This is a genomic window from Serratia sp. DD3 (assembly GCF_000496755.2).
The window spans coordinates 1-57,671 of record NZ_AYKS02000012.1; the positions used below are offsets into that span (position 1 = coordinate 1).

Sequence of the window (57,671 nt, forward strand, 5' to 3'; positions counted from 1 at the left end):
CAATATCACTGCTGATGGTGCCGGTGGTACCGCCATTGCCGATACTCAGGGTACCGGCATCAATGGTGGTCAAGCCACTGTGGCTGGCATCCCCCGTCAGGGTCAACATGCCGTCACCCACTTTAAGCAGGCTGCCGCTGTCGGTTATCGAACCGGCATAGGTAGTATCAGTCGTCGTATTGTCGAGTTGCAGCTCGGCCCCATTGGTCAGGCGCACTTCACCGCTGGTACCGGACAGGTTATGGGCGGTCTGGTTGTTGCCATTCAGGTCCAGTAACCCGCCATTGACGGTCACCGCCTCGCTCGAGGCAAAGGCGTTCAACACATCGGTACGCAGCGTACCGGCATTCAGCATGGTACTACCGGTGTATTGCTGAGCAACCGTCGACAATACCAACAAACCTTCGCCCGCTTTGGTCAGGCTCTTGCCATCCCAGCCACTGGTGAAGGGCCCGGTCTGGTCAGTCAGCGCCTGGTCAATATCAAACGCCGTGCCGGCCGCCAAGGTAAAGTTGCCGGTACCCTGAGCCTCCCCGCCTTGAGTCCAGGCCATTTGGAAACCCAGATTGTAATCGTTGCCATCTGCCGAGATATGCCCCTCACGCAGCAGATAATCCAGCGCTATCGGATCCAGCGGGTTGTTGGTGAAATCCCCGGTGATCCCATTAGTCGTCTGGATCAGGGTATAGTTACTGGTGATGACTTCGCTGGCTTTCACCGGTGGCTGAGCATCATCAAAGCCACTGACCACCAGCGTGCCATCCAGCACCGCAGTATTTGCAACAATATCCGGCGTGGCTCCAATGGTGACGTTCAGCGCTGAGCCGCTCTGCTGGGTAAACTCACCGCCCACATTCAGGGTTGAGCTCTGTAAACCAATTACCGTGGTTGCCCCGTTATAGGTGGTGTAGTCCCCGGTGGTGGTCAGGCTGCCCCCATTTTGTTTGAGGGTCAACGTGCCCGCTTGTACTTCCACACTGCCCTGATGAGACGTCCCGCCGCTCAAGGTCAATTCGCCAGCAGCCTGTTTGAACAGGTCGCCTTCGCCACTCAGCACGCCGGTATAGTCGTTGGCATCACTGCGGTTGAATATCAGCGTGGCGTTATTGGCAATATCACTGCTGATGGTGCCGGTGGTACCGCCATTGCCGATACTCAGGGTACCGGCATCAATGGTGGTCAAGCCACTGTGGCTGGCATCCCCCGTCAGGGTCAACATGCCGTCACCCACTTTAAGCAGGCTGCCGCTGTCGGTTATCGAACCGGCATAGGTAGTATCAGTCGTCGTATTGTCGAGTTGCAGCTCGGCCCCATTGGTCAGGCGCACTTCACCGCTGGTACCGGACAGGTTATGGGCGGTCTGGTTGTTACCATTCAGGTCCAGTAACCCGCCATTGACGGTCACCGCCTCGCTCGAGGCAAAGGCGTTCAACACATCGGTACGCAGCGTGCCGGCATTCAGCAAGGTACTACCGGTGTATTGCTGAGCAACCGTCGACAATACCAACAGCCCGTCACCATTTTTGGTCAGGCTCTTGCCATCCCAGCCACTGGTGAAGGGCCCAGTCTGGTCAGTCAGCGCCTGGTCAATATCAAACGCCGTGCCGGCCGCCAAGGTAAAGTTGCCGGTACCTTGAGCCTGCCCACCTTGAGTCCAGGCCAGTTGGAAACCCAGATTGTAATCCAGACCATCTGCCGAGATATGCCCCTGATGCAGCAGATAATCCAGCACTACCGGATCCAGCGGGTTGTTGGTGAAATTCCCGGTGATCCCGTTAGTCGTATGGATCAGGGTATAGTTACTGGTGATGACTTCGCTGGCTTTCACCGGTGGCTGACCCTCAACAAAGCCACTGATCACCAGCGTGCCATCCAGCACCGCAGTATTCGCAACAATATCCGGCGTGGCTCCAATGGTGACGCTCAGCGTTGAGCCGCTCTGCTGCGTAAACTCACCGCCGATATTCAGTTGTGATGTATCCCGGCCGATATCGGTGATACCGCCATTGGCCATTGGCGGTGGTGTAATTACCGCTGGTATTAAATGCTCCAGCTTGCTGGAAGCTTAACGTACCACCGTTTACCAGCACCGACGCCACGGTGTTGTTCAGGCCGGAAAGAATTTGTGTGGTGTTCCCGGTTTTAAGCAGTGACCCGGTAGCCGCATTGGCAAAGCTGCCGGCAAAAGTGGCCTCGTTAAGCAAGCTGCCGTTATTGCCGCTATTATTGGCACCAATACTCAAGGTATGACCATAAAGATTGACGGTGTTACCCGCCAAGCCTTCAAGTGAGCCAATAGAGACCGTTGTGGTGCCCGTCGATTCAAGATTGAGCGTTGCACCGCTCTCCAACAACACCCGCGAACCCGCCGCATCCGCATTGCCCCACAGGTCGAGCGTGCCATTACGGGCCCATAGCCCGGTCCCGCCGGTACTGCTGTTCCCCTGAAAACGGACCCGACCCGCTGTTTCCGCCTTGGCACCCCAGGTACCCGCATCTGGCGTCATGCTCATATTCAGTGCGGCATTGTTGGTCAGAGTAAACAGACTACCGCCACCGTTGGCAGCCAGCACTGCGGAATTGAGGCCGTGGATCACAAAGGTCGGCATCTGGTGATTGGCGGCACCGTCAAAGGTGTAGGTTGAGCCTGAAATCAGATAAAAACCATGGGAAGTGGGGCCAAAGGTCTCAATGTTCACCGCACCGTTAATGTTAACATTGGCGCCACTAGTCGATTGTAGTTGAATACCGTGGGCATTGGTCCCATGGGTCTCGATGGTAGTATTTGCGCTATTAATATTCAGTTGAGCCGCACCTGTCACCAGAAAACCAGAAGTGATGGAGTTGCTCAGGGAGCTGACATTAATGGTGTTTTGTGCTCCAGCCAACGTCACTATCGTTCCGGCATCCGCTGATTGCACCCCGGTCCCTTGGGCAGTCGTAATATTGAGATTGCCGTTGGAAAGAAACCTGCCCCCCAAATCCCCGCGCACACCAAAACCGTTGAAGCCGGTGGTAGTGATATTGGTCGTGCCATTTAGGGTAATAGAAGCACCTGCTCCGGTGGCATGGGCGCCATAGGCTCTATTAACTCCACTGGCATTGCCACTTAGAGTAATATCCAATACGCCGCCAAGAGCGGTCGTGATACTCCCTCCTATGCCTGCCAACAATCCATTGATGCCAGTGACATTTATCGGATCTCCGCTGACATTTATGGTGGTTGTCCCGGTACCGTTAAGATTCACCGAACCATTTGTAGCATAAACCCCATGGCTACCCCCACCACTGGTGGTGATATTGGCATCGGCAAGGGTGATTGATGCCCCCCCCCGGTAGCATAGGCACCGTAGGCGTTATTTTCAGTGGTTGATACGGTGGTCAAGCCGGAAATCGTCGCATGCCCGCCACTTGCTGCGGTAATGGCATGACTTCTCACCGCTGCTGTTAAACCGCCATGTAGCAAGGCTTGCCCGCCTGCTCCATTGGCCGTCAGTCCTCGGGTACTCGCTGCCGTAGTACCTATAACGGAGACCAGATTGGTTACATCCAAGGTCGAATTTGAACCCAGCAGCATGCCGGTGCTACCACTGCCAGTCAGCGTGATGTTATTAGTTGCCGCACCAGAACCGTGCAAATTAAACGTGGCATTACTGCCTACGCTAATACCCTGGCTATTGGTTGCCGCATTCCTCAACAGTAGAGAACCATTGACCGTCAGCACATTACTGGCATTGGTAGAGGTGATCAAACCCGCACCACCGTTACCCCCGGTGATGTTAATATCGACATTATTCAGCGTTATGGTTCCAGCGGTACCCAGGTTGCCTGCTGCCGCCCCCCAAACTGTTCCAGAACCTACAAATGTATACAGACCAGAAATGGCAATGTTTCCACCGGTGCCTGTGCCTCCCGTATGGAGGCCATAAGAGCCAGCGCCAGAACTGGCGAAAGGCGAAATGGTCAGGTTATTGAGTAAAACCTGTGCGCCCGTGTTAAATGCCCGCACAAATTCGGCAGTATTATTGGCTGATGATAACAGCGTGATATCACCACTGTTCTCTATGGTGCCTGCCGTTGTCTCAAAGACATAAGTAGAGCCTGTATAACTACCATCAGGAACAGTACATGTACCACCGGGAACATCCATGGTCACCGAACCACCCGGCGTGATAGAACAGGCAGCATAACTTGCGGTAGACACGCCCACCAAGGTCAGGGAAAAACAGCCCAACAAGGCTTGACTTAAACGCGATAGCCGACAAATAGGCGTTGAACTGTCGGTTACTGAAGGCGTAGGCGTTTTAATGGAAACTGACTGACCAGCAGCGCGGTTTTTGGCGTATTCAGCCACAGCGACATAATTCCCCAAAGAAGCATTCCATACTGACTTGAAAAATTTACTATTCATTTATTGTTGATCCTGAATGTAATAAAAATGATAGTGACTTGTCCGTTTATAACCAATAAAAAAGAAATGCTGCAAATAGTATTGAATTGTTATGATTTATTTTTGCGCCTCGATATTATATATTACACGGGTAAATTTCGAGCTTTTTTATCGTAAATATATTTTTCAAAGCGCTTGCATCATAATCCATTATCAAGCTGTTATCGCTAAATTGATTCAAGTTGCAGCCAACAACTCTGCAACTTGAATGACCACAGATATCAATGACCTCAATGTGTTACGCCGCCTACCACATTCAAATCTGGCTCCCGGCACAGAGTCTGGGATAATTAACTTCAGCGCTGATAAGACTGTCTCAGCGGCCATTCTCGCTTGCCCTGGGTAACAGACGGCCTGCTCTGCAGGTTACCATCCCCTTGCCTTTAACCTGGTGCCACCCACTTCACGGTGGTCATCGTTTTCCCCTCTGTCCTGATCAACTACGCTTTCGATTGGATAACGTAAGCCATATTGTTAACCTCACTTCCCCTATTTGAAGGTGTAACTTTGCCTGACTTTGCAGCAAAGCGACCACAGCTTAGCCATCTGAGCTAAAACTATAAAAATATTCTTGACCCCTTAGCCGAGTCTCCCTATAGTACCGCCCCGTTGCACACTGTGTTGTGCAACAAAAACGGTGAGGTGTCTGAGTGGCTGAAGGAGCACGCCTGGAAAGTGTGTATACGCGAAAGTGTATCGAGGGTTCGAACCCCTCTCTCACCGCCAAATTAAGAGAGAAAGCCTGAATTCGCGTTCAGGCTTTTTTGCTTTTATATTCCCCCACACTGAGAGGCTTTTGCCTTCAGTAACTTTTCCTTGTCCCATGTTGGACTCGTGCCTAATAAACACACCTGCTGATACTGCCAACGAATCCCCTACAGTGCTGGTTCTTCAACCTGCCTTGGTGCTAGCTAGTTGTCGGCAGCGGCGTGACCCAAGAGCGGTAAAAAAAGAAGCTGCAACGTTATCCGCTGCAGCTTCTTCAAAAGCTTAACTGACAAGGATTAAGCTTGATGCTGGTGCTTTTTCAACTGCTGACTTATCTATTTCAGGTCAAAGCGATCATTGTTCATCACTTTGTTCCAAGCTTTAACGAAGTCACGGATAAATTTCTCTTTGCCATCTTGTTGAGCATAGACCTCGGCGTAAGCGCGCAACACCGAGTTTGAACCAAACACCAGATCGACACGGGTTGCAGTCCACTTTATAGCTCCACTCTGACGATCCACGATCTGGTAAGCATTGCGACCGATCGGTTTCCAGCTGTAATTCATATCGGTCAGGTTGATAAAGAAGTCGTTACTCAGAACCCCGACCTTGTCGGTGAAGACACCATGTGACGAGCCCCCATGGTTGGCGCCAAGTACCCGTATGCCGCCGACGAGGACGGTCATTTCACGTGCTGTGAGTCCTAACAACTGGGCACGATCGAGCAGCATTTCTTCCGGTTGTACTTTGTAGTGATCTTTCTGCCAATTGCGAAAACCATCGTGCAATGGTTCAAGGAAGGCAATCGACTCGGAGTCTGTCTGCTCGGCGCTTGCATCGCCTCGCCCTGGTGAAAAGGGAACGACGATCTCGACACCAGCTAGCCGAGCGGCCTGTTCCACTGCTGCACTACCACCAAGGACTATCAGGTCAGCCAAGCTGATAGGCTTGGCCAGTGTGGACTGCAAAGCGTTCAACGCATTGAGCACTTTTTCAAGACGGGCCGGTTCGTTCCCTTCCCAATTCTTCATCGGTGCGAGACGAATACGCGCACCATTGGCCCCACCGCGGAAATCGGAGGCTCGGAAGGTACGGGCGCTGTCCCATGCTGTTGCGATCAGATCAGCAGGAGCGATACCGCAAGCCAGCAGCTTACCTTTGAGCTCCTCGATCTCCTCGGAGGAGAGTTGATAATTTACAGTTGGCACCGGATCTTGCCATACCAGTACTTCACTCGGCACTTCTGGGCCGAGATAGCGGCTGCCTGGCCCCATGTCCCTGTGAGTCAGTTTGAACCAGGCGCGGGCAAAAGCATCAGAAAAGAGCGCCTGATCGGCGGCGAAACGCTCTGAGATTTCCCGGTATATGGGGTCAAAGCGTAAGGCCATGTCTGCGTCGGTCATGATCGGGTTGCAGCGGATGGATGGGTCCTCCACATCCACCGGGCGATCTTCTTCTTTGATCGTAACCGGCTCCCATTGCCAGGCACCGGCCGGACTCTTCTTGAGCCACCAATCATGGCCAAGTAACATCTTGAAGTAACCATTATCCCAACGGGTTGGGTGGCTGGTCCACGCTCCCTCGATACCACTGGTCACCGTATCGCGACCGATACCGCGGGTTTCATTGTTTATCCAGCCAAGCCCTTGCTCGTGTACATCGGCCCCCTCGGGGGCTGGTCCCAGACGAGCGGCACTGCCGTTACCATGGGCTTTACCGACAGTATGACCACCGGCGGTCAGGGCGACGGTCTCTTCATCGTTCATACCCATACGGGCAAAAGTGACACGCATGTCGTGCGCAGTTTTGATAGGGTCTGGGGTGCCATCGACGCCTTCAGGGTTCACATAGATGAGACCCATCATCACCGCCGCCAGCGGATTCTCAAGGTCTCTTTCACCGCTATAACGGCTACCTTCGCTACCGCTCGGTGCTAACCACTCTTTTTCTGCTCCCCAGTAAATATCCTTCTCAGGATGCCAGATATCCTCACGGCCACCGGCAAAACCAAAGGTTTTAAGCCCCATAGACTCGTAGGCTACGTTACCTGCCAGAATCATCAGGTCAGCCCAGGAGATCTTGTTGCCGTATTTCTGTTTGATGGGCCACAGTAAGCGGCGAGCCTTGTCCAGGTTAACGTTATCAGGCCAACTATTGAGGGGAGCGAAACGCTGGTTGCCAGTGTTAGCTCCACCGCGGCCGTCAGTAGCACGGTATGTGCCCGCGGAGTGCCATGCCATGCGGATCATCAGACCACCATAGTGACCCCAGTCTGCTGGCCACCAAGGTTGGCTGTCGGTCATCAGAGCATGGAGGTCGGCTTTGAGTGCACTGTAGTCAAGACTGTTGAAGGCTTCAGCATAATCGAAAGACTCATCCATGGGATTGGTCTTGCTGTCATGTTGGTGAAGGATGTCAAGATTGAGGGCGTTGGGCCACCAGACTTGATGCTCTTGGCTGGCGGAAGTATTGGCGCCAGTTGTAAAGGGACATTGACCGACCCCGCTAGATATTTTTTCCATTTGTGATCCTTTTCATTTATATAACAGCATTGAGATGTTTTGCTGCGATAGTATTTTCAGTGAGCTAACAGGCATTATTTATTGCAAACAGCGATGAAAAAGCAAAATAAGCAAAATAAGCAAACTATCCGTCGAGATTTCGGCTCTTACATCCCACAAGTTTAGTTCTTCTTTTCGTGATGCGCCGCCCTTGGTTTATCACATTGTGCAGTAGCATCAATGTGGCGTGCTTACTGAGATGCTGCTGCATTAAAAACAATACATACGTACAATGTTTATGGCACGGGTGGCTTGATGCTAGGTCCCTGTATGCGGGGTTGAACTTTTTGACAAGGTAAATAGCGTTTTGATTTTTAGTTGCACAAATTGCTGCCCCCAGCACTCTGCTCTATCCCCTGACATGTTTATAAAAGTCTTTGTTTCGAGTCATGTCGCTTTGCCTATGTCCGCAGTGTCGTGTGCGTCAGCAACCTATTTGTATGTTGTGAAAAAGTAACAGAAAACGACTATTGGCCCTTAATTGCTCAGAAACGTGCTCAGAAACGGACACCATTCGCTTAAAAGCTAAAAAGCCGCTATCGGGTTGGGTGATATAGGCTATTTGTCTGAAACAAGAACATTCTACGTGGCATTACACTTATTTGTAATTTAACAATTACTATCGAATTAATAGACAAAACAGATTACTCGGTGAGCAATAGTCGGTTTGGTATCCGCCACACCACAGGGCAGTTTTAGATAAAGTCACAACTGCTACGACCTAACTAGCCTGCCATTTAAACGGTGACAGCCGCCCGCAGGGTAAGCGCAGAGAATGAAGCCCTCTCTCACCGCCAAATTAAACCAAAAAGCCTGAATGCAAATTCAGGCTTTTTGGTTATCTTTAAAACCCTATTCATATTCTTGCTGCAAATACTCCACACTCTCTTGATGCAAGACATACACTTTTTTACATAAAGGTGTATGGTAGCTGGCAACAATTCGAGACGGGATACACTATGCCCAGCCATATGCCCCGCCATTTGTTCTCTTTTCGAGATTTGGTTTACTAGCCCGATGAAAACCCAAAGAATTAACCAAATACGCCCCTTCAGTGCATTAATCGACGCCTGTTGGCGAGAACCTTATTCCCTGCAACGTTTATTAAAAGACGCCATCGCCGGCGTGACAGTTGGAATTATTGCCATCCCGTTGGCAATGGCGCTGGCCATTGCCAGTGGTGTCCCCCCACAATATGGGCTCTATACTGCCGCCATTGCCGGTATAGTTATCGCGGTCAGCGGCGGTTCACGCTACAGCGTTTCTGGCCCGACAGCGGCATTTGTGGTGATCCTGTTCCCAGTTTCACAGCAATTTGGGCTTTCTGGCTTATTGATTGCCACCCTGCTTTCCGGCATATTCCTGCTGATTATGGGGCTGGCTCGCTTCGGGCGTTTAATTGAATACATCCCGCTCTCTGTGACCCTCGGTTTTACCTCTGGCATCGCCATTACCATCGCCACTATGCAGGTGAAAGATTTTTTTGGTCTGCAGTTAAGCGAAATGCCAGAAAACTATATCGGCAAGGTCTATGCCCTGCTGCACGCGCTACCTACCCTGAATTTTGCTGATACCTTGATAGGCGTAGTCACTTTACTGGTATTGCTGATATGGCCAAAACTTGGCTGGCGTATTCCTGGCCACTTGCCCGCTTTACTGGCTGGAACAATGGTAATGGCCATTCTGGCGTATTTTGACTTCCAGGTCGCCACCATCGGCTCCCGTTTCAGTTTCCAACTTGCCGATGGCAGCCAAGGCCAGGGGATACCCCCTATCCTGCCACAATGGGTATTACCGTGGGAATTACCCGCTGCCAATGGCAAAACCACCGCGTTAAGTTGGCATCTGTTTTCAGCTTTGCTGCCTGCTGCATTTTCCATGGCGATGCTCGGTGCTATTGAATCGCTGTTATGCGCTGTGGTACTCGATGGAATGACCGGCAAAAAACACCATTCCAATGGTGAATTGATCGGTCAGGGCATGGGTAATATTATCGCCCCATTCTTTGGTGGGATCACCGCCACCGCTGCCATTGCGCGGTCTGCAGCCAATGTGCGTGCCGGGGCAACATCACCGATATCCGCAATTATTCACTCACTGATGGTGCTGCTGGCGTTACTGCTACTGGCTCCCTGGCTCTCCTATTTGCCGCTGGCGGCGATGGCATCCCTGTTGTTATTGGTGGCCTGGAATATGAGTGAAGCGCATAAAGTGGTTTATTTACTGCGGCGCGCCCCTAAGGATGACATTCTCGTCATGCTACTCTGCCTGTCGCTCACGGTGTTATTTGATATGGTGATCGCCATTACCGTGGGTATTGTACTGGCGTCACTGCTCTTTATGCGGCGTATCGCCCGGATGACCAAGTTAAGTGAGCTGAGTGCGGCAGATGACCGCCTGATAATGCGCGTTAATGGCCCACTGTTTTTCGCCGCTGCTGAACGTATTTTCAACGAACTGACGTTACGTGGTGAAGGCTATCGCACCATTATCTTGCAATGGGATGCCGTGCCGGTGCTGGACGCCGGGGGGTTAAATGCACTGCAGCGCTATATTGATGCCTTACCGCCTGGTAAAGAGTTGGTGATCACCGATATGCCTTTCCAACCGTTGAAAACCCTGGCCCGAGCCCGAATGCAACCCATCGACGGGAAATTATATTTCTACCCTACGTTGCCTGATGCTCTAAAGGCGCTGGACGCTCAATAACTACACTGTCTCAATAACTACACTGTCTCAATAACTACACTGGCCCGGCTACTTACGCCAGGCCAGTTGCTTACCGCCAACAGCTTAATTGCTGGTATCCAGCTCCGGGAAGCTTTTCACCAAATCATCAATCGCTTTCATCTGCTGCAAGAAAGGCTCCAGCTTATCTAACGGCAATGCTGATGGGCCATCACACTGGGCATTCTTCGGATCGGGATGCGCTTCAATAAACAAGCCAGCCAGCCCCACCGCCATGCCGGCCCGGGCCAGTTCGCTGACCTGTGCACGGCGGCCACCAGATGCGCTGCCAAAAGGATCGCGGGTTTGCAGGGCGTGGGTGACATCAAAAATCACCGGATGACCACCAGTGACATTTTTCATCACGTTAATGCCCAACATATCTACCACCAGATTGTCATAGCCAAAGTTGCTGCCACGATCACACAAGATAACCTGATCGTTGCCACCTTCTTTAAACTTCTCGACAATATTGCCCATCTGCCCGGGGCTAACAAACTGTGGCTTCTTAACGTTGATCACCGCACCCGTTTTAGCCATAGCTTCAACCAGATCGGTCTGGCGCGCCAAAAAGGCGGGTAACTGAATCACATCCACCACTTCGGCCACCGGTTGTGCCTGAGCAACCTCATGCACATCGGTGATCACCTTAACGCCAAAGGTATTTTTCAGTTCCTGAAAAATCTTCATCCCTTCTTCCAGGCCCGGCCCACGGTAAGAGTGGATAGAAGAACGGTTGGCTTTATCAAAAGAGGCTTTGAAAACATAGGGAATACCCAACTTTTGGGTTACGTTCACATAGTGTTCGCAAATACGCATGGCTAAATCACGCGATTCCAGCACATTCATACCGCCAAACAGCACAAACGGAAGATCGTTCGCTACCTTGATATCACCAATGCTAACCACTTTTTGTTTCATGTTTGCGCCTTTTTTAATGATCAATTGAAATAACTTAATGCAGCGTAACCTGTTTTAAATCAATGGAATGGATTTGAATTTTAATCACTTCACTCACCGGATCTTCCGGGCACTGCTCGATAAAATAGTTAAGATCAGTAACCGCCACATGGTTGCATTCCAAGTGCGCATAAATCAACCCACGATCACGGATTTCATAAGGGTCCTCCGGGTCGAAGCTCAACACCGTTTCACTGGCACGCAAGGCCATTTCCATCTGTTTCTCTTCCATTAACGCGACTTTCAGCGTATCGAGCATTTTACGCACCACATTAACATTTTCTGCTTCATCCAGGTCGTCATCTTCCAATTCCGCCCCCAGCCCCAGGTTGCCTTTAATCCACACCTCTAACTGATGCTCATTGAGCGTTTCGCCATTGAGTGGGTTGATTAGCCACATCTCTTCATCTAACCAGTCAGCACGCAGGATTAATTGGGTTGGAAAAATCACTGGCATCAACGGCAAATCCAGTTGATGGGCAATATGCAGAAAAATGGTGCCTAGCGACACCGATGCCCCTTGACGAGCGTCGAGCACTTTATCTAACCAGATGGCATCAGAAAGACGGTAGACGCCACTGGAACCCCCGAACCCCCAGGTTTTGAAAAATAAGGCGATCAGCGCATCCAGTTGTTCTTCTTGAGTCAGATCTGCCGAGATGCTTGCCCGGGCTTCGGTGACCAACTGTTGCAACTTGCGTTTAACCTGATTGACTGGGAAATCACCTCTTATGGCCTGTGATACCAAGATCACTCCCTCACTGAGGAGTGAAGTATTAAATTCAAAATCGGTAATGCTACTCATAGGTATCCCATCAAAAACGGTATTTTCGTTGTGGCAAGTTTAATGATCAGGTACAGGCACCCCAGTGCCAGCACAAACGCCAAATGCGCAAACGCCTGCTTAGTGTTCTGTTACCCAAGGCAACATGACCCAGCAGGATATAAATAATAACGCCAAATAACTTTTCGGTCAGCCATGTGTCGCCACCCAGGAGCGGATAAGTTCCACCAAGTACCAATAACGTCACATGTTTAAAAACAGCAGCGTATCATTGATATAGGGCACTATTTCCACCCAACGCCGCTGTATTATTGACCACCCTGCCACGGCCAAAAAACCACAACACAAATAGGCTAATACTGATCGCTAACGCTAATATGTGCGGCTGCTTCAGCCCTTGATGGCCATCATCACATCCCTGATTGCTGAGGAGGTTTCTGGCCCAGCGTCACCCGCTCATTGCCGCCATAATCACGGTAAGTATCAACCGCAATAAACCCAGCATGCTGCAATAAAGCGCGTACTGCCTCCCCTTGCTGCCAACCATGTTCTAGCAATAACCACCCTTCTGGCTGTAAAAAGCCGGGAGCTTGCTGTACGATAGCCGCCAAGTCCGCCAAACCACTCTCTGCCGCCACTAACGCACTATCAGGCTCAAAACGCACATCACCTTGCAGCAGATGAGGATCATTTTTATCAATATAAGGTGGGTTACTGACAATCAGAGAAAATTGCTGGCCAATAACCGGCGTAAACCAGCTGCCTTGCAAGAAATGCGCATTGCTGATGGCCAATTTTCGTGCATTATGTTGTGACAGTGTCACGGCCTCCGGCTGCAGATCAACACCGGTTACCTGGCAATCGGGCCGTTCACTGGCGAGAGCCAACGCAATGGCCCCGCTGCCGGCGCCTAGATCCAAAATGCGACAGGGCGCGGTGGGTAAGCGCGCCAATGCCTGTTCAACCAAACATTCGGTATCTGGACGCGGGATCAGGGTCGCCGGGGATACCGACAATGGCAACGACCAGAATTCGCGTTCACCAATTAGATAGGCCACCGGTTCACCACGCTCGCGGCGAAGCAGTAAACCCTCTAATTGCGCTATTTGCGGCTCAGTCAGCAGCGTCTCACCAAAGGCCAACAGGAACGTTCTGGCATGGCCGGTAACGAACCCCAATAGGATCTCGGCATCCCGCTTGGCGCTGTTATTGTGTGTCAAGCGGGTATCGTGTGACAAGCGGGTATCGTGTTTCAAACGGGATACCGCGGTTTTCAGCCAGGATTGATAATCCATTAGTCTGACTCAGCAGAGAGCGCCGCCAGTTGGTCAGCCTGATATTCCTGCACAATCGGCTGGATCAGCATATCCAATTTGCCTTCCATCACTTCATCCAGGCGATAAAGTGTCAAGTTAATGCGGTGATCAGTCACGCGCCCCTGCGGGAAGTTATAAGTCCGGTTGCGGTCTGAACGATCACCGCTGCCCAGCAGGTTGCGGCGGGTAGACGCTTCAGCTTGTTGACGTTTGGCCATCTCTGCTGCACGAATACGCGCCCCCAGTACCGACATCGCCTTGGCTTTGTTTTTGTGCTGTGAACGTTCATCCTGGCACTCCACCACGATGCCGGTTGGCAAGTGGGTAATGCGGATAGCCGAATCGGTGGTGTTTACGTGTTGCCCACCGGCACCGGAGGAGCGAAAGGTATCAATCTTCAAATCAGCCGGGTTAATATCCGGCAATTCCGCCTCAGGAACTTCCGGCATCACCGCCACCGTACAAGCCGAGGTGTGAATGCGCCCCTGGGACTCGGTTTCCGGCACCCGCTGTACACGATGCCCACCCGACTCAAACTTTAATTGACCGTATACACCCTCACCAGAGACTTTGGCGATCACCTCTTTGTAACCACCGTGCTCCCCATCGTTGGCGCTCATCACTTCAACACGCCAACGGCGCGCTTCAGCATAACGGCTATACATGCGGAACAAATCACCGGCAAAAATAGCCGCTTCATCCCCACCGGTACCGGCGCGAACTTCCAGGAAGCAACTGCGCTCATCATCAGGATCTTTGGGCAACAACAAGACCTGTAACTGCTGCTCCAGCTCTTCTGACGCGGCCTTCGCCTGTTTCAACTCATCCTGCGCCATTTCACGCATTTCCGGATCATCCAGCATCATTTCTGCCGTCGCCAAATCTTCCTGCACCTGGCGCCATTGCAAAAAGCAGCTGCTGACATCCGTCAACTGTGCATATTCACGCGATAACCCGCGAAACCGATCCTGATCGGCAATAACCCCGGCATCGCCGAGTAACGCCTGAACTTCTTCATGGCGCTCTTGTAACGCTTCCAGTTTGGCAACAATAGAAGGTTTCATGCGTGATTTTAAACCCTGTTATATAGAAGATAACTCATGCTAATCCAGCCCGAGGCTGTCGCGTAAAAGTTGTAACCGCTCCATATCGCCATCACCGGCGGCCTGCTGGAGGGATTTTGTCGGCGCATGAATAAGGCGATTAGTCAATTTATAGGCCAACTCTTGAATGACTTGCTGCACATCAGCGCCCTGAGCAATCGCAGCCAGGGCTTTGGATTCCATTTCCGCCCGGACCTGATCAGCCTGCGAACGGTAATCTCTGATGGTTTCTATTGCCCCTTGTGCCCGTAGCCAGGTCATAAAGTGACTACTTTCCTGCAGCACAATGGATTCCGCCTGCACCGCTGCCTCTTGGCGTTGCGCCAGGTTACTTTGGATAATCGCCTGTAAATCATCCACACTGTAAAGATAGGCGTTCGCCAGTTTACCCACTTCCGGCTCGATATCACGGGGAACCGCAATATCTACCAGCAACATCGGCTGGTTACGGCGTGCTTTTAATGCGCGTTCTACCATGCCTTTACCGATAATCGGCAACGGGCTAGCGGTAGAAGTGATAATAATGTCAGCCTCCGCCAAACGCGCGTCAATATCGGCGAGGGAAATAACGGTCGCCCCCACTTCATCGGCCAGTAGCTGAGCACGTTCACGGGTTCGGTTAGCAATAAACATCTGCTGTACTTTATGTTCACGCAAGTGGCGAGCCACCAGTTCTATGGTTTCACCCGCCCCCACCAACAGCACATTTAACTGCTCCAGCGATTCGAAGATCTGGCGCGCTAACGAACAGGCAGCAAAAGCAATGGAAACCGCACTGGCACCGATTTCCGTTTCGGTACGCACGCGTTTGGCAACCGCGAAAGATTTCTGGAATAGGCGTTCCAATTCGCTGGAAAGCGATTGACCACGCTGTGATTCGGCAAAAGCTTTTTTAACTTGCCCCAGGATCTGTGGCTCACCCAGCACCTGAGAATCCAGCCCACTGGCTACGCGCATCAAATGACTAACCGCATCATTGCCATAGTGCCAATAGAGGTTTTTGCTGATTTCTTCCGGACGCAGATGGTGATAATCACATAACCAGTCAATCAACTGTTCACGTAGATGATCTTGCTGTTCTACACTGAGGTAGAGTTCTGTGCGGTTACAGGTGGACAAGACCACGCCGCCCTGCACCATGGGTTGCTGGAGCAAGCTATTGAGCGCTGCATCGATCGACTCTGGGGAGAAGGTCAGCCGTTCTCGTAGAGAAACTGGAGCAGTTTTGTGATTAATACCTAAAGCAAGCAGGGTCATTGCGTCGAGTCATCGGTCTCTAGTGCAGACTTTCGTTGGTTGGCATTCTACTTGATGCACCGCATCAATAAAAGTAACAAGCGCATGTTCAGGCCAATCGTTGCTAGTGGTATTACCTCGCTATCACCATGTTCAATCGTGCAGCGAGCACATAGGTGGTAAATAGGTGGTAATTGGGTATATTCCACGGTAGCCAAAAGACGCATTGTATTTAGCCCTGCAACTTGAATAAACTGGGTAGAGATATTTCCCCATCCATGCCCGCTAAGGCCGAAGGACACCCAAAGTGATGTTTACCCGTAAAGTTAATCTGCTTCGCCTGCTACCGTTAGCCAGCCTGCTTTTGACGGCCTGTACCCTCCCCGGTGGTGGCCCATCAACCAGTGCAAACTCCCCCCAGTGGCGTGCTCATGAGCAAGCCGTACAGCAACTCAATCAGTACCAGACTCGCGGCGCTTTCGCTTTTCTTTCTGAACAGAAAAAAGTGTATGCCCGGTTCTTCTGGCAACAATACTCGCCGGAGCGTTACCGCCTGTTGCTCACCAACCCGCTTGGCAGCACCGAGCTGGAGTTAAATGTACAAAGCGGCATGGTACAAGTGATGGATAATCAGGGCCGACGCTATGTCAGTGATAACCCGCAAGAGATGATCCGCAAACTGAGCGGGATGGAGATCCCTCTGGATAATCTGCGCCAATGGATGCTCGGTTTACCCGGTGAAGCCACCGATTTCCAACTCGACTCACAATATCGCCTGAAAAAATTGACCTATCAGCAAGGTGAACTGACCTGGACCGTGACCTATCAAGAGTACAACACTGATTTGAAAATCCCGTTGCCTAGCCGTCTTGAGTTACAACAGGGTGATCAGCGCATTAAATTGAAAATGGATAACTGGACACTTAAATGATCCACCAGTGGCCCTCACCGGCAAAACTTAACCTGTTTCTTTATATCACTGGCCGCCGTGCGGATGGTTACCACCTATTACAGACCCTGTTTCAGTTTCTGGATTATGGCGATACGCTAACCATCACCCCACGCCAGGATGATCGCATTCAATTGTTGACCCCTATCGCCGGGGTGCCTGATGATCAGAATCTGATTATCCGTGCCGCCAGTTTGTTACAGCAATATTGTGTTAACCACGCTATTGCCAATACCCCCCTGGGGGCAGATATCAGCATTGAGAAACGTTTACCGATGGGGGGCGGCCTGGGGGGCGGCTCGTCCAATGCAGCCACAGTACTGGTGGCACTTAACCAACTTTGGCAATGTGACCTGAGCGATGAGCAACTGGCCACCCTTGGGTTGACACTGGGTGCTGATGTCCCGGTTTTCGTCCATGGTCATGCGGCTTTTGCTGAAGGCATTGGCGAACAGTTACAACCGGCAAGTCCGGCAGAAAAATGGTATTTAGTGGCTCATCCGGGCATTCATATTCCTACGCCAGTGATTTTTGCCGATGCAGAACTAAAAAGAGACACCCCGGTTCGGCCGTTAAGTGCCCTATTGCAGGCACCTTACAGCAATGACTGCGAATTAATCGCAAGAAAACGTTTTCGCGAGGTTGAACAGCTTCTTTCATGGCTGTTACAATACGCGCCGTCACGCCTGACTGGCACAGGTGCTTGTGTGTTTGCTGAATTCGACACAGAAACCGCCGCTCTTCAGGTGTTAAATCAAGCCCCATCTTGGTTGCGTGGGTTTGTAGCGCGAGGCGTTAACGTCTCGCCACTCCATCGCATCCGTGCTGGGCAGTAGTTTGCGCCGTAGCTCAACGTTTCGTTGTACAGAGACAGATATTACTGTTACTGCCAGTGGTCACTGTGCCGAAAGACTTACTCAGGTAAGTTACTCGCTCAGTCTCTGCCGCCACGGTAACTGGGAAAGTAACCCGTGCTATCTGTTGCTGTCATCCCTGCGCTACCTGCGGTTTTATTGGGTTTTAGACTCTAAATAATTCGGATTGCTTGCAGCGGGCAAGTCAGAGAGTCGCCAGGAGCATAGCTCACTATGTGACTGGTGCGAACAGACGCAGCCAACACCCAAGCAGTTTGAAGTATGACGAATCTATGCCCGTATATATATTGTTGTGATGCCACCTGCCCCTGGGTGAAATCTGATAACAATATCTTCTTCTGGACGCAAGCCTGAGGTTCTTCTCGTGCCTGATATGAAGCTTTTTGCTGGTAACGCCACACCGGAACTAGCACAACGTATTGCCAACCGTTTGTACACCAGCCTTGGTGACGCCGCTGTAGGTCGTTTTAGCGACGGCGAAGTGAGCGTGCAAATCAATGAAAACGTACGCGGCGGTGATATTTTCATCATCCAGTCCACCTGTGCACCTACCAATGACAACCTGATGGAGCTGGTTGTGATGGTGGATGCCCTGCGTCGCGCCTCCGCAGGCCGCATTACTGCCGTTATCCCTTACTTCGGTTATGCCCGTCAGGACCGCCGTGTGCGTTCCGCCCGTGTGCCCATCACTGCCAAAGTTGTTGCCGACTTCCTCTCTAGCGTTGGGGTTGATCGGGTATTGACAGTTGATCTGCATGCTGAACAGATCCAAGGCTTTTTCGATGTACCGGTAGATAACGTGTTTGGTAGCCCGATCCTACTGGAAGACATGTTGCAACAGAATCTGGTCAACCCGATTGTGGTTTCCCCAGATATTGGTGGTGTAGTACGTGCCCGTGCCATTGCCAAGCTGCTCAACGACACCGACATGGCTATCATTGACAAACGTCGTCCTCGCGCCAACGTTTCTCAGGTGATGCATATTATCGGTGATGTCGCAGGCCGTGACTGTGTGCTGGTTGATGACATGATCGATACCGGCGGTACTTTGTGTAAAGCGGCAGAAGCGTTGAAAGAGCGCGGTGCCAAGCGGGTATTTGCCTATGCCACGCACCCTATCTTCTCCGGTAATGCCGTGCATAACATCAAGAACTCGGTGATTGATGAAGTGATTATCTGTGACACCATTCCGTTGTCACCAGAAATCAAGGCACTGAAAAACGTGCGTACTCTGACACTGTCTGGCATGTTGGCTGAAGCTATCCGCCGTATCAGCAATGAAGAGTCAATCTCTGCCATGTTTGAGCATTAATAGTCAATACCCGTGGTCATTCAAGTGCACCACGGGTTTTAGGCTAAGTCACTCAGCGTGTATGAGTGAAAACAGAAAACCCGTTGTTGCGAATGCGCCAACGGGTTTTTTTATGTAACTGAACGGCGAACTCGCGTTGCGTGTCCCTTCGCCGCCACTGAAAGTAAAGTCATAACCACTACTTTAAATGGCTCAAACTTTCAGGCTTAAGGAAGGTTCGATTTAATCGGTGGAGTTCAGCGGCATCCTGAGTTGAGCTATTAGTAAAAAGATTTCCAATCTTCAAACTGCCCCCTGATAGGCGCCGTAACCGCAAAAAGGCGTTATTAGGTTTTATTGGCCGCCAGCACGTGCTGGCGGCTTCACCAGCTTAAGCTTCAGCGTGATTTATACGCCGTGCCTGATCATACTTTGTCTTCCAGTATTGATTGTTCAGTTCTGAAACCGTGATCCCCACTTTGCTAGAGGCATGGACAAACTTGCCATTTCCAATGTAAACGCCAACGTGGTGTTTCTGCGACGAAATTTTGAAAAATACCAGATCGCCAGTGTTAAGCTCGTTCTTGGCGATGCGCGAACCCAATTTGATCTGCTCGTGGGCGGTTCTTGGCAAACTATAGGAAAATTCGTCTTCAAAAATGCGCTGCATATAAGCAGAGCAATCAATCCCTTTGCGCGAGTTGCCGCCAAGTTTATAACGAACACCTTCCCATTCATCATAATGGTTCAGGATTTTTTTAAGTCTTTGCATGTCGTCGCGGTGCTCTGATTTACCAGGAGCATTTTCGCCGAGAAGCGGTAAATTAAAAAAATCCTGCTTAGTGCTGGTACTTGCAGTGACAGAAGTTGCAGACAACGAGGTTAAAACAAAAATTAATGGAGTGAAAATTTTTAGCATGATGAAATCGATAATGAAAATTGAATAACCATACTCGTCATACTTCAAGTTACATGCATATTGGCTTTGTTACTCGGCCCATCCGGGGCCTCGGCCCTTAGGGGCACCAGCATCAATGCTGTTCAAAAACGCGTAGCGTTTTTGTCCTCAAACTAAAGTTATTAAGAGTACATCCTTGTTTAAAACACCTTCCAGAGCTTTGAAAGAGGCGGCACTATACACGGTTTCTGCTCAGAAACACACCTAGGATTGATTCTTTATTGACCTATTATGGCGTCTAGGTACCCACAATTTTATTAGTGTATTGATTTGTATTTATTTTTTATGTTTATACACTCAATAATTCGAGTAATAGTATGGATTGGCTGGTTATAACCGCGTAAACCTTCCTTATCTCAGTGAGACGGACCGTGATGATTAGGGTTATTACGGCAACGTTTATCGAAGTGTTTAACCCACCAATAGCGGTCAGCAACCTTTTCACGACCACCAATACGCGCACCAGCAAGCCACAACACCGCGCCAATAAAAATACTGGCAAGGGCCCCATGCGTTAAAAATTGTGGCAGACCGAATTGTGATACTTCAGCTAAAATGGAGTATCCGACCCCACCTATCATCACCACCATACCCAATCCCATTAAAACGTTGCCGATAATCTCTGCGCTTTTACGTTTCATTCGTCACCTCTACATTGCCTTGTGCCAACTGGGGATATCACTCACTCTGCTAATAACATTAAGTTTAGCCATTAACCTACAAAAAGTGTGCCTTAACGGTCACAAATAGAGACAATAGTTGACCATGATTTACACCACCATAAAAAATGCTAATCAATTGAGTTGTTTTACTTACACGTTCGCCTAACCAACACCTTTGCGCCAGAGTTTTGTCATTCCACGCGCCGGAGGGTAAACTAGTGCCCTTCCAATTATTTTTAGCATGGCGAATTTCCCTGTGAGCAGTATCAAATTGATTGTTGGCTTGGCAAACCCGGGCGCAGAGTATGCCCAGACAAGGCATAACGCCGGTGCCTGGTATGTTGACTTACTGGCTGATCGCCATAACCAACCACTCAAGGAAGAGAGTAAATTCTTCGGTTACACCGCACGCCTGAACCTGGCAGGTAACGACGTGCGTTTACTGGTTCCCACCACCTTTATGAACCTCAGTGGTAAATCTGTGGCGGCGATTGCCAGTTTTTACCGTATTCTGCCGGAAGAAATTCTAGTGGCTCACGATGAACTTGACTTACCGCCGGGTGTCGCCAAACTTAAGTTGGGTGGTAGCCACGGTGGTCACAATGGCCTAAAAGATATTCAAAGCAAACTCGGCAATAGCGCCAACTTTTACCGTTTACGCATTGGTATCGGTCATCCGGGTGATAAAAATAAAGTCGTGGGTTTTGTGCTAGGTAAACCCCCAGCAACCGAACAAACATTAATTAATGACGCGATTGATGAGTCATTACGCTGTACCGATATCCTGCTGACGGATGGCATCACCAAAGCCATGAACCGCTTACACGCCTTTAAGGCAGGTAGTTAGCGAAACGCTCACCATAGGTAGATCGAGATAGCCCGGTATTCAGTGTATAATGGCGCGATAATTTTGCCTTCATCAGGCAGGCTTACATTAACCTATTGATAGTAATAATATTTAAGGTGATATAAACATGGGATTTAAATGCGGTATCGTCGGTCTGCCTAATGTTGGCAAATCCACCCTGTTCAATGCGTTGACCAAAGCGGGAATTGAAGCAGCCAACTTCCCGTTCTGCACCATTGAACCTAATACCGGCGTAGTCCCGATGCCTGATGCACGCCTGGACCAGTTGGCTGAAATCGTCAAGCCTCAGCGCATTCTCCCCACCACCATGGAGTTTGTTGATATTGCTGGGCTGGTAAAAGGTGCTTCTAAAGGTGAAGGCCTGGGTAACCAGTTCCTGACCAACATCCGTGAAACCGAAGCCATTGGCCATGTGGTGCGCTGCTTTGAGAACGACAATATTATTCATGTTAATAATAAAGTCGATCCAGCCAACGATATTGACGTGATCAATACCGAATTGGCACTGTCTGACCTGGATACCTGTGAGCGCGCCATGCATCGCGTGCAGAAGAAAGCCAAAGGGGGCGACAAAGACGCCAAAGCGGAACTGGCGGCCTTAGAAAAATGCCTGCCGCAGTTGGAAAATGCCGGTATGTTGCGCGCGCTGGATCTGACAGAGGAAGATAAAGCAGCCATCCGCTATTTAAGTTTCCTGACGCTGAAACCGACCATGTATATCGCCAACGTTAACGAAGACGGTTTCGAGAATAACCCCTATCTAGACCAAGTACGTGAGATTGCTGCTGCGGAAGGTTCAGTGGTGGTTGCAGTTTGTGCCGCTGTCGAGTCAGATATTGCCGAACTGGAAGATGACGAACGTGCAGAGTTTATGGCAGAACTGGGGCTGGAAGAGCCTGGTTTAAACCGTGTGATCCGCGCTGGTTATGAACTGCTCAACCTGCAGACCTATTTCACTGCCGGTGTTAAAGAAGTCCGCGCCTGGACCATCCCTGTTGGAGCCACCGCGCCACAAGCCGCCGGTAAAATCCACACCGACTTCGAAAAAGGCTTTATCCGCGCACAAACCATCTCTTTTGAGGACTTTATTACCTACAAAGGTGAACAAGGTGCCAAAGAAGCCGGCAAAATGCGTTCAGAAGGGAAAGACTATATCGTTAAAGATGGCGATGTGATGAATTTCCTGTTTAACGTCTAGCCTCAAGTTAGATCACGGTAGATTGATATGCATCAACCAGACCCATATTCAACTTGGTAGAGTGTGGTCGTTATTAACATCATTTCTATTCTCAACGGAGGTGTCACATGGAGTTCAAGAAAGTCGCTCGCTGGTCAATTATCGCCATGGCTATGTTCCCGACCCTGTGGGGGCTGCTCGCACTACTGAACAACACTTCCGGCTTTTCCGGCACGGTGCAGTACGCCGTCGCTCCGATGCTCGCCATGACCGATACCTACGGTAACCCGGCACAAACTTGGCGCGCGATCGACTCGCTTTTGGCAGCGCAGATTGGTCTGGTGCTGATTACCGCGACGGAAGCTTTGGCCGGCATCCTTGGCCTGCTGGCGATGGTGAAGATGGTAAGCGCGATCAACGCGCCGTATAGCGCGTTCGAGCGGGGCAAGGCGTACCTGCTCGCGTCCTGCGTGCTGGCCGTGCTGGTGTGGGGGGTGGGGTTTGCGGTGATCGCCGGCGACTACTTCCTCGCCTGGCAGTCCAAGACCACGCTGGCGACCCAAGTTGGCGGTCTTATCTACGCGATTCCGTGCTTTTTGACGCTCATCCTGGCGCTGGTGCACAAAGAGTAATGGGTAAGAACACGGTGATGCCCTAGCCGAAGCCGCGCTGCTTTAGCGCGAGGTAGAGCATCGCCGCAGTGATCACGTCGCCTGCCGTGTCGCGGCAAAGTCAGATTCCGGTGATGGTGGTACGCGACCGTGATGGTCATGTTGCGGACTTCAAGCTCGACAAACTAGACGTCGTGCATGTGTCAGCCGCCTTGGAGCCATTGGTCGATAAAGAGGATTTTATTATTTTCCTGTTTAACGTCTAATTGATATTACCGATCTTAAAGCATCTTACGGTGTCTGGCGGATAAGGTAACAGACTTAAAATCCACGCGATTGCGTGGATTTTTTATTTCACTATGCTTTATTTTAGCTTATTAGCAACGCAACCCGAATTATATCACTAGCCCCTCTTCACCCTTCTCCCCCAAAAAACTCAACCATCATCACGATCCAGTAGATAATATATTCCAGGGTTCTGCAGAGTTGTTTTTTATGGCTTCAGCATAATTAAAAACCAATTCTTTTGCTTCCGCGCTAAAGTCATAGAAATCGGCCAGCGGGCATATTATATTTTCTGCAAGGTTAAGTGATTCCAAGAAGCGTTCTGGGATCATAAATACAACACGGCCAGACAATGTGCGAATGAAGAATTTTTCATTTATCTCCATTTTCGCATCAAACAATTTAACACCTATCTCGAACATATTGTTTTCAGGTGAATAAGCAATAAACCAGCAGTTATCAAGCCAGGATTTTTTGGCTTTCTTCAGGAATTTTTCATCCATATAGGCAAATCCACTACTGCGTACACCTTTTATCATCCGGCTTAAATTTATTCTTATGCACCAATCTTTTACGACACAATAGATAACAAAAACCACTAAACGGATAAGATATGAACCAACCAACAATGATATTATCCAGAACCCCGATAGTGGTTCAAAATAAAAGGTTGATGCAAGTATAGCGATGATAAATGATATTACCTTTAGAGCATCCAGCCATTTATTATTACTGCGGCGAAACTGGAAAACACAATATATTAGCATCAAGCTGGCAAATGTGTAGAAAAAAATTACCGAACCGTTAATCATAAATATTCCATAGTGATAAAAGTACCACCCGCAACCATCTCAACGCCCAAGATATTATAAATTTTCGCGTTGTATAACAAGCCGAGTACGTTTTGCACACAATGTAGATAGCCTGCGAAGTATGTCTCAGATCAACGTCTCCATCACCCTCGTTAAAAAAACCACTTTTTTTAACCATGCAAGCACTATCCCCCCTATCTTCGCAGCAAAACCAGCATAACCAAATTCAGGTCATAAACCTGCTTAATCTGTACCGATTACCGAGTTTTAGGGAAATTCCTATTTATTGGCGACTCACTGGTAACAGCTACCAACTACCAGTAAGATGCCATTTTATGCTGATGAAAAATTTCACTCGACATAGGGAAACCGTCAAGATGAACAAATCGCAATCTGGCTTAGATAAAAAATATATAATATCAAAAGGCTATATCGTTTTTTTCTCGCCGCATCAATGTGCCTACCCTTGATGACTCACTCGGCACTGGCTGCAAGCCCCAGAGAAATAAAACAGCTATTCATCAGTTATCTACTCAAATGATTTGCCTAGAGAGTAACTAAATGTTGCATAAAATTAAAATCTATAGCAGCTTACTTATCACTGCATTTTGCCTACCGCTGATACTTCACTCGGCGCAGGCTGCAACGCCTGATGAAATAGCAACGTTTTATGTATCTAGCCCCATTGGCGCACGTACAATTTGCAGTTACTCCTACTCTCATACATTACCTAAGGGCCATTCGACTAAAGCAAATGTCGTTATCAATAGCATCGCTCTGAGCAATGACGGTCGTAAGGTTCGCTATCAAACTGAAGAAGTTCATACTGGTATTGCTGGAAAAGTATTTATGAACGTTAAATATACTTCAAACAGCCAAAATGAGGCGGAAAATAGGCGTATTAAAGCTAACATTGAAAGTGATTCGGTACAAATAGACAAGCCCGATTCACCCTCCGCTGTAGCAGATATACTGGCTTATTATAAATCCCTTCCGGCGTATTATTATGACTATAAAGATATCAAATTTACCGCCTCTGGGAGCTATATCATCACGTCAAAATATGCAACTATGAGTGATATCACTTGTAGGCATGCGGCCTCAGAGGTAGCGCAACGGCGGAGGATAGGAAATCTACCGACTTTTTGGCTTGAACTCTCCACTAAACTGCAGTTAGCTCGTTGGCTGGTATTATAACGGCTATGACTCAAGCGACGTCACGCCATCACAACAGCACCATTCACAACGGCATTAGTACATTTGCGATACTCACTTGGGCTAACGCCGACGCGTTTTTTTAATACCTAAGAGAATGACAGCGCTTCATATACACGCTGTGATGATAGGGCCCAGCAACCTCTCGGTATCGGCAAAATAGGGCTGTCGAAACCTGGTGACGATTGATACTGGGCACTCTTGTCACTGTCTACTTTTGTTCCTGACTACTCTTGTTACTGATCATTCTTGTTACTGACTACTCTTGTTACTGACCATTTTTATTACTGACTACTATGAATAAAGGAAAGAGGCACCCTGATCTGCCGAAGAGACATTTTCCCGGCATATCTTGAACAATCCCCGTCCCCAACTCTGCTGCAGGCGCTCAGTATCACATTGTGCCCCTGTTCGCCCAGTGGTAGCCGTTAGATTCTCCAACTGTCCGGTATTCGCATCAACGCGGATCAGATCCCCCTCTTCAATCAAACCAATCGCGCCCCCGCGCAAGGCTTCAGGTGAGACATGGATCGCCGCCGGGATTTTGCCCGATGCGCCAGACAGGCGGCCATCCGTCACTAACGCAACATGGTATCCCGCTTTCTGGATATTGCCCAAAATAGGCATCAGCTTATGCAACTCAGGCATACCATTTGCCGCTGGGCCGTTAAAACGGACAACAACTACACAATCCTGATTCAATTCACCGCGCTGGTAAGCGGCTTCCACCTCATGCTGACAATGGAAAACTTTTGCCGGTGCCTCAACCTCACGGTGTGCTACAGCAACCGCAGACACTTTCATCACCGCTTGCCCTAAATTGCCGGTTAACACCTTAATACCGCCAGAAGGTTGAAACACGCTATCGGGTAATGAAATAACCGTGGGATCTTTGCTTTCATCACAGGCCTGCCACACCAACTGATTGTCCACCCATTGTGGTGACTTCAGTTGGTCAATAAACTCGCCAAACACCGGCTTAACGTCACTGTGTAGCAACTGGGCTTGATGCAATCGGGTCATCAGCATTGGCACTCCACCAGCTTGCTCAAAAGCATTGATATCTGCAGAGCCATTCGGATAGACATTCACCAACAAAGGCACCACATCGGAAAGATCACTAAGATCCTGCCAAGTGAGTAAAATCCCAGCGGCACGGGCCACCGCAAGCATATGAATAGTGTGGTTAGAACTGCCCCCAGATGCCAAAAGGGCAATCAAACCATTGACCAGGCTCTTTTCTGTTACCACCTCATACAGCGGGCGATAATGTCGTGAACCTATCGTCATGGAGGCCAGCCGTACTGCAGCATATTCCGTCAAGGCATGGCGCAACGCGGATGTGGGTGGCACAAATGCCGAACCCGGTAGCATCAATCCCATCGCCTCAAACACCAACTGATTAGTGTTTGCCGTGCCGTAGAAGGTACATGTTCCAGGGGAGTGATAGGAGGCACACTCCATTTGCAATAATGCCGTCTCATCAACGACACCCGCTGCATATTTTTGGCGCACATCCACTTTTTGGTCATTAGTAATCCCGGACCCCATTGGGCCAGCAGGAATAAAGGCGGTTGGCAGGTGCGCGAATTCTAGCGCCCCCATCAATTGGCCCGGCGCAATTTTGTCACAAATACCCAACAGAAGTGTGCCATCAAACATATTATGGCTGAGTGAAAATGCCGTAGACTGGGCAATAAGATCACGTGAAAACAGAGACATATCCATTCCCGGCTGCCCTTGTGTCACCCCATCACACATTGCAGGAACGCCCCCCGCTATTTGTGCGGTATGACCGAGTGGCGCCAGCGCTTGCTTAATTTGGTCTGGATACTCTTTATAGACCTGATGTGCACTCAGCATATCATTGTAGGCACTGACAATGGCTAAGTTCGCCCGGGTCAAATCGAGAATATTGGCCTTGTCCTGCGAACAGGATGCCGCTACCGCATGGGCCAAATTGCCACAAGATAGCGATGCTTTCCCCTTGCCCTTCGACTGCTGCTGCTTTGCCACTGCCAAAAATTGCTGGCGCAAGGCACGACTACGCTCCACAATCCTTTCAGTCACGGCACTTACCATAGGATTGAGCTGTTTGTTCATCGCTTTTTTCCTACCTATTTGCGGTGTCGAGCTGATTCAATGCAATTAATGCACGCTCAACCACGTTATCAATATCAGTGTCGATATCGACCACTGCGACTTGCAGCTCATTATCAGGTCGCTCTAAGGTATTGAATTGGCTTTCTACCATATTCTGTTTCATAAAGTGCCCTTTACGCGCCATCATACGAGCCATGATCAAATCAAAACTACCATCAAGAAAGACAAAACTGACATTTTGGTTACCGTTGCGGATCTGGTCACGGTAACTCTTTTTCAGTGCCGAGCAGACAATAACACCTTGTTCATTTTTACTTTCTAAACTGAAAGCGGCATCACGAATGCGCTCTAGCCAAGGTTTGCGATCTTCATCATTCAAAGGCTGTCCACTGGCCATTTTTATAATGTTCGCTTTAGGATGAAGGTCATCCCCATCAATAAACTTTGCCCCTAACCGTTGTGCAAGCATGGCTCCAACCGTGCTTTTTCCGCTGGCGCAAACGCCCATCACAATAATACTACTACCGGCCATATGAACTCCTCGCATTGTATTCTGGGTATCTCCCTCATCCTTCAAGTTGCCTGGCTATCGGTGGCCGTGACTTACGGCATCAACACTTAAGGATCATCCTGATGTGCTTGGATCATCCTTAACTACGACAGTGCAGTTAGCTCACTAGGCTGTTCGGCACATGCGTTCAGCTCGTTTTCAGGAACTGGAGTCGCTGCCTAGCGGTATCCCGACCTGCATCTTGATAGAAATTTGGTATAGATCTCATTTTTGAATAACAGTTGAAAATATGACTTTATATTACTCACTTTACCAGTAACATGTTACCCGTAACTTTTAGATTTGTGAACTGAAACACGAAGCAAGCTAACCATAAAATAATGAGGTACAGCCATGGAGCAAATAACCAACCCCACGCACTTGCTGATCATTGCAGGTTGCGCTATCGCTGCTCTACTTTTTTTAATAATGAAACTGAAAGTTCATGCTTTCGTCTCTCTTACTTTGGTCAGTTTAGGTACCGCGCTGGCAACAGGCGTTAGCCCTGACAAAGTCGTTCCAACCATGATGACTGGCTTTGGTGGCACCCTGGCTTCTGTGGCTTTGTTGGTCGGCTTAGGTGCCATGATCGGCAAAATCTTGGAAATAACCGGAGGGGCAAAAGTCCTGGCAGACACCCTGATTGGTCGTTTCGGTGAAAAGAAAGCCCCTTTCGCACTGGGGGTGGCCTCCTTACTGTTCGGCTTCCCGATCTTCTTTGATGCGGGTCTGATCGTCATGATCCCGATTATTTTCAGCGTGGCTAATCGTTTTGGTGGCTCATTGCTGAAATATGCCCTACCTGCTGCCGGTGCATTTGCTGTTATGCACGCCTTCGTTCCACCACATCCTGGTCCTGTCGCCGCTGCCGATCTGTTAGGTGCCGACATGGGCTTACTGCTGGTTATTGGTCTGTTGGTTGCTATCCCAACCTGGTATCTAGGCGGGTATTTATTCGGTCTGTATGCGGGCAAAAAATTCAATATTCCGTTATCAAAACTGCTGTTTAATGATGAACAAATCATTGATAACGACAAGCTGCCCGCTTTCGGCACTGTCTTGTTTATTCTGTTGTTACCTGTTTTATTGATCTTTTTGGATACTGGCCTGAATACGTTGAGTGTCACTGGCGTCATTGATGGCAAAAGTACCGTTGTTCAATTCCTCCGTATGTTCGGTAAAACCCCTGTAGCACTGTTAATCACGCTGCTGGTTTGCTTGGTGGTCTTTGCCAAAGATTTTGGTATGAGCAAACTGGAAAAACTGTGCGGTGACTCATTAGCGCCAATCTGTGCTGTGATTCTGGTTACCGGTGCAGGCGGGATGTTCGGCGGTGTGTTGCGTTCGAGTGGTATCGGTGATGCATTAGCCGGTGTGCTGCAAGACACCGGTATGCCGCTGATTGTCGCTGCATTTGTCATCTCTACCTGTTTGCGCGTTGCACAAGGGTCGGCGACGGTAGCATTGACGACTACCGCTGGGCTTATCTCACCTATCGTGGCGCAGACTACCGGTTTATCCAGCCTGGATTTATGCTTTATCGTTATCTCTATCGCAGGGGGCGCAACCGTACTTTCTCACTTCAACGATTCTGGTTTCTGGCTGGTTTCTCGTCTTATGGGTATTGACGAAAAAACCACTTTAAAAACCTGGACGGTGATGGAAACGCTGTTGGGCAGCATTGCATTTATTATTGTTGCCACGCTCAGTATCTTTTTGTAAGACAGTAAATGAAAACACGGGGCAGAGAATTGTTATCTGTCCCCGTCAATCCCCACCTTGCTCCTCATACCTCATACCATCACAGCGGCGTAGCACATTTGCGATATTCACTTGGGCTCACGCCGACGCGTTTTTTAAATACCCGCGAGAAGTAGAGTTGGTCGTCATAACCAACTTGTTGCCCAATGGCCGCGACGGACATCGGGGTGGTTTGCAACAAGAGTTTAGCCCGGATAATCCGCTGATCTTCACGCCAACGTACAATACCCACCCCGACCTGCTCACGGAACAGGTGGGCCAGCCGTGAGGGCGAGAGAAATACCTGCTGCGCCAGTACCTCTACCGATATCTCGGCAGCAAGGGATTCACTCAGGATCTGGCAAGCCTGAAGGACCCGGTGGTCAATCGTCGGATACTCCGCCAGAGAGGAAGCTTCATAACAGCGGATCAATAGCCGCTCCAGCAGGTTCATCGCTAATTGTTCTGACATTGGCCGTAGTTGCTGGTTAGTCTCTTCAATAGCACGGAACAGGCCATCAAACTCATCAAACAACTGGCTATCCGCTAAGTTTAACCGCCCAACGTTATCCACTACCCGTGGCCATTTAAGCCAATCCGCCCAATACGCTCTTGGCCGGAAGTAGACCCAGCGGTGAAACCAGACAGGGGCATCCGCTGCCCGGCCATAATGGTGTACCGCCGCCGGGGGAAACAGCAGCAAATCACCTGGCTCCACGGTAAAGGCCTTATCCCCCTGAAAAACCTGCCCTTTACCCTTGATGGTTAAATTGACAATAAACCCCTTCATACCGCGGGGCCGGTCAATAATAAAATCAAGAGTACTGTCTTGTGCAATGGGCGTCATACCGGAAACCAGGAACACGTCAAACGCATATCCTGGCAATAGGGGGTTAAGCTGTTTTGGCTTCTCTTTTTGCATTGATGACATGGCAGTAAAAAGCGTTTCGGTAAAACAATCACTATGGCCCATTATAGAGACTCATTTTGGGAAATACGCGGTCAGGCAAACCGCATAATGTAAAAGTACTCCACTGGCCCACAATGGAAGTATCAGGCCAGCCACACACTGGCCTGATAGACCCAGCATCAATAAATCTGCAGGCGTATTCTACCTGGCTGTTGATTGAACTGGGGCATATAGGGTGCAAACACAGCGCATTACACCCGTGCTTTACGCAACTGCTTGTAACGATCGAACAGTACTGCGGCCAGCAGGATCAAGCCTCGCACCACATATTGAGCGAACGGGGAAATATTGAGCAAGTTCATCGCATTTTCCATCAGCCCCAGAATCAGCACCCCGGCGATGATGTACGAAATCTTGCCTATCCCCCCTTTCATTGAGACGCCCCCCAACACACAGGCGGAAATCACCACCAGCTCGAAACCAATAGAGGTCATCGGCTGCCCAGAAGTCATACGAGAGGCGAGTATAATACCAGCAATTGAGGCGATCAGCCCGGTCATGGCGAAGATGATAATCTTGGTACGCACCACGTTAACCCCGGCCAGGCGCGCGGCTTCTTCATTCCCCCCCATCGCCAGCGTATTGCGACCAAAGGTGGTTTTGTTCAGCAGCAAACCAAACAGCACAAAGCAGATAATAGTCAGCCAGACCGGTGTCGGGACGCCAAATAACGCGGAATTACCCAACTGGAAGAAATCCTCTTCCACAATGCCGACCGCTTTACCATCCGAGATAATATAGCCCACACCCCGTGCCATCTGCATGGTCGCCAGCGTGGTGATCAAGGCATTGATCTTGAATTTAGCCACCACAATGCCGTTAATCAGGCCAAAAAACAGCCCAACCGACATGCCAGCCAGAATACCGAAGGTAATACTCTCGGTGGCATTAATGGCTACTGCACAGGCAACCCCAGAGCAGGCAACCACCGACCCCACCGACATATCGAACTCACCGGAGGCCAGGCAAAACAGCATCCCGCAGGCCACCATACCCGACATGGACACCGCCAAGCCCAACCCGCGCATATTGATCAGGCTAGCAAAATTGGGCACCAGTATGCATGCCAGTAGAAACAGGATGGCAAAAATCACCAGCATCCCATATTGATCCCAGATGCGAGCCAGTTGTAGTCTGGAACCAGTAGCGACTGAATCCATCGCGCTCTGGCCAGTAGAGGACGTTGTTGTCATGATATTTCTCCTAGTTGTTCTGAGCTTGGTCACAGCGAATTAACGGGCTGGCATCGCCAGGTTCAACACTTTGACTTCATTGGCATCGCTGTGGGAAAGCTCACCCGCAATTTCCCCCTCGCGCATAATCATGACTCGATCAGCAATCCCCAACACTTCCGGCAACTCGCTGGATACCACCACGACGGCAATGCCCACCTTAGCCAGATCGTAAATCACGTTATAGATTTCGTTTTTTGCGCCCACATCAATGCCCCGGGTCGGCTCATCAAGCAAAATGACTTTCATATCTTCAGAGAGCCAACGCCCCAGAATCGCTTTCTGCTGGTTACCGCCAGAGAGGTTCATAATGGCTTGCTGAGGGGACGGGGTTTTAACCCGCATATCGCGGATGCGCAATTGGGCGTTGCTATCTTCCCACTGTTGGTTGATCCAAAAGCCCCCCCAGGCTTTGTGGCGGCGGGCACTGATATTGATATTTTCCTGCACTGAATGGATGGGGATAATCCCCAAGGCCTTACGGTCCTCGGTACACAGCATGATCCCACTGCGGATAGCATCTATGGGGCTGCGAATCGACACTGGTTGGCCAAATACCGCAATCTCACCCGACACCATCGGGTCAGCACCAAAAATCAGCTTCATCAGCTCACTACGCCCTGCCCCCACCAGGCCAAAAATACCGAGGATCTCCCCACGCTTCACCTCAAACGATACCGGCTGTTGCAAGCCGGGCCCCATCAGGTTGCGTACCTGCAGCCCCACCTCCCCATGGGGGCGCGGCAGGTAGCCGTAGATATCGGTCAGCTCACGCCCGACCATGGTTTTCACCAACAGGTCACGGCTAACGTCCGCTATGGCGTCAAAGGTGCGCACAAACTGACCATCTTTAAATACCGTAATGGCGTCGCAGAGCTCAAAAATCTCATCCATACGGTGGGAGACATACAGAATCACCTTACCCTCATCACGCAACTGGCGAATAACGCGAAACAGTTGCTCAATTTCCCGTGATGACAGGCTGCTGGTGGGTTCATCAAAGGCGATAATTTGCGCATCCCGCGTTAACGCCTTGGCAATCTCTACCATTTGCCACTGGCCGAGGGAGAGATATTTAAGCGGTGTTTCCGGCGCAATATCCATCCCCAGGCGCGCCAATTGTTTGGCGGCATTCTGGTACAGCTCATCTCGCGCAATCATGCCATGGCGGGTGGGCAGTTGGCCCAGGTAGATGTTCTCGGCAATACTCATTTCGGGTACCAGGTGTAACTCCTGGTAGATGATGGCAATGCCACTCTCCAGCGCCTCCACGGTATTGCGGAACACCCTCTCCTCCCCAGCTAGCTTGACAACCCCCTTGGTGGGAGCCTGAAATCCACTGAGGATTTTGAGCAGGGTTGACTTACCGGCACCATTTTCCCCCATCAACGCATGTATCGTCCCCTGTTGGCAGGAAAACGAGACATTCTGCAGCGCTTTAACACCGGGGAACTCTTTGCTGATACCGCAAAACTCCAGATAAGGAACTGACTGATTCATGTGCTCACTCCAGATTGCCGGCATAACATGGCCTGTTATGCCGGTATATATCCGTGGTCATCTATACTCTTCATACTTCAAGCCGCTTGGGTGTTAGCTGCACTTTGTCACCCCAGTCACATAGTCAGCTATGCTCCTGGGGTGTCCATCGCTGGCCGCCTACAAGCAACTCGAATTATTTTGGGTATAAGTTGCCGTACCCGATTGCAAGCGGGTATCGTAACCCGGTCTATCACAACCCTTTCTTCTTCAGTTCCTCCTTAAAGTTATCCCGAGTGATCAGCACCACATCGGTCACTTCGGTGAATTTGGTGGGTTCTTCCCCCTTGCTGACCCAGTCATGCAACATCTGGATGCTCTTATAACCATGTACATCCGGGCTCGGCAACAGCGACCCGAGGAAGCCAGTCTGGGTGGATTTGGATAGTTCATTCACCGCATCAACGCCATTGATACCAATGCCGATCACGTTCTCCGCTTTGAAGCTCTGTCCTTCGGTAGCGCGAACCCCACCCAGCACGGTGTTGTCGTTCATGCCGACAATCAGCCAATTCTTCACTTCTGGGTGCTGCACCAGCATCGAGTTGGCGGCATCCAGCGCGCCGGGGATATCATTTGTTTTGGTAGGAACGCGATAAATCTGGGCAGCAGGGAAACCGGCAGTCTCCAGTGCGCTTACGGAACCTGCCACGCGACGGCGAGCGGTATCTAACTCATCAGCAGTGATGGCTAACACCCCGGTGGTTTTCACATCCCATTTGCGTTTGAGCATCTCCTTATACAGCTCTTGCCCCTGGCGCTCGCCGATCTTGGTAGCTGCCATCATCACCAGCGGCACCTGTTCCATGGGCTTGCCTTTGGCATTGACAAACTGGTCATCCACCGCGATCACTTTCAAATCCAGGCTTTTGGCTTTCGCCATAATGGCTGAGCCTAATTTCGGGTCTGGGGTACAGATTACAAAGCCTTTGGCGCCACTGGCGGCCAAGCTATCAATGGCGTTAAGCGTCTTTTCACCATCGGGTACCGCAATCTTAATCACCTCGAAACCGAGGTCTTTACCGGCTTTATCGGCAAAGTTCCATTCCGTCTGGAACCAAGGCTCCTCTGGCTGTTTAACCAGATAACCCAGTTTCAACGTCTCTGCTGAAAAAGCAGAATTTACCATACCGAGAACAAACCCTACCGCAATCATGCTCTTAACTATTTTATTCATGCCAGCGTCTCCAATTGTTCTATTAATTCCTATGTCAACCAAGCACTTCCCACTCTCTTATTCAACCAATGACTAGAAAATGCCATTTTTAAACATGACGTTACTGTTATCACCAGATGGAGGATAAAGTTGTAGCTGTTTTAAATATAAAAAATGGAGAGCATGATCACGCCATGAAATTGTAGCTATTTCGTCTATATTTTTAGCAAAAAAGTGATGTTTAAAAATTTTAGAACTTCATCACTCTCCATAATCAATAGCGTTTAAATCCATATTTTTAGCAAGCCATTGCTAACCGATAATTGGCCTCATCTCCTATGGTTCCTTCCTAGTAATCCTTTCATTGATGGTCAGGAGCCTTTATGTCTGAACACAGCAGACCGGACAATATTGTCATCGGACTCGACTTCGGTAGCGATTCGGTCAGAGCACTTGCCGTGCGTTGCCACGATGGTGCCGAACTGGAAACCCAGGTTGTCTATTACCCACGCTGGCAAGCGGGAAAGTATTGCCAGCCGCAGCACAACCAATTCCGTCATCACCCACTCGATTATCTGGAATCGATGGAGCAGGCAGTGGTGCAGGTGGTGAATAAGCTCACCCCAGCACAACGGGCGGCAATCTGCGGTATCGGCGTGGACAGCACGGGCTCAACGCCAGCGCCGATTGATAAACAAGGGCGTGTCTTGGCCCTGCGCCCGGAATTTGCCGACAACCCCAATGCTATGTTTGTGTTGTGGAAAGACCACACTGCCATTGAAGAAGCCGAAGCGTTCACCGCACTTTGCCATAACGGCCGCTTTACCGATTACAGCCGCTACATTGGGGGAATTTATTCCTCGGAGTGGTTTTGGGCCAAGATCCTGCATGTTTCCCGTGTGGATGCCGCCGTGCGGGCTGCGGCCTGCAACTGGATTGAGTTATGCGACTGGGTGCCCGCCATTTTGAGCGGCACCCAGGCCCCGGCAGATATCAAGCGCGGGCGCTGTGCTGCCGGTCATAAGTCTTTGTGGAACCCCGACTGGGGTGGTTTACCCGCCGCCGACTTCCTTAATGCGCTGGATCCGCTACTCACCGAGCAACTGGATAGCCCGCTATTTACCGACAGTTGGACGGCGGATATTCCTGTTGGCACCCTGACAGCGGAGTGGGCGGAACGCTTACAGCTGAGTGATAAAGTGGTGGTGGCGGGTGGTGCCTTTGACTGCCATATGGGGGCCGTTGGGGCAGGTGCCGGCAAACATGCGCTGGTGAAAGTGATAGGGACTTCTACCTGCGACATCCTGATGGCCGACCACGCCACCATTGGCGAACGCGCTATCGCTGGCATCTGCGGCCAAGTAGATGGCAGTGCTGTGCCAGGGATGGTGGGGCTGGAAGCAGGCCAATCAGCCTTTGGTGATATCTACGCCTGGTATCAACGCCAGTTGGGCTGGCCGTTAGACCAACTCGCCGAGCAATATCCCGAATTGCGCAGTGCCATAGAAGCGCACAAGCAGCAAATCTTGCCCGACCTTGCCGCCGCCTGGGAGCAACAATTGTCGCTGCCCCATTTGCCGGTGGTGCTTGACTGGTTTAATGGTCGCCGAACCCCTTATGCCAACCAACGTCTGCAAGGCACCATTACCGGGCTCAACCTCAGTACCGATGCCCCCACGCTGTTTGGTGCGCTGGTCGCCTCCACCGCATTTGGCGCACGTAGCATTATGGAGTGCATGACCAGCCAGCAAGTCGCGGTAGAACAGGTGATCGCGCTGGGGGGGATCGCGCGTAAATCCCCCACCATCATGCAAACCTGTGCTGATGTGATGAACCGCCCGATTCAGGTTGTGGCCTCAGACCAATGTTGTGCGCTGGGTGCCGCCATCTTCGCCGCCGTTGCCGCAGGGGTTTATGCCGATGTGGCTAGCGCCCAGCAGCATATGGCCAGTGCTGTGGAACGCATTCACCAGCCGCAACCACAACGCGTCGCTGACTATGAGCGACTCTATCAACGTTACCTTGCCTGGGGTGCGGCGGCAGAACCGCTCTACAACCAAGGAGTGGCACGATGAACCTTCGCACACTTAAAGAGCAGGTACTCACCGCCAATCTGGATCTGCCCCGCCATCATCTAGTGACTTTTACCTGGGGCAATGTGAGCGGGATTGATCGTGAGCGCAATCTGGTGGTGATCAAACCCAGTGGTGTCAGTTACGACAAAATGCAACTGAATGACCTGGTGGTGCTTGATCTGGCCGGTCAGCAAATCGAAGGGGAATTACGCCCCTCTTCCGACACCGCGACTCATCTGGTGCTTTATCGGCACTATCCTGATCTCGGGGGGGTGGTACATACCCACTCCACACACGCCACCGCCTGGGCCCAAGCAGGCTGCGCCATCCCGATTTTTGGTACCACTCAGGCTGACTATTTCAACGGTGAAATCCCCTGCTCACGTCTACTGACCCCCGGCGAGGTGGATGAAGATTACGAAGGGTTGACCGGTCATCTTATTGTCGAAACCCTGCAACAAACGCCAGTTCTCACCATGCCGGGCGTGCTGGTGGCCAACCACGGCCCGTTCAGTTGGGGTAAAGACGCCGATGATGCCGTACACAACGCGGTGGTACTGGAAGAAATCGCACGCATGGCCTGGCTCACCCGCCAGATCAATCCGCAAGCGACCCCATTGCCCAACTATCTGCTGCACAAGCACTACCAACGCAAACATGGCAAACACGCCTACTACGGCCAGACAAAAGCTTAACCCAAGGAGATAACGATGGAATTGATGAAACAGCTCGAAGTATGGCTGCTGGTGGGTAGCCAGCATCTTTATGGTGCCACCACGCTGAAACAGGTTGCCGACCATGCTCACACCATCACCAACCTGCTGAATGAACGCGCGGGGCTACCCATTAAAATCGTGCTCAAACCCACCGGCACCACACTTGATGAAATCAGCCGCGTCGCCCGTGATGCCAACCACGGCGAACAGTGCGTGGGGCTGATGGTATGGATGCACACCTTCTCACCGGCCAAGATGTGGATCCCGGCGCTCAGCCAGTTGCAGAAACCCTTGCTACAGTTTCACACCCAGTTCAACCGCGATCTGCCCTGGAGCGAGATCGACATGGACTTTATGAACCTCAACCAGACTGCCCACGGTGGCCGCGAGTTTGGCTTTATGGGGGCTCGCTTGCGGTTGCCACGCACCATTGTTGTGGGTTACTGGCAAGATGAAGAGGTGCATCGCAAAATTGCTAACTGGATGCGCATCGCCGCCGCCATTTATGATAGCCGCCAGATGAAGATCGCCCGTTTTGGTGACAATATGCGTAACGTCGCCGTCACCGAGGGCGATAAAATTGAAGCGCAGATCAAGTTTGGCTATCAAGTAAACTACCACCCAGTGGGTGACTTGGTCAGTGTGATCAACGCGGTGCCCGAAGCCGATATCGAGGCGCTGCTGGCAGAATATGAGCAGAGTTATACCCTGACCCAAGCGGTACAGCCAGGGGCCGCGCTGCGTAGTCATTTATATCAAGCAGCACGGCAAGAACTGGGAATAAAACAGTTCCTCACTGCGGGTGGCTTCTCGGCTTTTACCACCACCTTTGAAGACCTCTATGGCATGCACCAACTGCCGGGCCTTGCTTGCCAACGCCTGATGCAACAAGGCTTCGGTTTTGCCGCAGAGGGCGATTGGAAAACCGCAGCGCTGCTGCGCACCATCAAGGTAATGGGTCATGGCCTGCCGGGTGGCAGCTCATTTATGGAGGATTACACCTACCATCTTGAAGCTGGTAATAAGCTGGTGCTGGGCTCGCACATGCTGGAAGTGTGCCCTTCCATTGCTGCCGCCAAACCGGTGCTCGACGCTCAGCATCTGGGGATTGGCAACAAAGCCGCACCAGCACGTCTGCTGTTTGCCGCCCCGGCGGGCAAAGCGGTCAATGCCAGCCTGATTGATATGGGTAATCGCTTCCGTCTGGTGGTGAATCAGTTAGAGGTGGTGGATTTGCCTGAAGCAATGCCAAAACTCCCGGTGGCCAGTGCCTTGTGGCGTGCCATGCCGGATCTGGAAACCAGTGCTGAAGCCTGGATCCTGGCGGGTGCCGCCCACCATTCAGTATTTACCCAGTCGGTGGATATCGCCCAATTGCGCAACTTTGCCGAGATAATGGGCATTGAATGTGTGGTCATTGATGAAGAAACCCGCATTCCTGACTTCAAACAAGCGCTACAGTGGAATGAGGTTTATTACAAGATTTGTCATTAGTCGCTATTGGATTCCCGCCCTATTCAAGTTGCAGTTCTCGCAGTAGCTTGAATAGGGCGAGGTAGATCGCCACCGACTGCTCACAATCTGAATCCCCAGCGTAAAGGAAATCCCTTCTGAACCTGCTCCCTGTGAAACTTTGTCAATCAAAAGCGCTAAATTTCCCAAGCCGCCGGGAAGCCGATTAAGCCACACTCTATCTCACGCCTTGCGGTTATCCATCCAAATCATGATAGCGGCGGTTGAAGTATATCAGCCCACATGTGGATTCACTGATACGTACCGCCTGTACCTGACAGTAAAATACCGTGTGACTACCGACTTCGTGGAATTCATGAATAGTACAATCAAAATTGGCTATGGCCGAATTCAATACCGGTGCGCCGCTGGCTAATACTTGCCAACTATCATGAATAAAACGCTGCTCTGAGCGCAACGTGGCACTGGCAAATATCCCCGATAGATCGCGATGGTTGCCGGACAACACGTTGACACACAGCGTACCGTTTAGCTTGAAATGGGGGTTGGCAAAAGAGTTACGGTTCATGCACACCAGCAGCGTGGGGGGTTGATCGGTCACACTGCAAACCGCCGAGGCGGTAAAACCATATTTTCCTGCTGGGCCATCGGTGGTAATCACCGAGACTGCACTACCCATTTTTGCCATCGCATTACGAAATTCAGTTTGAAGTCTCATCATTTCTTCCTTATAGGTCGAGCACTAACTGCGCGCTTTTCGCGCGTGAGCAACACAATAAAATCAAATTGTTAGCCGCTTTTTCCTCATCGGTGAGATAACTATCCCGATGATCCGGTTCTCCTGCCAGCACGTCGGTCAAGCAACTGCCGCAGATCCCCTGTTTACAGGAAACACATACTTTCAGCCCCGCTTGCGCCAAGGCTTCGACAATGCTCTGATTCTCTGCAACGTGTACCTGGGTGCCGCTGCGGGCCAGGGTGACGTCAAAGGCCATCCCCCGCATTTCCACCTCAGCCGAAAAACACTCTTGGTGAATACGCTCGTGGCAATAGCCCAAGACGATCGCCTGCTCAGTAACCGCCGTCATCAAGCGTTGCGGGCCGCAGACATAGACATGGGTATTTTCTGGCACATCCGTCAGGGTTGGGGTTAGTGCCAGACGTTGCTCGTCGCTGAAATACAGCCGGACTTGGCTGGCATAAGGGGCATGCTCCAACATATCCACAAAGGCGGCCTGTCGTCGGCTGCGGGCGCAGTAATGAAGGGTAAAGGATCGACCAGCGGAATAGAGCGTTGCCGCCATCGCCAGCATGGGCGTAATACCAATACCCCCGCCAATCAATAGACTGTGAGCCGCATTGGGCTCCAGCTCAAACAGATTGCGCGGTGGGCTCACGCGCACTTCATCCCCTGGCTGCAAAGCATGCGCCGCCAGAGAACCGCCCTGTGATTGAGTGGCTTTCAGTATGCCCAGTTGGTAGTGATAGCGATCGGCTGGATCGCTACACAGTGAATAAGGGCGAACCAGATCGTTCCCCAGATGGAGATCAAGATGTGCTCCGGCGGCAAAACCGGGCAACTCTCTGCCTGCTGGATCACCCAAGGTGAGCAGGACAACATCACCCTGCAATTTTCGGGCAATAATATTTAATATCAACATATTGACTCCTTTATGCCTTAGCGCATAAACAACCCGCCGTTGATATCCCAGGTGGCACCCGTGACAAAGGCCGCCTGTGGTGAGGCTAATAACGCCACCACCTGCGCCACAAACTCGGCATCCCCCAACTTGCCTACCGGGATCATCTGCAATAACCCCGCCAGCTTTTCTGGTGGTACTAACGCATGAACCGACGGTAAATCCATTGGGCCCGGTGCAATCGCATTTACGGTGACGCCGGACTGACTCAATTCACGGGCGAAGACCTTAGTCAGCGTCAGAATGCCGCCCTTAGAAGCCGCATAGTGTGCCCCAGAGGCGGTTCCCCCATTTTGCCCCGCCAACGAGGCCAGATTGATAATTCGACCATAGCCCCGTTCGGCGAAATAACGCCCCATGATCTGGCAACTGACAAAAGTGCCGCGCAGGTTGGTGCTGAGTACCTGGTCAAACTCATCGGGTTTGATGTCCATCACCGGGGTTGCCAAGGTCAGCGCAGCGTTGTTAACCAACACCTCCAGGCTACCGAAGCGCTCTAACGTGGCTGCCAGTGCCTGTTCAACGTCTTGCACCTGGCGGATATCCAACCCCAGTGCTAATACGCGATCCCCATGACTATCCAGCAGGTGAGCGGCTTGCTGTACCCGTTGAAGGTTCACATCGGTTAACACCAGCTGAAAACCCTGCTGTAACAGATGGGTCGCGATAATATTACCCAAGCCTGAAGCAGCACCGGTGACTAATGCGGTTTGTATCATGACTTGCTCCTTAGAGGATGTAACCGATGCTGTGCAACACATCATCGCTATTAATCAGGCGGATGGTTTTTTGCTGAATTAACCACTGATTACCCTGTGGCAATAGGTGGTAAGTGACGTTGGCTGCATAGTGTCGGCTGTTGCCCTTACGGTGTTCCCACAAAGATTGAGCACAGCGCACCACCACCAGATGCTCGTCTGCTTCCAGTAGGCGGAAGCGCGATAGTGTGCGCAGCGTGCGGGCGCGTGGCGTGGTGGAAATAGATTCGCCGCTGTCGAGCCGGTGTATCCGTTTCATCCGCATCTGGTGATCGTCATAGGCATAGTTAAGGCTATTTTTAAAATCGGTTTCCTGCGGATCAATGGGGATCACATACAACCCTTCAGGTTGCCAGAGCGCCAACCAAGCATTGAAGTCGCCTTGGTCGAGCAAATCACCCTCCAGATTAATCAGCCTGATGGCACTGAACAGCAACGCGTTAGAGGTTTCCATCATGAGTTCTCCGTCATCAGTTTTTTCCACATCTGGTAGGCAGCCCTCATCCCGGTTTCCGCGCTGACATCGCTGCGCAGGCCGTCGGCGGTAGGCTGTTCATCAGCGAGCCCACGGTTTAGCATGATCCACAAACTGTCCCCGGCGGTAGCGCCATGTTGCACCCGCTCCCAGGCTTCGGAGTCATCTGGCGTGCCAAACCCCATCGGCCCCTGAAAGTGTTCATGCATCCGTAGGCGTGCCTGATTGGCAATGTCCGGCCCGCCGTCCATGGTGATAACCGCATGATGAATTTCAGTTTCATTCACCGAGAGCGGTTGCAGCACCCGGAAAAACGCCATCGAACAGGCGATATTGGGGAAGATATTCAGGTTGAACCCGGAACCACCGACAGCACGCACAATGCGGCGTACCTGCTGTTCGTCATGATCCTGGCGCAGTGCCTCAGCCAGTTCAAGAAAGCGCTCAGGGATGGGCGCATCCAGGTTAGCATCCAGATCGACCAACTCAGGGATCATCACCATCACGCTGTGGCCGTTGCCCAGATCTTCGACATAACCACTGCCGCCGACAAAGTTGAGCATCTCTTCGGTTTGTTTATTGACAGAGCTTAAAAAGGAACGATGTACCACGGGGAAGTGATAACCATCAGTGGTGTTCTCCAACTGGATTTTCCAATTGCCAGGAAAGCGGAAACGATGAGCCGGCCCAGTTTTAACCGGATAACCCGCTCCCTGTTTCATAAACAGATCGATCCACTTTTTGGCCGCTCCCAGGTAATCGTCAAGCGGTTCGATATTTGCATTGAAGGTGGCAAAGATCATTCCGGCGTATTGCTCGGTACGCAACTGCACCAGCCCCAGTTCGGCTTTGTCCAGTTGGTCAGCATAACTTTCAGGATGCGGTACGCCACGCAGGCTACCATCCAGCGCATAGCCCCAACCGTGGTACGGGCAAACAAAGCTGTTGGTTTTACCCGTGCGCTGTTCACATACCGTTGCCGCCCGGTGACGGCAGCGGTTGAGCAGAGTGCGGATTTCTCCTTTGCGGTCACGCACCACAATCACCGGCTGCGTGGCAATTTCAGTGGTCTTAAAGCTGCCGCTTTCCGGTAGTTCGCTGATATGAGCCACCCATACCCAGGTTCTGCGGAAGATCCGCTCCAACTCAAGCTCAAACAGTTCTGCGGAGGTATACAGCGAGGTATGTACCCGGTCTGCTTTAACCAACGCGGCAATCTCAGCGTTGCTGGGCGCTGTCGCTTCGAGGTTTTTTACTGCAATAGCGTGCTGACAAGACATGGTTATTCCCTTGTACTTATTCAATTAGCGGTTTTTCATCAGGTACCGGTAATTCATCGGCACTGTTCCAGTGGTTCACCGGGCGGCTAAACAGATTTCGGGTAGTAAAATGAGCTATCTGCATACCGTCTTCAGCGTGCACAAACCAGGCAATAATTTCAGCCGCATTCAAGTGCGCGCTCCCCGTACTGAATGCAGAGGTTTGCAGCATCAGCCAACGGCCACGCAATCGCCTTGGTTGCTCACAGTTGATCATTTCCGAGCAAAGAAAATGAGCATTCATGGCAAAGTGGGCAGGTTGGCGAACATAGCGCAGCAGCATTGCCACAATGGCTTCACGTCCTTGATGCACACCAAGGCGGGTAGCATAAGGCTCACCAACTCCCTCCCAGCGGGCATCTGGGGTAAACAACTGCCCGGCAGCATGGACATTGTCTAGGTTGTTGAGATCGTCACACAGACGCATGTAGTCACTGATACACAACCGTACCGCCTGCTGATCTTCTAATTGCTGTAAACGCTGAGCATCCGGTAAGTTCATGGTGGCTCCGTTAGTGCTGTATGATCAGTTCACGGCCGATGCGGGCTTCGATCTTGCAGTATTTCCATAACTTGTAAGTACCATCGCCGACGGGGGTAGTACGGAATAAGTTGCATACCGCGTTGACGTGTTCCAGCGCATCGGCATCGGCCAGTACGTATGTCGTCCACGGCCAGCCTGACGATGGCCCGACCATAATTTGATCGTCGTCCATATTGCCAATCACCCGAATGCCTTGCATTTCCTCCATCCCTGTCATCATTGAGCCAAAGGCAGCCCATACCTGCTTGGCTTCAGGCGCAGTAGCATCAAAAAAATTCTGGTTTACGCCGATGCAAAACAGCACCCGTAGTTTGTTTGATTGGTTCATCTGTTGTTCCTTCTGAGTAAAAATCACAAATAACCCGGCAGCGGCTTACCGCCGAAAAACACCGTACCGGCATTGATATAAGAAAGGTCACCCATAAAAGCGTGTTGAGTAATTACCAGGGTGTCGCGCACATAGCGCTGTAGTGGGCTTGTCAGTGCTATCCCACCCATACCATTGAGTGCCAAAGCTTGACGCGCAACCTCTGCGGCCACCCGTGTGGCATGAGTAGAAGACAGGCGTAGCGCATTAATCTGTTGACAGGATGCGTCGTTACCTACCAATAGCGCTTGCCAGACATCATCAATCGCCTGATAGAACCAAGAGCGAGCAGAGCACAGCTCAGCCTCGCAGTGGGCAATCTGGATCTGAGCCTGTGGCCGTTCGGCTAACTGCGGCGCACCGGTGACCGACTGTGAGCGATGAGCAATGGAATAGATTTCATTCAGCGCTGCGCGCGCCACACCTAGCGCCACCACCGACAGCACCTGTGTCGCCAGGGAGAGCACCGGATAGCGGTACAACGGCCCATCCAGATTGAGTGCTGCGCCGCGAGTAAAGGTCCACTCGTGCGGGACAAACACATCATTCACCACCAGATCGTGGCTACCGGTGCCCGCCAGCCCCACGGTGTGCCAGGTCGGATCTATCTGCACGCTGCGTTTCGGTAACACCGCCATACGTGGTAGCGATTGTCCGCCTTCCGGCATGATGCCTACACCAAAGATGGAAGCCCCCATGCAGCCACTGGCAAAGCTCCAGCGCCCGCTTACCCGGTAGCCACCATCTATCTGCGGTACTCGCTGAGGGGGAAATATGCCCCCGGCAAAGATGACGTCCGGCCCGTCACGATACAGAACCTGCAACGTATCGGTGGGCAACGCGCCAAGGTAAAACGGGCTCATACCAAAGCTCGCGACCCACCCAGCCGAACCATCGGCGGTAGCAATCTGTTCAACCAATTCACAAAATTGTGCCGGAGAACATTCATCACCGCCGTAAACCTTAGGCACTAGCGCACGGTAAACCCCGATCTGTTTAAAACGAGCAATAATATCGGCGGAAATATGACGTTGATGCTCAAAATCCACGCTGTGAGCTGCAATATCATTCAGTAATGGAGCGATATCTTCACAAATATGTAGAGCTGACATGGCTTCCTCCTGGGTGATTTTGTGGTTAGCGAGCAGCCGAGTGCTGCCGCAGTAAACCGTACTTACTGAGTTGATTAATCTAATAATAAAGAGCAGTGCGGTCAGTGGAGTCTGGCGAGAAGGTACTCCGCAGCCTCAACGAGCAGAGGGTCTAATCCTTTACTGGCGACTAGTTGGAGCGCTACTGGGCGCCCATCAATCTCGCCGATTGGGATCGAAATTGCCGGGTGCCCACTGAGATTGAAAGGTCGAACCAGCCGTGTCAGGCTGACCATGCTGAGCGGGTCGCGGGCTTCGGACAGCGTCGGTGGCAGTTCTGGCAGAGTGGCCAAGGCCATCAGCGGAGTGCGGGCAAGCAGCGTATCGAGCCGATCGCTGAAACTCTGCCGCACGCGTTCAGCTTCGGCCAGTTCGGCGACCTTCACCGTTTCTCCGGAGCGCAGGCGGGTGGCAACATCATCGGAGATGCCATCCAACTCCAGTAGTGGGTGAAACGCTTGCCAATTTTCATGACTAATGATCGTCATTCCCGCCAGGTGAGCTTCGTCAAGCTCTGGTAGCAAGATGGGAGACAGCCTGGCTCCAGCTTGCTCTAACCGTTGGAGAATTAACGCGTCGATAGACGGAGCGGCGGCACTAATCACCCCTATTGGTGGCAGTGTTGACAGCCTGTTGCTCGGCTGAATGGCCAAGCGGCTCAACACCTGGCGCAACACGTCAGCCCGACGAGCGAAAAAACCTACACAGTCTAACGAACTCTGTGCTGGCGTAACCCCCTGGCGGCTGAGCAGGCCATAGGTTGGTTTTAGCCCCAGGACTCCACAACAGGCCGCAGGCAGACGAACCGAACCACCAGTATCGGTGCCTATGGCAAAATCCACATCGCCAGCGGCCACTACCGCTGCCGAACCGCTGGAAGAACCACCGGGGATTAACTCTGGATATTGAGGATTCAGCGGGGTTCCGCTCCATGGATTAATCCCGGTAACGCCAAATGCCAACTCATGCAGCGTGGTTTTTCCCTTCAGAATACAGTGCTGATTGAGTAGGGAGCCAACCACTTGCGCATGATGCTGCGCCGGAGGTGCAGATGCGAGAGCTCGGCACCCTGCCTGCGTGGCATATCCTGTGACATCAAGGGTATCTTTCACCGCAAAGAGCAGGTCGCCTTGCCCTAGGGTGAATCTTTCAATGTAGGCATTGCTGTTACTAAAATGGTTCATCATTGCCATTGCCACCTTGGATTTAAAAAACGTATCTGTCCTGGAAATAACTGTTGGTACGTTTCTTATGCAGATTGCCGATAAATCAATCATGGAGGATTTAGATGAAAATTCAAGTAATACTTCACGTAAATATTACATTTAAGCAACAATTAATAAACATTAGAATTACATACTTAATAAGCTATCATCATGAATAAAATGGAAAATAAGATGATTCTCCAACAAAAAAACCGTCGGGGAGAAAATCCCAGACGGCAGTTTTAAAGTCTTTTTTTACAGTATGTTAGATTGTATTTTGTTCGCTTGATCACAGTTTTGCGATCAAGGTACTATGGGGAGAATATCAAAGCTCGTTGAGATTGCCCAAGACTCGCCCAAGAGACTGGTTCATTTTCTCTTTCTGTGCAGCTGTCATACCCTTGAATGCCTTTTCAAATACTTTCTGCGTCAGGCGGTGTGCCTCTTCCACTTTGGCCCTGCCGGCAGCGGTGAGTGTCACCTCAGTAACGCGGCCGTCCCGTTCGCTGCTGACGGTCGTCACTAATCCATCGTCACGCAGCCGTCCAACAATTTTGGTGACTGTCGGCATTTTAGCCATCGCATACTCGGAAATCTGCGAGATGCTGGCACTGCCATACAGCCGGGTAATAACCAGCACCCGAAAACGTGACACATCCAGTTGAACCTTCTTGAGCGTGACCTCCATGATTTGGGTATAACGCGCATAGACATTGACGATCCAGTAAAACGGGAATTCCTCACGGTGAAAAACCGAATCTTCCTGAGACGGACTATCGGGTATTTGGCTCATGATTTTCCTTACTGAGGGAGTATTTTCACGCTGATTATAGCTGCTAATGCTAAGTGGCTATAGCATTACAGCCCTTCCCTACCGATCGCCATCGTGTTTTGGCCGAATATCGCACATAAATGATACAAAAATGCAACACAGTTAACATTTTTGTATCATTCACTAAGAAACCAGTTGCTATCTGAATATATTCCTTCCTATAAGTGAGCCCATGTTTTGGTGTCGAATTAAGCAATAAGGAAAAATAAATGGCCCATGGATATCTCTGGGGATGGCCATTTTAATAGGAATATCAAAATATTATATATTCCCTGCAAGCTGATAACGCTGTGGAGCGTCTGTCTGAGTGCCTGCACCGGATTTTCAACACCCATAACCCTTATTGCGGAGATATCATGAATGGTAGCCCCTCTTCTGAGCAGATACAATGTGACCCGCCGATGCTTCCTGAAGCCAATGATGCACGGCTGAATGCCCGCCAACAGGCCGTTATTAATAAGCTTTTTCGTCGTCTGCTAGTATTTCTATTCATCCTGTTTGTTTTCTCCTATCTGGACCGCATAAACATTGGTTTTGCCGGTCTGACCATGGGGAAAGATATTGGCCTGACGAGCACCATGTTTGGCCTAGCGACTACCCTGTTTTATGTGATGTATGTGGTGTTCGGCATTCCCAGCAACATCATGCTAGGGATCGTCGGTGCGCGGCGCTGGATTGCGATCATCATGGTAATCTGGGGCGTGGCATCTACCGCAACGATGTTCGCCACTGGCCCTAACAGCTTGTATGTATTGAGAATGCTGGTTGGTATTGCCGAGGCTGGTTTTTTACCCGGTTTATTGCTGTATCTCACCTACTGGTTCCCTGCCTACTATCGCGCGCGGGCCAACGCCCTGTTCATGATCGCGATGCCGGTCACTATGGCGCTAGGTTCGCTGGCATCGGGCTACATATTGAGCATGGATGGCCTGCTAGCTCTCCGTGGCTGGCAATGGTTGTTCCTATTGGAGGGTTTTCCTTCGGTACTACTGGGGGTGGTAGTCTGGTTTTATCTTGATGATAGCCCCACTAAGGCGAAATGGTTAACCGAGGACGACAAAGCCTGTTTGCATGAAATGATGGAGGCAGACAAGTTGAGTCTGGTACAACCTCAAGGGAGAACCAGCTATACCGCGTTGCAAAGCGGAAGCATGTGGCGTGAGCTGTTTACCCCGGCGATTATGCTATACACTTTGGCTTACTTCTGCCTGACCAACACGCTAAGTGCCTTAAGCGTTTGGACCCCACTGATTTTGCAGAGTTTTAATCAGAACAGCAGCAACATCACAATTGGTTTTCTCAGTGCAATTCCACAGGTTTGTACCATTATAGGGATGATTTGGTGGAGTAAACGCTCAGACCGTTTGCAGGAACGCAAAATGCATACGCTGCTACCCTATCTTTTTGCTGCGGCAGGCTGGATGTTTACCGCATTCGGCGCGACCAGTCTGTTGCAGTTACTGGGGATTATTATGGCCTCCACCGGGGCGTTTTCCGCGATGGTGATCTTTTGGACCACGCCCGATCAATCCATTAGCCTGCGGGCACGTGCTATCGGTATAGCGGTTATCAATGCCACGGGGATGACTGGTGCTGCGCTAGGCCCACTTTTAATGGGTTGGTTGAAGGATGTTACCGGTAGCTTCAATGCGGGAATTTATCTGGTAGCCAGTTTTCTGGTGTTGGGTGCGGTGGTGGTCTCGCTGATCCCCATGAAGAGCAGCCGACCTAGAGCAGCCCCATAATCAGGTCGAGTGTGTTGAGAATGGAAAGTTGTATCTTGTTTCTTATTGTTGGAAATGAAATTCAGTGGTGTCAGTTACGACAAAATGCAACCTCCGAACTTCTCGACCATAATAAATCACTATTGGTGATTTCAGGGCAGATAGGTATGCGCCAGGATGGTTTTGTCCCTAAAGAACAATCTCAGCAATTTAGCCTAGCGCTCGACAACATCCGTAAAAATGTCGAAGCACAGGGCTTAAGCGTCAGTGATATCATCAAAATGACCTTTTACTGGGGAGGCGAAACACTGCCCGCAGAGGAGCGTAACCTTATTTTGACCCCTTGGTTGCAAGGGCATCAGCCCTGTATGACGATGGTCACCGTTAAAGGACTGGCCAGGCCCGACTTGTTAATTGAAATTGAAGCCTTTGCCGAGGGGAAGATCGCGAATTCTGATAATAAGTACAGCGCTCGATCATGATGATAAGATGTGGGTTAGCTGCTGATAAGCTCACCTTTTGTTCTCTGGCTAGCTGGAGGTGCAGCAGGTATGGGCTTGTGTAGTGTTATTTTAGGAGCAGCAACTATGGCAGCAGGAGGTACAGGCGCTTTGATTTGTGGCGTAGCGCTTGGGGCTACAGGCGGCTATTTAGGGAGGGGAATAATATCATCTGGAGGTGAGTCTGCTGGTGAATTAATTTATCAAACCATTGGGAAATAGAATGAACATTCTATCCGCAGTACTAACTATATCATTCATAATTAGTGGGGTAATTGCTTTCGGTTACTCCTCAATAAATAACAAAAATCATAAGCTATTGTGTAATGCATTTCATGAAAAATTTGGGTTCTTACCAGGAGGGATAACATTATCTCAATCTGGTGGTGTTTTCTTAACATTCCAAAAGGACTTTTATTTTTTGTTTCCCCTGATTGTTAGTAAGAATAACTTCATTGTTAGAGATATGGATTCAGAACACTACGATTTCATTAGGTCACCACCTAGAAAAATGACTTATTGGATAAAGGTGAAGTTTTTTTTATTATTAATAAGTATAATATTACTTTTAGCTGAAGCCATTGTTTACTACTCTTTTATAAAAGTATAGCTCATCAATAAATAGCATGATAATAGATAAGTAATCTCTGCATCCCCTACCGTTGTAGATGCTAAGTAGAAGTGTCCGCCAAAACAATACCGCCTTCTAGGAAGGCGGATTTTTACTTTGCGCAACTGAGGTAATTTTTACTGGAATCAGTAAGTCAAGCCATGCCCGAAGGGGTAGATGACTTCACCTTCAGGAGATTTGATATCAACCGGCAATTTACCGCTAGGAACATTAAAGATGAGGGTGTCAGTCTCATTTTTAAATAATGTTCTGATGCCTGCCCGAATATTGGCTTCAAGAGAGTTACGATTGTTGTTGGTAACATCAAACCCGGTGATACCATAAATAGCCAGGTTGGCGGTCACATTATCCAGATAAGCAATGTCATAGGGATTGCGTGATGAGATAACAACCAGGGGTATCCCCAATTCTCTCGCTTTATCAATGGTCTGCTGTGCAGCACGCCCTTTGTTTTTTAGATTGTAAGTGACCAGAATAACCAGATCGTTGGCTTCAATACTCGCTTCCAGATTGGCTGGCACGGTTTGCTGATCCAGCTTATATGCCAGGCTGGAAACTGTGATTTCCTGGTTTTCAAGCTTGCTTGCAATGTTTTGCAATTCACTGCGGATAATATCATTGCGCGTATTTTCATCAGAAATGATCAGCACATTATTCTGTCCATTAAGGGAATAGGGCAACAGATTGTCATTCTTGATAAGCGTAACAGAGTGCTCTGCCACTTTCTGTTCATCGCTTTTATGCGCAGGTGAAGCAACGACAGATTGAGCGTACTCTAAAGTACGTGAATTGCTTGTGGCACCGATCTTTTTTGCCAACTTAGTTTGCACAACCCGGGTCGCGGCTTCTTGTAGGCGCGACGCAAACTCTGGATTTTTAGCGTATTGAGTTTCCAGGTATTGGTAAAGATCTTCCAGTTGATCAATCCCTTCTTGATCCCAGATATGGACTGGCATCACCATGACATCACTGCCTGCCATCAGCGCCATTTCCACGGCTTCATTAGCACCAAAGTTCTCGGTGATAGCGCCCATATCCATTGCGTCAGTAAATACCAGGCCTTTGAATTTGAGCTCATCACGAAGAATACCGGTGATGATTTTTTTGGACAATGTGGCTGGTAAACCGATTTCAGTACCATCTTTTTTAGAAACTACTTTGGTATCGTCAAGGGCAGGAACGATGATATGTGCCGTTAGTACGGCATCAATGCCCTGTTCGATAACATTTTTGAATGGCAACAAATCGCTTTGCCGCCATTCACTTTCAGTATAAGGAACCATCGGTAGCCCAAAATGCGAGTCGGTTTCCACGTTACCGTGACCAGGGAAGTGCTTTGCAGTGGACATAACAGAATTCTGCTGCAATCCCTTGATATAGGCACTCGACATCTCATTAACCAGCGCAATATCGCTGCTGAACGAACGCACACCGATAACCGGGTTATTCTGGTTGGTATTGACATCCACAACTGGTGCAAAGTTGATGTTCACGCCCAGTGCGTTGAGTTCCGAGCCGTGAACTTCACCCACAAGTTGTGCCATATTGGCATCGCGTGTTGCGGCCAGTGCCATATTACCCGGCATTTCAGTGCCTTCACGCAGACGAGTAACATATCCGCCTTCTTGATCGGTACTGATCAGTAGAGGCAACTGATAACTGGCCTTCTGTAAATCCTGAATCAGCTGATAACTTTGTGGTGTATTAATAAAGTTTTCCCGAAACAGGATCACAGAACCCAGCCGGTAGTCATTGATGACTTTAGCCAGCTCCGTAGGGAGCACGGTGACGCCTTCAGGTTCGCCGGCAGCATTTTTTCCCCAGTTACGCACATCCAGCATGAGCACCTGGCCGATCTTTTCTCGTGGGCTCATCTGAGTGACTATCTGTTCGGCACTAGTTTGCGATTCTTGCTGGCTGGTGGAAAAATGATCGTCATCGCACCCCATCAGTGTCAGGCTGGACATAAGTACAGCAACCTTTGTTACTCCTAGTATTTTCATTGCATTCCCTCATAATGAATAAAAGTCATTAATGAGAATAATAAATTCTTGGGATAATAGTAGAGTGGAATTTAATATTCTTGGGTTGCATCACACTTATCACCGAGGAAATGAGGGTGTACGGCATTCCCAGCAACATCATGCTGGGGATCGTCGGTGCACGGCGCTGGATTGCGATTATCATGGTGATCTGTGGCGTGGCATCTACCGCCACGATATTCGCTACTGGCCTAACAGCCTGTATGTATTGAGAATGCTGGTGGGTATTGCAGAGGCTGGTTTTTTGCCCGGTTTAAGGCTGTCTGTTCAATATTAGCGGGTCAATAACGGAGATCATACCTCAGAAACCGCGCTATGCCTCGCTCATATGAGGGATGGCTAAGGGCCCTTAGCCATTTTACGATGCCGATGGGCCAAGTGACTGTTCTATTCGTGCGTGCGGCATTGCTGCCGCTCGAATTAACTTTGGCATTCAATATTAGCCTTTCAATATAATTATAAGCAGTTTCTTGTTTATTTAGTCACTGCGTTCATTTGCTTATTTTTTAAATTCATTAAAATGAAATGCCGATGTAATAGATAATTTTTATTATTATCTTTTGATATTTAATCATGGAATGATGTTTATAAGGCATCAGTCAATGTGCAAATCACGCCTTCCCTTGGAGAGATTATGTTATTGAATTTTAAGAAAAATATTATTTCCCTATCCCTACTATCTGTCTCAGTATTAGCTTTAAATGCCTGTGATTCAAGCGACAATCACGAAGATACCGCCGCTGCTCCAGCAATCGGTAGCGGTGAGCTGACACTGGCTGCAACAACCGATCTACATGCAAATATTCTGAGCTATGACTATTTTAAGCTCAGTGAGGACAAGAGTTTCGGATTTGAGCGAACGGCAACGCTCTTGCGTGAAATTAAAAGTAAATATAGCAATGTTGTGCTATTGGATAACGGCGATACCATTCAGGGCACTGCGCTGGCTGACTATCAGGCGCAGGTTAATCCAATCAGCTGTAATGAAAAGCTGGCTATTTACCAAGCGATGGATGAGATAGGTTACGATGCGGCTACTCTTGGTAATCATGAATTCAATTACGGTCTACCTTACCTGGCCCAGGTTACCGGTACAACCTTCAATATCGCTGCGCTGCCCGCAGTGAGTGAGCAAAAAAAATGTGTTGGCCCCAACTTTCCGCTAGTCTCATCCAATGTCTGGAGTCAGAAGGACGGTAAGCCACTGTATAAGCCCTATATCATCCTGAATAAAAGCGTGAAAATCTATGACGAGCAGGGTCAGGAAAGTCAGTTACCTATCAAAATAGCCGTGATTGGTTTTACCCCTCCGCCAATAATGAACTGGGACAAGCGCTGGTTGGATGGGCAGATAGGCGTTAGCGGCGTTGTTGAAGCTGCCGAAAAATATGTGCCAATGGCCAAAGCGGAAGGTGCCGATCTGGTTATCGCACTCTCCCACGGTGGATATAGTACCGGTGCTTACTCAGCAGAGATGGAAAACGCCAACTATTATCTGGCGAAAGTCCCTGGGATAGACGCGATCATTATGGGGCATAGCCACAATGAATTCCCGCTGGCATCCTGTAGTAGCAGAGACTGTACTGCTCCAGGCGTCGACAGTCAAAATGGTTTTCTCAATGGTGTCCCGGCAGTGATGGCCAGCTATTGGGGCAAGGCGGTAGGTTTGATTCATTTAACCTTACAGCACGATCAATCCGGCTGGAAGGTCGTCAAAGAAAACACCCGCGTTGAATTGGATAAAACGCTATTAGATGCCGCTACAAAAACCTATGTGGATAGCGACCCGTCAATTTCACAAGCGATTCAGATCGTTAATGAAGAGGTAATTGATTACGTCAAAACACCGATTGGACGAAGTGATTTTGATATGACAACCTATTTTGCAGATGTTGGTGAGGTCTCTGCCATTCAGATTGTCAATGCTGCCCAAGCTGATTATGTTAAGGCTTATGTCGATCTTAACCTACCTGAATATAGCGATATTCCTGTCCTTTCCGTCAGTGCACCATTTAAGGGGGGCTTTTCAGGTGTGGGCGATTTTACGGTAGTTAAAGCGGGGGAGCTGTCTATCTATAACGCCGCCGATCTCTATCTTTATCCGAATACGGTCTATGCGGTGCTGGTCACGGGTGATATTGTCAAAGGTTGGTTGGAAAAATCGGCAGAGCGCTTTAACCAGATTGATCCTGCTGTTGAAGTGGCACAAAACCTGACCGCATCATTTCCCAGTTTTAATTTTGATATGTTTACGTCCGATGATTTGAAATATCAAATTGATATCACACAACCGGTCGGCAAGCGGATTGTTGAGCTCACCTATAAAGGGAAAACTATAGATGCCAGCCAGCAATTTATTATTGCCACCAACAATTATCGAGCTACCGGTGGCGGCGGTTTCCCAGGGCTGACGGCGGATCGGATTATTTATGCATCACCGGATAACAACCGCGATGTGCTGATAAATTACATCAAGAACCGGGCCATCTTGGCACGGGTGCAAGATGGTAATGCGCGTAGCTGGCGTTTTGTCCCTGTATCCACTGCTGGCCCCGTTATTTTCCGTTCTGCTGCAGATAAGCTGGCCTATGCGCAGAGCATTGGTTTGATAAATATCAGTATATACAAAGCGGATGACGGCAACGGCATGAGCCTTTATCAGATTGATTTATCTAATTAATCACTTAGCGTTACCTGTTACTGTCGCTTATTAGCACAAACTTTCCCCGCTACAGCTGGATTTATCCCAGGCTGTAGCGGCGGGATAACTCGAGCAACAGATACTCGGATTGCATCAGTATCCCTGCCAGCCAAGCGTCGCTTCCTAACAGTATCCTTCGCCCACGCTGATGAATACGCAAAGCCCTGCCCCCTTCTGTTGGAACACCTCTGCTAGTTGCCTTTAACGTTCCGTAAGTCATCACTGCCTTTCCCAACAACTCAGACAGAATCGAACCGATCGTAAAGTGTTCGTGATCTTGCCTTGCAATCTGCCTTTCGGAAACGCCATTAACAATTTAACACTGCAAGTTTATATAATTGAATTAAACAACCATTAAAATGCTGATTTTCAAATTAAACATCCGGTCAACTCACCTTACTGCAGCTAATAACCCCTTTCATTATTCTCGACATTGGATAACAAGCCTGATTGGATAACAAGCCTGAGAGTAGACCATGCTATACAGTAAAGCGGAGAAACAGTGGCCTCTCCCTAATCTGCTTACTAGCGGGAAAATAGCTTGAAAGGTGAGTTGCCAGGATGTTTACCGTTTACTGTTTTTTTCATCATGAAAATCAGCAGTAAGGCAACGGCAGGTGTGTAGCAACACTGCCTGCTGGCCAGCTTATTGACGCTTCCACTGTCTAAGGAAACAAACAATGAAAATAGATAAGATATTTCGCTTGTTAGATAAGCCCATCAGAATGGTAGCGTTAATACCAACGCCCCCGAAGAGGCGTTGGTATTATGGCGTGTTGATTAAACCATGCCAAGGTCAATCCAGCAGGTCGGAATAATCCCCGCGTTGATAATCCGTCAGTTTTTGCCAAGGCAATATCTGCGGGTCATTAAACGGGGTGGCCGTCATCCGTTGGATTGATGTGCCATGGCTATCACGTTGCTCAATGCTCCGGGCATACTGCCCCGCGACATCCCAAGCAACCTGGATAGTACGTTCCCCTTTTTGCAGCAAGTAGTGCTGCACCCCATCCTTCACCCCACCTTGTTTTTCCATGCGGCTTAACGCATTGGGGTCGATCAGCCAATAGGCCGCAGACCAGGAACCGCCGTATCCCACATTGCCATAATGGGCCAATTCCACATCAATCACCCGGTGCAGCTCATCTAATATCACCTGTACGCTGACCTTTCCGGTTGCTGCATCGCGCTTTATCAACAAGGGTGCACCTTGCGCTTCACTGTGCGCATGACCCGCATGGGGGGACGCATGATCATCATGCCCATGTGCTTGGCTGGCACGCAGGTTTTCAGGCAGTTCACGTTCGATCCAAACCTGGTCAGTACGGCGATACATTAAGTCGCGATAATCAACCAATTGCCAAAAACTCAAATCGCCCTCACTTCACCGTCTGCACACATAAGCCATCTAATATGCTTGGCAAGTGAATTTTGTGGAGATAAATGATGTTTTTGAACAAAAGGCTGGCGGTATTCTTTTATTGTCTATTATGCCTGATGGCCGGCGTGGTCAGCCAAGCCAAGGGACTGCCTAAACTACAAGAAGGGGATATCATTTTCCAGCAATCTCGTTCATCACAAAGTCTGGCCATTCAGCAAGCCACAGGCTCGCCCTATAGCCATATGGGGATCATTTTACTGCGTAATGGCAAACCCTATGTTTTCGAGGCTGCGGGTCAGGTTAAATATACCCCGCTAAATGCCTGGATAGCGCGCGGCGAGGGCAAACACTTTGTTATCAAACGGCTGAAAAATGGTGGGCAACCGCTTAGTGAACTACAGCAACTGCGCATCCGCCAACAGGCACAGCAATTTGTTAATCTGCCTTACGATATGCAATTCACTTGGTCAGATAATAAAATGTATTGCTCAGAACTGGTTTGGAAAATTTATGATCGCGCTTTGGGCGTCCCCATCGGCAAGTTGCAAAAAATCAGTGAGTTTCATTTCACGCCTATCGTGCTATTCAAATTATATGACCGCTATGGCAAGCAGGTTCCCTGGAACCAACAAGTCATTTCACCACAAGCGATGTTTGAATCCCCCTTATTAGTCACAGTGATAGATCAATAGTCACGGTCATAGAGCATTAATCACCGTGATGGCAAACCGCCCCCATCACGAGGGCGGTAAGACGAATACAAATAACGCGGGATCACAAACGTTAATTGTGACGAAACTCACTTTATCAAGGTATCAATCGCGGTGACCGTTTCTTTCCAAAATGGTAGCGCAGGGTCCAGCAAGGTAAAGTGATCAGCTAATGGCACAATGACCATGCTTACATCATCCCCTGCTGCGATAGCCTTATCTTGATACAGTGAACTGACGCCGATCGGTACATTGATATCCATATCTCCGTGCACCAAAATCTGTTTTATACCTAAAGGCAGTAACTCAATCGGGGACACTTTCTTAAGGATGTCAGAAGACACTGCGGGGTCGGCACCAATGAATTGAGTAATTGGCGTCTCCCTGTGTGCGCTGCGGTGGCCTTTATCCAACAACAGCAAGTCACTCACTCCGGCTAAACTGACAACACCAGCAATTTTAGGTTTTAACATACCAAAAGTATTTGATGGCTGCGTAGCTCGAGAAGCCGCCCACAGAGCAAATTGCC

47 protein-coding genes, 1 tRNA gene and 3 pseudogenes (1 of these 51 running past the window's edge) are annotated in these 57,671 nt (G+C 50.1%); 19 read left to right on the forward strand and 32 right to left on the reverse strand.

Going from position 1 to position 57,671, the window contains the following annotated elements; genetic code table 11:
• The 3 genes from IO95_RS00930 to IO95_RS00940 form a co-directional block, all read right to left on the reverse strand.
• A partial coding sequence (locus IO95_RS00930) for an autotransporter-associated beta strand repeat-containing protein (protein ID WP_037383383.1) occupies positions 1-2,014 on the reverse strand: 2,014 nt, incomplete at its 3' end.
• Positions 1,953-3,125 (reverse strand): hypothetical protein, encoded by a 1,173-nt coding sequence (locus IO95_RS00935; protein ID WP_152554875.1) that lies wholly within the window; start codon positions 3,123-3,125, stop codon positions 1,953-1,955. The genes IO95_RS00935 and IO95_RS00930, both read right to left, overlap by 62 nt.
• Positions 3,126-3,244: 119 nt before the next feature.
• On the reverse strand, positions 3,245-4,411 hold the full coding sequence (locus IO95_RS00940) for an ESPR-type extended signal peptide-containing protein (RefSeq protein WP_023492851.1): 1,167 nt from the start codon (positions 4,409-4,411) through the stop codon (positions 3,245-3,247).
• Positions 4,412-5,086: 675 nt separating this feature from the next.
• Between IO95_RS00940 and IO95_RS00945 the strand changes: the two genes are divergently transcribed.
• Positions 5,087-5,176, forward strand: a tRNA-Ser gene (locus tag IO95_RS00945).
• A gap of 317 nt (positions 5,177-5,493) precedes the next feature.
• Here IO95_RS00945 and katG read toward each other — a convergent pair.
• Entirely contained in the window at positions 5,494-7,680 is a 2,187-nt protein-coding gene (katG, locus tag IO95_RS00950) for a catalase/peroxidase HPI (protein WP_023492102.1), read from the reverse strand.
• A gap of 1,056 nt (positions 7,681-8,736) precedes the next feature.
• Between katG and dauA the strand changes: the two genes are divergently transcribed.
• Positions 8,737-10,428 carry a C4-dicarboxylic acid transporter DauA gene (dauA, locus tag IO95_RS00955; RefSeq protein WP_023492101.1) on the forward strand — a complete coding sequence of 564 codons (1,692 nt, stop codon included), beginning with the start codon at positions 8,737-8,739 and terminating at the stop codon, positions 10,426-10,428.
• Positions 10,429-10,512: 84 nt separating this feature from the next.
• On the opposite strand, the gene kdsA is transcribed toward dauA, so the two are convergent.
• The 6 genes and pseudogenes from kdsA to hemA form a co-directional block, all read right to left on the reverse strand.
• Complete coding sequence (kdsA, locus tag IO95_RS00960; protein ID WP_023492100.1) at positions 10,513-11,367, reverse strand: 3-deoxy-8-phosphooctulonate synthase; 855 nt, start codon at positions 11,365-11,367, stop codon at positions 10,513-10,515.
• Between the two features lie 34 nt (positions 11,368-11,401).
• Entirely contained in the window at positions 11,402-12,211 is an 810-nt protein-coding gene (sirB1, locus tag IO95_RS00965) for an invasion regulator SirB1 (RefSeq protein ID WP_023492099.1), read from the reverse strand.
• Positions 12,208-12,584 (reverse strand): annotated as a pseudogene (locus IO95_RS00970) (SirB2 family protein). The gene sirB1 and the pseudogene IO95_RS00970 overlap by 4 nt, the downstream one beginning before the upstream one ends.
• A 16-nt stretch (positions 12,585-12,600) precedes the next feature.
• A complete protein-coding gene (gene prmC / locus IO95_RS00975; RefSeq protein WP_023492098.1) occupies positions 12,601-13,485 on the reverse strand; it encodes a peptide chain release factor N(5)-glutamine methyltransferase in 885 nt (294 codons plus the stop codon).
• On the reverse strand, positions 13,485-14,570 hold the full coding sequence (gene prfA / locus IO95_RS00980; RefSeq protein ID WP_023492096.1) for a peptide chain release factor 1: 1,086 nt from the start codon (positions 14,568-14,570) through the stop codon (positions 13,485-13,487). The genes prmC and prfA overlap by 1 nt, the downstream gene beginning before the upstream one ends.
• A 39-nt stretch (positions 14,571-14,609) precedes the next feature.
• A complete protein-coding gene (gene hemA, locus IO95_RS00985) occupies positions 14,610-15,866 on the reverse strand; it encodes a glutamyl-tRNA reductase (RefSeq protein ID WP_023492095.1) in 1,257 nt (418 codons plus the stop codon).
• A gap of 289 nt (positions 15,867-16,155) precedes the next feature.
• Between hemA and lolB the strand changes: the two genes are divergently transcribed.
• From lolB to prs, 3 genes are all read left to right on the forward strand, one after another.
• Positions 16,156-16,776: a lipoprotein insertase outer membrane protein LolB gene (lolB, locus tag IO95_RS00990; protein ID WP_023492093.1), complete on the forward strand. Its 621-nt coding sequence runs from the start codon at positions 16,156-16,158 to the stop codon at positions 16,774-16,776.
• Complete coding sequence (gene ispE, locus IO95_RS00995; RefSeq protein ID WP_023492092.1) at positions 16,773-17,630, forward strand: 4-(cytidine 5'-diphospho)-2-C-methyl-D-erythritol kinase; 858 nt, start codon at positions 16,773-16,775, stop codon at positions 17,628-17,630. The genes lolB and ispE overlap by 4 nt, the downstream gene beginning before the upstream one ends.
• Positions 17,631-18,033: 403 nt before the next feature.
• The gene (gene prs, locus IO95_RS01000) at positions 18,034-18,981 is read left to right on the forward strand and encodes a ribose-phosphate diphosphokinase (protein WP_023492091.1); all 948 of its coding nucleotides are present in this window, start codon (positions 18,034-18,036) and stop codon (positions 18,979-18,981) included.
• A 370-nt stretch (positions 18,982-19,351) separates the two neighbouring features.
• Here prs and IO95_RS01005 read toward each other — a convergent pair whose 3' ends face one another.
• Positions 19,352-19,879, reverse strand: coding sequence for an NlpC/P60 family protein (locus IO95_RS01005; protein ID WP_023492089.1), 528 nt, complete (start codon positions 19,877-19,879; stop codon positions 19,352-19,354).
• A 395-nt stretch (positions 19,880-20,274) separates the two neighbouring features.
• The gene (ychH, locus tag IO95_RS01010; protein WP_023492087.1) at positions 20,275-20,559 is read right to left on the reverse strand and encodes a stress-induced protein YchH; all 285 of its coding nucleotides are present in this window, start codon (positions 20,557-20,559) and stop codon (positions 20,275-20,277) included.
• A 277-nt stretch (positions 20,560-20,836) separates the two neighbouring features.
• Between ychH and pth the strand changes: the two genes are divergently transcribed.
• The 4 genes and pseudogenes from pth to IO95_RS25910 all read left to right on the forward strand — a co-directional run.
• Positions 20,837-21,427: an aminoacyl-tRNA hydrolase gene (gene pth, locus IO95_RS01015; protein WP_037383409.1), complete on the forward strand. Its 591-nt coding sequence runs from the start codon at positions 20,837-20,839 to the stop codon at positions 21,425-21,427.
• 127 nt (positions 21,428-21,554) lie between these two features.
• Positions 21,555-22,646 carry a redox-regulated ATPase YchF gene (ychF, locus tag IO95_RS01020; RefSeq protein ID WP_023492084.1) on the forward strand — a complete coding sequence of 364 codons (1,092 nt, stop codon included), beginning with the start codon at positions 21,555-21,557 and terminating at the stop codon, positions 22,644-22,646.
• Between the two features lie 107 nt (positions 22,647-22,753).
• Positions 22,754-23,257 carry a DUF2165 family protein gene (locus IO95_RS01025; RefSeq protein WP_023492083.1) on the forward strand — a complete coding sequence of 168 codons (504 nt, stop codon included), beginning with the start codon at positions 22,754-22,756 and terminating at the stop codon, positions 23,255-23,257.
• 101 nt (positions 23,258-23,358) lie between these two features.
• Positions 23,359-23,472, forward strand: a pseudogene (locus tag IO95_RS25910) (IS1595 family transposase); the annotation flags it as partial.
• Positions 23,473-23,682: 210 nt separating this feature from the next.
• On the opposite strand, the gene IO95_RS01030 reads toward IO95_RS25910, so the two are convergent.
• Complete coding sequence (locus tag IO95_RS01030; protein WP_037383391.1) at positions 23,683-24,333, reverse strand: hypothetical protein; 651 nt, start codon at positions 24,331-24,333, stop codon at positions 23,683-23,685.
• Positions 24,334-24,894: 561 nt separating this feature from the next.
• Here IO95_RS01030 and IO95_RS01035 point away from each other — a divergent pair.
• Positions 24,895-25,530: a hypothetical protein gene (locus IO95_RS01035; RefSeq protein WP_023492640.1), complete on the forward strand. Its 636-nt coding sequence runs from the start codon at positions 24,895-24,897 to the stop codon at positions 25,528-25,530.
• Between the two features lie 312 nt (positions 25,531-25,842).
• Here IO95_RS01035 and edd read toward each other — a convergent pair whose 3' ends face one another.
• On the reverse strand, positions 25,843-27,651 hold the full coding sequence (gene edd, locus IO95_RS01040; RefSeq protein ID WP_023492639.1) for a phosphogluconate dehydratase: 1,809 nt from the start codon (positions 27,649-27,651) through the stop codon (positions 25,843-25,845).
• A gap of 10 nt (positions 27,652-27,661) precedes the next feature.
• Positions 27,662-28,183 (reverse strand): gluconokinase, encoded by a 522-nt coding sequence (locus tag IO95_RS01045; RefSeq protein ID WP_023492638.1) that lies wholly within the window; start codon positions 28,181-28,183, stop codon positions 27,662-27,664.
• 372 nt (positions 28,184-28,555) lie between these two features.
• Between IO95_RS01045 and IO95_RS01050 the strand changes: the two genes are divergently transcribed.
• Complete coding sequence (locus tag IO95_RS01050; RefSeq protein ID WP_023492637.1) at positions 28,556-29,923, forward strand: GntP family permease; 1,368 nt, start codon at positions 28,556-28,558, stop codon at positions 29,921-29,923.
• A 79-nt stretch (positions 29,924-30,002) separates the two neighbouring features.
• Here the strand turns inward: IO95_RS01050 and araC are convergent, their stop codons facing one another.
• From araC to IO95_RS01070, 4 genes are all read right to left on the reverse strand, one after another.
• The gene (gene araC / locus IO95_RS01055) at positions 30,003-30,863 is read right to left on the reverse strand and encodes an arabinose operon transcriptional regulator AraC (protein WP_200874144.1); all 861 of its coding nucleotides are present in this window, start codon (positions 30,861-30,863) and stop codon (positions 30,003-30,005) included.
• Between the two features lie 239 nt (positions 30,864-31,102).
• The gene (gene araH, locus IO95_RS01060; RefSeq protein WP_023492635.1) at positions 31,103-32,104 is read right to left on the reverse strand and encodes an L-arabinose ABC transporter permease AraH; all 1,002 of its coding nucleotides are present in this window, start codon (positions 32,102-32,104) and stop codon (positions 31,103-31,105) included.
• A gap of 39 nt (positions 32,105-32,143) precedes the next feature.
• Entirely contained in the window at positions 32,144-33,643 is a 1,500-nt protein-coding gene (araG, locus tag IO95_RS01065) for an L-arabinose ABC transporter ATP-binding protein AraG (protein WP_023492634.1), read from the reverse strand.
• Between the two features lie 232 nt (positions 33,644-33,875).
• Positions 33,876-34,859, reverse strand: a complete 984-nt coding sequence (locus IO95_RS01070) for an arabinose ABC transporter substrate-binding protein (RefSeq protein ID WP_023492633.1) — start codon at positions 34,857-34,859, stop codon at positions 33,876-33,878.
• Between the two features lie 362 nt (positions 34,860-35,221).
• Between IO95_RS01070 and IO95_RS01075 the strand changes: the two genes are divergently transcribed.
• The 3 genes from IO95_RS01075 to araA are packed head-to-tail and all read left to right on the forward strand — an operon-like array spanning position 35,222 to position 39,123.
• Positions 35,222-36,913, forward strand: a complete 1,692-nt coding sequence (locus tag IO95_RS01075) for a ribulokinase (protein ID WP_023492632.1) — start codon at positions 35,222-35,224, stop codon at positions 36,911-36,913.
• The gene (locus IO95_RS01080; RefSeq protein ID WP_023492631.1) at positions 36,910-37,608 is read left to right on the forward strand and encodes an L-ribulose-5-phosphate 4-epimerase; all 699 of its coding nucleotides are present in this window, start codon (positions 36,910-36,912) and stop codon (positions 37,606-37,608) included. Before IO95_RS01075 ends, IO95_RS01080 begins: the two co-directional genes overlap by 4 nt.
• 15 nt (positions 37,609-37,623) lie before the next feature.
• Positions 37,624-39,123: an L-arabinose isomerase gene (gene araA, locus IO95_RS01085; RefSeq protein ID WP_037383397.1), complete on the forward strand. Its 1,500-nt coding sequence runs from the start codon at positions 37,624-37,626 to the stop codon at positions 39,121-39,123.
• Positions 39,124-39,337: 214 nt separating this feature from the next.
• On the opposite strand, the gene IO95_RS01090 is transcribed toward araA, so the two are convergent.
• The 10 genes from IO95_RS01090 to IO95_RS01135 all read right to left on the reverse strand — a co-directional run bounded on the left by IO95_RS01090 (position 39,338) and on the right by IO95_RS01135 (position 47,414).
• Positions 39,338-39,820 carry a flavin reductase gene (locus tag IO95_RS01090; protein WP_023489952.1) on the reverse strand — a complete coding sequence of 161 codons (483 nt, stop codon included), beginning with the start codon at positions 39,818-39,820 and terminating at the stop codon, positions 39,338-39,340.
• Between the two features lie 10 nt (positions 39,821-39,830).
• The gene (locus tag IO95_RS01095; RefSeq protein WP_023489951.1) at positions 39,831-40,763 is read right to left on the reverse strand and encodes a PDR/VanB family oxidoreductase; all 933 of its coding nucleotides are present in this window, start codon (positions 40,761-40,763) and stop codon (positions 39,831-39,833) included.
• Between the two features lie 17 nt (positions 40,764-40,780).
• Positions 40,781-41,521 (reverse strand): SDR family NAD(P)-dependent oxidoreductase, encoded by a 741-nt coding sequence (locus tag IO95_RS01100; protein ID WP_023489950.1) that lies wholly within the window; start codon positions 41,519-41,521, stop codon positions 40,781-40,783.
• Between the two features lie 10 nt (positions 41,522-41,531).
• A complete protein-coding gene (locus tag IO95_RS01105) occupies positions 41,532-42,014 on the reverse strand; it encodes an aromatic-ring-hydroxylating dioxygenase subunit beta (RefSeq protein WP_051791061.1) in 483 nt (160 codons plus the stop codon).
• Positions 42,014-43,315 carry a Rieske 2Fe-2S domain-containing protein gene (locus tag IO95_RS01110; RefSeq protein ID WP_023489948.1) on the reverse strand — a complete coding sequence of 434 codons (1,302 nt, stop codon included), beginning with the start codon at positions 43,313-43,315 and terminating at the stop codon, positions 42,014-42,016. The genes IO95_RS01105 and IO95_RS01110 overlap by 1 nt, the downstream gene beginning before the upstream one ends.
• 16 nt (positions 43,316-43,331) lie before the next feature.
• Entirely contained in the window at positions 43,332-43,856 is a 525-nt protein-coding gene (locus IO95_RS01115; RefSeq protein WP_023489947.1) for a nuclear transport factor 2 family protein, read from the reverse strand.
• Positions 43,857-43,866: 10 nt separating this feature from the next.
• Entirely contained in the window at positions 43,867-44,226 is a 360-nt protein-coding gene (locus IO95_RS01120; RefSeq protein WP_023489946.1) for a hypothetical protein, read from the reverse strand.
• 23 nt (positions 44,227-44,249) lie between these two features.
• Positions 44,250-45,377, reverse strand: a complete 1,128-nt coding sequence (locus IO95_RS01125; RefSeq protein WP_023489945.1) for an acyl-CoA dehydrogenase family protein — start codon at positions 45,375-45,377, stop codon at positions 44,250-44,252.
• 101 nt (positions 45,378-45,478) lie between these two features.
• Positions 45,479-46,600, reverse strand: coding sequence for an amidase (locus tag IO95_RS01130; RefSeq protein ID WP_037383415.1), 1,122 nt, complete (start codon positions 46,598-46,600; stop codon positions 45,479-45,481).
• A 346-nt stretch (positions 46,601-46,946) separates the two neighbouring features.
• Positions 46,947-47,414, reverse strand: a complete 468-nt coding sequence (locus IO95_RS01135; protein ID WP_023489943.1) for a MarR family winged helix-turn-helix transcriptional regulator — start codon at positions 47,412-47,414, stop codon at positions 46,947-46,949.
• A gap of 440 nt (positions 47,415-47,854) precedes the next feature.
• Here IO95_RS01135 and hpaX point away from each other — a divergent pair, with 440 nt between their 5' ends.
• Both hpaX and IO95_RS01145 read left to right on the forward strand, forming a co-directional pair.
• Positions 47,855-49,198, forward strand: a complete 1,344-nt coding sequence (hpaX, locus tag IO95_RS01140; RefSeq protein ID WP_037383418.1) for a 4-hydroxyphenylacetate permease — start codon at positions 47,855-47,857, stop codon at positions 49,196-49,198.
• 35 nt (positions 49,199-49,233) lie between these two features.
• Positions 49,234-49,659: a Rid family hydrolase gene (locus IO95_RS01145; RefSeq protein WP_160165602.1), complete on the forward strand. Its 426-nt coding sequence runs from the start codon at positions 49,234-49,236 to the stop codon at positions 49,657-49,659.
• 774 nt (positions 49,660-50,433) lie between these two features.
• Here IO95_RS01145 and nagZ read toward each other — a convergent pair.
• Positions 50,434-52,311 (reverse strand): beta-N-acetylhexosaminidase, encoded by a 1,878-nt coding sequence (nagZ, locus tag IO95_RS01155; RefSeq protein WP_023489938.1) that lies wholly within the window; start codon positions 52,309-52,311, stop codon positions 50,434-50,436.
• A gap of 119 nt (positions 52,312-52,430) precedes the next feature.
• Here nagZ and IO95_RS01160 point away from each other — a divergent pair.
• Positions 52,431-52,624 (forward strand): annotated as a pseudogene (locus IO95_RS01160) (4-hydroxyphenylacetate permease); the annotation flags it as partial.
• Between the two features lie 360 nt (positions 52,625-52,984).
• A complete protein-coding gene (locus tag IO95_RS01165) occupies positions 52,985-55,030 on the forward strand; it encodes a bifunctional 2',3'-cyclic-nucleotide 2'-phosphodiesterase/3'-nucleotidase (protein ID WP_023489936.1) in 2,046 nt (681 codons plus the stop codon).
• 817 nt (positions 55,031-55,847) lie between these two features.
• Here the strand turns inward: IO95_RS01165 and IO95_RS01170 are convergent.
• Positions 55,848-56,423, reverse strand: coding sequence for a hypothetical protein (locus IO95_RS01170; protein WP_023489935.1), 576 nt, complete (start codon positions 56,421-56,423; stop codon positions 55,848-55,850).
• A gap of 71 nt (positions 56,424-56,494) precedes the next feature.
• Here IO95_RS01170 and IO95_RS01175 point away from each other — a divergent pair, with 71 nt between their 5' ends.
• Positions 56,495-57,124 carry a YiiX family permuted papain-like enzyme gene (locus tag IO95_RS01175; protein WP_369794320.1) on the forward strand — a complete coding sequence of 210 codons (630 nt, stop codon included), beginning with the start codon at positions 56,495-56,497 and terminating at the stop codon, positions 57,122-57,124.
• Positions 57,125-57,231: 107 nt separating this feature from the next.
• Here the strand turns inward: IO95_RS01175 and IO95_RS01180 are convergent, their stop codons facing one another.
• Positions 57,232-57,671, reverse strand: the 3' portion of a protein-coding gene (locus tag IO95_RS01180) for a S9 family peptidase (RefSeq protein WP_023489933.1). 391 nt of this gene lie beyond the right edge of the window; only the last 440 of its 831 coding nucleotides appear in the window; its start codon lies off the right edge, out of view; it ends in the stop codon at positions 57,232-57,234.

Bases quoted from the DNA above. Each gene is read 5' to 3' on its own strand.
- hpaX (WP_037383418.1), top strand. From the start codon at position 47,855: ATGCTTCCTGAAGCCAATGATGCACGGCTGAATGCCCGCCAACAGGCC.
- edd (WP_023492639.1), bottom strand. From the start codon at position 27,651: ATGAACAAACAGCTCAATCCTATGGTAAGTGCCGTGACTGAAAGGATT.
- araH (WP_023492635.1), bottom strand. From the start codon at position 32,104: ATGACAACAACGTCCTCTACTGGCCAGAGCGCGATGGATTCAGTCGCT.
- IO95_RS01110 (WP_023489948.1), bottom strand. From the start codon at position 43,315: ATGTCTTGTCAGCACGCTATTGCAGTAAAAAACCTCGAAGCGACAGCG.
- IO95_RS00940 (WP_023492851.1), bottom strand. From the start codon at position 4,411: ATGAATAGTAAATTTTTCAAGTCAGTATGGAATGCTTCTTTGGGGAAT.
- IO95_RS01005 (WP_023492089.1), bottom strand. From the start codon at position 19,879: ATGCTAAAAATTTTCACTCCATTAATTTTTGTTTTAACCTCGTTGTCT.
- nagZ (WP_023489938.1), bottom strand. From the start codon at position 52,311: ATGAAAATACTAGGAGTAACAAAGGTTGCTGTACTTATGTCCAGCCTG.
- IO95_RS01165 (WP_023489936.1), top strand. From the start codon at position 52,985: ATGTTATTGAATTTTAAGAAAAATATTATTTCCCTATCCCTACTATCT.
- IO95_RS01025 (WP_023492083.1), top strand. From the start codon at position 22,754: ATGGAGTTCAAGAAAGTCGCTCGCTGGTCAATTATCGCCATGGCTATG.
- IO95_RS01175 (WP_369794320.1), top strand. From the start codon at position 56,495: ATGATGTTTTTGAACAAAAGGCTGGCGGTATTCTTTTATTGTCTATTA.
- IO95_RS01075 (WP_023492632.1), top strand. From the start codon at position 35,222: ATGTCTGAACACAGCAGACCGGACAATATTGTCATCGGACTCGACTTC.
- lolB (WP_023492093.1), top strand. From the start codon at position 16,156: ATGTTTACCCGTAAAGTTAATCTGCTTCGCCTGCTACCGTTAGCCAGC.
- IO95_RS01115 (WP_023489947.1), bottom strand. From the start codon at position 43,856: ATGAACTTACCGGATGCTCAGCGTTTACAGCAATTAGAAGATCAGCAG.
- dauA (WP_023492101.1), top strand. From the start codon at position 8,737: ATGAAAACCCAAAGAATTAACCAAATACGCCCCTTCAGTGCATTAATC.
- ychH (WP_023492087.1), bottom strand. From the start codon at position 20,559: ATGAAACGTAAAAGCGCAGAGATTATCGGCAACGTTTTAATGGGATTG.
- prmC (WP_023492098.1), bottom strand. From the start codon at position 13,485: ATGGATTATCAATCCTGGCTGAAAACCGCGGTATCCCGTTTGAAACAC.
- hemA (WP_023492095.1), bottom strand. From the start codon at position 15,866: ATGACCCTGCTTGCTTTAGGTATTAATCACAAAACTGCTCCAGTTTCT.
- ispE (WP_023492092.1), top strand. From the start codon at position 16,773: ATGATCCACCAGTGGCCCTCACCGGCAAAACTTAACCTGTTTCTTTAT.
- IO95_RS01050 (WP_023492637.1), top strand. From the start codon at position 28,556: ATGGAGCAAATAACCAACCCCACGCACTTGCTGATCATTGCAGGTTGC.
- sirB1 (WP_023492099.1), bottom strand. From the start codon at position 12,211: ATGAGTAGCATTACCGATTTTGAATTTAATACTTCACTCCTCAGTGAG.
- IO95_RS01120 (WP_023489946.1), bottom strand. From the start codon at position 44,226: ATGAACCAATCAAACAAACTACGGGTGCTGTTTTGCATCGGCGTAAAC.
- kdsA (WP_023492100.1), bottom strand. From the start codon at position 11,367: ATGAAACAAAAAGTGGTTAGCATTGGTGATATCAAGGTAGCGAACGAT.
- araC (WP_200874144.1), bottom strand. From the start codon at position 30,863: ATGCAAAAAGAGAAGCCAAAACAGCTTAACCCCCTATTGCCAGGATAT.
- IO95_RS01090 (WP_023489952.1), bottom strand. From the start codon at position 39,820: ATGAGACTTCAAACTGAATTTCGTAATGCGATGGCAAAAATGGGTAGT.
- IO95_RS01105 (WP_051791061.1), bottom strand. From the start codon at position 42,014: ATGGAAACCTCTAACGCGTTGCTGTTCAGTGCCATCAGGCTGATTAAT.
- katG (WP_023492102.1), bottom strand. From the start codon at position 7,680: ATGGAAAAAATATCTAGCGGGGTCGGTCAATGTCCCTTTACAACTGGC.
- araA (WP_037383397.1), top strand. From the start codon at position 37,624: ATGGAATTGATGAAACAGCTCGAAGTATGGCTGCTGGTGGGTAGCCAG.
- IO95_RS01100 (WP_023489950.1), bottom strand. From the start codon at position 41,521: ATGATACAAACCGCATTAGTCACCGGTGCTGCTTCAGGCTTGGGTAAT.
- araG (WP_023492634.1), bottom strand. From the start codon at position 33,643: ATGAATCAGTCAGTTCCTTATCTGGAGTTTTGCGGTATCAGCAAAGAG.
- IO95_RS01135 (WP_023489943.1), bottom strand. From the start codon at position 47,414: ATGAGCCAAATACCCGATAGTCCGTCTCAGGAAGATTCGGTTTTTCAC.
- prfA (WP_023492096.1), bottom strand. From the start codon at position 14,570: ATGAAACCTTCTATTGTTGCCAAACTGGAAGCGTTACAAGAGCGCCAT.
- IO95_RS01045 (WP_023492638.1), bottom strand. From the start codon at position 28,183: ATGGCCGGTAGTAGTATTATTGTGATGGGCGTTTGCGCCAGCGGAAAA.
- IO95_RS01035 (WP_023492640.1), top strand. From the start codon at position 24,895: ATGTTGCATAAAATTAAAATCTATAGCAGCTTACTTATCACTGCATTT.
- IO95_RS01080 (WP_023492631.1), top strand. From the start codon at position 36,910: ATGAACCTTCGCACACTTAAAGAGCAGGTACTCACCGCCAATCTGGAT.
- ychF (WP_023492084.1), top strand. From the start codon at position 21,555: ATGGGATTTAAATGCGGTATCGTCGGTCTGCCTAATGTTGGCAAATCC.
- IO95_RS01070 (WP_023492633.1), bottom strand. From the start codon at position 34,859: ATGAATAAAATAGTTAAGAGCATGATTGCGGTAGGGTTTGTTCTCGGT.
- IO95_RS01125 (WP_023489945.1), bottom strand. From the start codon at position 45,377: ATGTCAGCTCTACATATTTGTGAAGATATCGCTCCATTACTGAATGAT.
- IO95_RS01095 (WP_023489951.1), bottom strand. From the start codon at position 40,763: ATGTTGATATTAAATATTATTGCCCGAAAATTGCAGGGTGATGTTGTC.
- IO95_RS01030 (WP_037383391.1), bottom strand. From the start codon at position 24,333: ATGATTAACGGTTCGGTAATTTTTTTCTACACATTTGCCAGCTTGATG.
- IO95_RS01130 (WP_037383415.1), bottom strand. From the start codon at position 46,600: ATGAACCATTTTAGTAACAGCAATGCCTACATTGAAAGATTCACCCTA.